Annotated in this window: 55 protein-coding genes and 1 other annotated feature (2 of these 56 running past the window's edge); of the genes, 13 read left to right on the forward strand and 42 right to left on the reverse strand. The window is 27.2% G+C overall.

Features of this window, described 5'->3' with window-relative positions:
- On the reverse strand, positions 1-710 hold the 5' portion of the coding sequence (locus tag J2Z25_RS09595) for a carbohydrate kinase family protein (RefSeq protein ID WP_008679327.1). The gene continues 235 nt to the left of window position 1, outside the view; the window shows 710 of its 945 coding nt (coding positions 1-710); its start codon is at positions 708-710; the stop codon falls past the left edge of the window.
- Between the two features lie 447 nt (positions 711-1157).
- Here J2Z25_RS09595 and J2Z25_RS09600 point away from each other — a divergent pair, with 447 nt between their 5' ends.
- Positions 1158-1514 (forward strand): tetratricopeptide repeat protein, encoded by a 357-nt coding sequence (locus J2Z25_RS09600; protein ID WP_142690218.1) that lies wholly within the window; start codon positions 1158-1160, stop codon positions 1512-1514.
- Positions 1515-1550: 36 nt separating this feature from the next.
- On the opposite strand, the gene J2Z25_RS09605 is transcribed toward J2Z25_RS09600, so the two are convergent.
- From J2Z25_RS09605 to J2Z25_RS09615, 3 genes are read right to left on the reverse strand one after another with little or no spacing between them, the layout of a single operon-like run.
- Positions 1551-2621 (reverse strand): transglutaminase-like domain-containing protein, encoded by a 1071-nt coding sequence (locus J2Z25_RS09605; RefSeq protein ID WP_209740124.1) that lies wholly within the window; start codon positions 2619-2621, stop codon positions 1551-1553.
- A 23-nt stretch (positions 2622-2644) separates the two neighbouring features.
- On the reverse strand, positions 2645-3280 hold the full coding sequence (recX, locus tag J2Z25_RS09610; protein WP_209740126.1) for a recombination regulator RecX: 636 nt from the start codon (positions 3278-3280) through the stop codon (positions 2645-2647).
- A 16-nt stretch (positions 3281-3296) separates the two neighbouring features.
- Positions 3297-4535 carry a M16 family metallopeptidase gene (locus tag J2Z25_RS09615; protein WP_209740128.1) on the reverse strand — a complete coding sequence of 413 codons (1239 nt, stop codon included), beginning with the start codon at positions 4533-4535 and terminating at the stop codon, positions 3297-3299.
- A gap of 353 nt (positions 4536-4888) precedes the next feature.
- Between J2Z25_RS09615 and J2Z25_RS09620 the strand changes: the two genes are divergently transcribed.
- Together J2Z25_RS09620 and J2Z25_RS09625 are read left to right on the forward strand one after the other, a co-directional pair.
- Positions 4889-5563 (forward strand): response regulator transcription factor, encoded by a 675-nt coding sequence (locus J2Z25_RS09620; RefSeq protein WP_097032857.1) that lies wholly within the window; start codon positions 4889-4891, stop codon positions 5561-5563.
- A 67-nt stretch (positions 5564-5630) separates the two neighbouring features.
- Complete coding sequence (locus J2Z25_RS09625; protein WP_083854793.1) at positions 5631-7061, forward strand: HAMP domain-containing sensor histidine kinase; 1431 nt, start codon at positions 5631-5633, stop codon at positions 7059-7061.
- Positions 7062-7129: 68 nt separating this feature from the next.
- Here J2Z25_RS09625 and J2Z25_RS09630 read toward each other — a convergent pair whose 3' ends face one another.
- A complete protein-coding gene (locus J2Z25_RS09630) occupies positions 7130-7267 on the reverse strand; it encodes an FmdB family zinc ribbon protein (protein WP_008679335.1) in 138 nt (45 codons plus the stop codon).
- Positions 7268-7548: 281 nt separating this feature from the next.
- On the reverse strand, positions 7549-9747 hold the full coding sequence (locus J2Z25_RS09635) for a DNA topoisomerase III (RefSeq protein ID WP_209740130.1): 2199 nt from the start codon (positions 9745-9747) through the stop codon (positions 7549-7551).
- A 216-nt stretch (positions 9748-9963) separates the two neighbouring features.
- On the opposite strand from J2Z25_RS09635, the gene J2Z25_RS09640 reads away from it, so the two are divergent.
- Positions 9964-10362, forward strand: coding sequence for a hypothetical protein (locus J2Z25_RS09640; protein WP_209740131.1), 399 nt, complete (start codon positions 9964-9966; stop codon positions 10360-10362).
- Positions 10363-10683: 321 nt separating this feature from the next.
- On the opposite strand, the gene ymfI is transcribed toward J2Z25_RS09640, so the two are convergent.
- Genes ymfI through J2Z25_RS09655 form a run of 3 tightly spaced genes read right to left on the reverse strand, consistent with a single transcriptional unit; the run spans position 10684 to position 13368 of the window.
- Positions 10684-11427 carry an elongation factor P 5-aminopentanone reductase gene (gene ymfI / locus J2Z25_RS09645; RefSeq protein ID WP_209740133.1) on the reverse strand — a complete coding sequence of 248 codons (744 nt, stop codon included), beginning with the start codon at positions 11425-11427 and terminating at the stop codon, positions 10684-10686.
- Between the two features lie 26 nt (positions 11428-11453).
- Positions 11454-12386: a dipeptidase gene (locus J2Z25_RS09650; protein ID WP_209740135.1), complete on the reverse strand. Its 933-nt coding sequence runs from the start codon at positions 12384-12386 to the stop codon at positions 11454-11456.
- Positions 12387-12399: 13 nt separating this feature from the next.
- Positions 12400-13368, reverse strand: coding sequence for a metallophosphoesterase (locus tag J2Z25_RS09655; protein ID WP_209740137.1), 969 nt, complete (start codon positions 13366-13368; stop codon positions 12400-12402).
- A gap of 154 nt (positions 13369-13522) precedes the next feature.
- Between J2Z25_RS09655 and J2Z25_RS09660 the strand changes: the two genes are divergently transcribed.
- Positions 13523-14665: an amidase domain-containing protein gene (locus J2Z25_RS09660; RefSeq protein WP_008679341.1), complete on the forward strand. Its 1143-nt coding sequence runs from the start codon at positions 13523-13525 to the stop codon at positions 14663-14665.
- 141 nt (positions 14666-14806) lie between these two features.
- Here J2Z25_RS09660 and J2Z25_RS09665 read toward each other — a convergent pair whose 3' ends face one another.
- From J2Z25_RS09665 to glyA, 4 genes are all read right to left on the reverse strand, one after another.
- Positions 14807-15766 (reverse strand): RsmB/NOP family class I SAM-dependent RNA methyltransferase, encoded by a 960-nt coding sequence (locus J2Z25_RS09665; RefSeq protein ID WP_209740138.1) that lies wholly within the window; start codon positions 15764-15766, stop codon positions 14807-14809.
- A 331-nt stretch (positions 15767-16097) separates the two neighbouring features.
- A complete protein-coding gene (locus J2Z25_RS09670) occupies positions 16098-16853 on the reverse strand; it encodes an exodeoxyribonuclease III (RefSeq protein ID WP_209740140.1) in 756 nt (251 codons plus the stop codon).
- Between the two features lie 68 nt (positions 16854-16921).
- Positions 16922-18388 (reverse strand): methyl-accepting chemotaxis protein, encoded by a 1467-nt coding sequence (locus J2Z25_RS09675; RefSeq protein WP_209740142.1) that lies wholly within the window; start codon positions 18386-18388, stop codon positions 16922-16924.
- A 193-nt stretch (positions 18389-18581) separates the two neighbouring features.
- Positions 18582-19817: a serine hydroxymethyltransferase gene (gene glyA / locus J2Z25_RS09680; protein WP_195954779.1), complete on the reverse strand. Its 1236-nt coding sequence runs from the start codon at positions 19815-19817 to the stop codon at positions 18582-18584.
- A gap of 218 nt (positions 19818-20035) precedes the next feature.
- Between glyA and J2Z25_RS09685 the strand changes: the two genes are divergently transcribed.
- Both J2Z25_RS09685 and J2Z25_RS09690 read left to right on the forward strand, forming a co-directional pair.
- On the forward strand, positions 20036-20800 hold the full coding sequence (locus tag J2Z25_RS09685; protein ID WP_008679350.1) for a threonine/serine exporter family protein: 765 nt from the start codon (positions 20036-20038) through the stop codon (positions 20798-20800).
- Between the two features lies 1 nt (position 20801).
- Positions 20802-21278 (forward strand): threonine/serine exporter family protein, encoded by a 477-nt coding sequence (locus J2Z25_RS09690; protein ID WP_008679351.1) that lies wholly within the window; start codon positions 20802-20804, stop codon positions 21276-21278.
- Positions 21279-21315: 37 nt separating this feature from the next.
- Here the strand turns inward: J2Z25_RS09690 and J2Z25_RS09695 are convergent, their stop codons facing one another.
- The 3 genes from J2Z25_RS09695 to J2Z25_RS09705 form a co-directional block, all read right to left on the reverse strand.
- A complete protein-coding gene (locus tag J2Z25_RS09695) occupies positions 21316-21504 on the reverse strand; it encodes a ferredoxin (RefSeq protein WP_008679353.1) in 189 nt (62 codons plus the stop codon).
- A gap of 157 nt (positions 21505-21661) precedes the next feature.
- Positions 21662-22675: an aspartate--ammonia ligase gene (asnA, locus tag J2Z25_RS09700; RefSeq protein ID WP_097032848.1), complete on the reverse strand. Its 1014-nt coding sequence runs from the start codon at positions 22673-22675 to the stop codon at positions 21662-21664.
- Between the two features lie 105 nt (positions 22676-22780).
- Positions 22781-23040, reverse strand: a binding site (T-box leader).
- A gap of 71 nt (positions 23041-23111) precedes the next feature.
- Positions 23112-23384 carry a metal-sensitive transcriptional regulator gene (locus J2Z25_RS09705; protein WP_008679356.1) on the reverse strand — a complete coding sequence of 91 codons (273 nt, stop codon included), beginning with the start codon at positions 23382-23384 and terminating at the stop codon, positions 23112-23114.
- 357 nt (positions 23385-23741) lie between these two features.
- On the opposite strand from J2Z25_RS09705, the gene J2Z25_RS09710 reads away from it, so the two are divergent.
- Both J2Z25_RS09710 and J2Z25_RS09715 read left to right on the forward strand, forming a co-directional pair.
- The gene (locus J2Z25_RS09710; protein WP_209740144.1) at positions 23742-25118 is read left to right on the forward strand and encodes an aldehyde dehydrogenase; all 1377 of its coding nucleotides are present in this window, start codon (positions 23742-23744) and stop codon (positions 25116-25118) included.
- A 107-nt stretch (positions 25119-25225) separates the two neighbouring features.
- On the forward strand, positions 25226-26392 hold the full coding sequence (locus J2Z25_RS09715) for an iron-containing alcohol dehydrogenase (protein WP_008679360.1): 1167 nt from the start codon (positions 25226-25228) through the stop codon (positions 26390-26392).
- Between the two features lie 58 nt (positions 26393-26450).
- On the opposite strand, the gene recQ is transcribed toward J2Z25_RS09715, so the two are convergent.
- From recQ to J2Z25_RS09740, 5 genes are all read right to left on the reverse strand, one after another.
- The gene (recQ, locus tag J2Z25_RS09720; RefSeq protein WP_097032845.1) at positions 26451-28883 is read right to left on the reverse strand and encodes a DNA helicase RecQ; all 2433 of its coding nucleotides are present in this window, start codon (positions 28881-28883) and stop codon (positions 26451-26453) included.
- 210 nt (positions 28884-29093) lie between these two features.
- Entirely contained in the window at positions 29094-29780 is a 687-nt protein-coding gene (locus J2Z25_RS09725; RefSeq protein WP_209740146.1) for a TIGR01906 family membrane protein, read from the reverse strand.
- 273 nt (positions 29781-30053) lie between these two features.
- Complete coding sequence (locus J2Z25_RS09730; protein ID WP_209740148.1) at positions 30054-30404, reverse strand: DUF1540 domain-containing protein; 351 nt, start codon at positions 30402-30404, stop codon at positions 30054-30056.
- A gap of 79 nt (positions 30405-30483) precedes the next feature.
- Positions 30484-31248 carry an EFR1 family ferrodoxin gene (locus J2Z25_RS09735; RefSeq protein WP_245173220.1) on the reverse strand — a complete coding sequence of 255 codons (765 nt, stop codon included), beginning with the start codon at positions 31246-31248 and terminating at the stop codon, positions 30484-30486.
- Between the two features lie 200 nt (positions 31249-31448).
- Entirely contained in the window at positions 31449-32780 is a 1332-nt protein-coding gene (locus J2Z25_RS09740) for an APC family permease (RefSeq protein ID WP_209740152.1), read from the reverse strand.
- Positions 32781-33433: 653 nt separating this feature from the next.
- On the opposite strand from J2Z25_RS09740, the gene J2Z25_RS09745 reads away from it, so the two are divergent.
- The 4 genes from J2Z25_RS09745 to J2Z25_RS09760 all read left to right on the forward strand — a co-directional run bounded on the left by J2Z25_RS09745 (position 33434) and on the right by J2Z25_RS09760 (position 36888).
- On the forward strand, positions 33434-34720 hold the full coding sequence (locus tag J2Z25_RS09745; RefSeq protein ID WP_209740154.1) for an ABC transporter substrate-binding protein: 1287 nt from the start codon (positions 33434-33436) through the stop codon (positions 34718-34720).
- An 86-nt stretch (positions 34721-34806) separates the two neighbouring features.
- Positions 34807-35673: a carbohydrate ABC transporter permease gene (locus J2Z25_RS09750; protein WP_209740157.1), complete on the forward strand. Its 867-nt coding sequence runs from the start codon at positions 34807-34809 to the stop codon at positions 35671-35673.
- Positions 35673-36548: a carbohydrate ABC transporter permease gene (locus tag J2Z25_RS09755; RefSeq protein ID WP_209740159.1), complete on the forward strand. Its 876-nt coding sequence runs from the start codon at positions 35673-35675 to the stop codon at positions 36546-36548. Before J2Z25_RS09750 ends, J2Z25_RS09755 begins: the two co-directional genes overlap by 1 nt.
- 76 nt (positions 36549-36624) lie before the next feature.
- Positions 36625-36888, forward strand: coding sequence for a DUF1294 domain-containing protein (locus J2Z25_RS09760; protein ID WP_209740161.1), 264 nt, complete (start codon positions 36625-36627; stop codon positions 36886-36888).
- A gap of 31 nt (positions 36889-36919) precedes the next feature.
- Here J2Z25_RS09760 and J2Z25_RS09765 read toward each other — a convergent pair whose 3' ends face one another.
- The 21 genes from J2Z25_RS09765 to J2Z25_RS09865 form a co-directional block, all read right to left on the reverse strand.
- Positions 36920-37876 (reverse strand): GNAT family N-acetyltransferase, encoded by a 957-nt coding sequence (locus J2Z25_RS09765; protein WP_209740163.1) that lies wholly within the window; start codon positions 37874-37876, stop codon positions 36920-36922.
- 253 nt (positions 37877-38129) lie between these two features.
- Complete coding sequence (locus J2Z25_RS09770) at positions 38130-38756, reverse strand: ABC-2 transporter permease (RefSeq protein WP_209740165.1); 627 nt, start codon at positions 38754-38756, stop codon at positions 38130-38132.
- Position 38757: 1 nt separating this feature from the next.
- Positions 38758-39609: an ABC transporter ATP-binding protein gene (locus tag J2Z25_RS09775; RefSeq protein ID WP_209740167.1), complete on the reverse strand. Its 852-nt coding sequence runs from the start codon at positions 39607-39609 to the stop codon at positions 38758-38760.
- Positions 39610-39611: 2 nt separating this feature from the next.
- Complete coding sequence (locus J2Z25_RS09780; RefSeq protein ID WP_209740169.1) at positions 39612-39986, reverse strand: GntR family transcriptional regulator; 375 nt, start codon at positions 39984-39986, stop codon at positions 39612-39614.
- 486 nt (positions 39987-40472) lie between these two features.
- On the reverse strand, positions 40473-42257 hold the full coding sequence (gene aspS, locus J2Z25_RS09785; RefSeq protein ID WP_209740171.1) for an aspartate--tRNA ligase: 1785 nt from the start codon (positions 42255-42257) through the stop codon (positions 40473-40475).
- A 16-nt stretch (positions 42258-42273) separates the two neighbouring features.
- Positions 42274-43521, reverse strand: a complete 1248-nt coding sequence (gene hisS / locus J2Z25_RS09790; protein WP_142690239.1) for a histidine--tRNA ligase — start codon at positions 43519-43521, stop codon at positions 42274-42276.
- A 13-nt stretch (positions 43522-43534) separates the two neighbouring features.
- Entirely contained in the window at positions 43535-44959 is a 1425-nt protein-coding gene (locus J2Z25_RS09795) for a coproporphyrinogen III oxidase (RefSeq protein ID WP_209740173.1), read from the reverse strand.
- A gap of 11 nt (positions 44960-44970) precedes the next feature.
- Positions 44971-45573, reverse strand: a complete 603-nt coding sequence (locus J2Z25_RS09800) for an MBL fold metallo-hydrolase (RefSeq protein ID WP_209740175.1) — start codon at positions 45571-45573, stop codon at positions 44971-44973.
- 14 nt (positions 45574-45587) lie between these two features.
- A complete protein-coding gene (gene dtd / locus J2Z25_RS09805; RefSeq protein ID WP_008679395.1) occupies positions 45588-46037 on the reverse strand; it encodes a D-aminoacyl-tRNA deacylase in 450 nt (149 codons plus the stop codon).
- 12 nt (positions 46038-46049) lie between these two features.
- Positions 46050-48242: a RelA/SpoT family protein gene (locus J2Z25_RS09810; protein ID WP_008679397.1), complete on the reverse strand. Its 2193-nt coding sequence runs from the start codon at positions 48240-48242 to the stop codon at positions 46050-46052.
- 100 nt (positions 48243-48342) lie between these two features.
- Positions 48343-48861, reverse strand: coding sequence for an adenine phosphoribosyltransferase (locus J2Z25_RS09815; RefSeq protein ID WP_008679398.1), 519 nt, complete (start codon positions 48859-48861; stop codon positions 48343-48345).
- A 91-nt stretch (positions 48862-48952) separates the two neighbouring features.
- A complete protein-coding gene (locus J2Z25_RS09820; RefSeq protein WP_008679399.1) occupies positions 48953-49804 on the reverse strand; it encodes a DHH family phosphoesterase in 852 nt (283 codons plus the stop codon).
- Positions 49805-49945: 141 nt separating this feature from the next.
- Complete coding sequence (gene secF, locus J2Z25_RS09825; protein WP_097032831.1) at positions 49946-50818, reverse strand: protein translocase subunit SecF; 873 nt, start codon at positions 50816-50818, stop codon at positions 49946-49948.
- Complete coding sequence (secD, locus tag J2Z25_RS09830; protein WP_111927857.1) at positions 50811-52076, reverse strand: protein translocase subunit SecD; 1266 nt, start codon at positions 52074-52076, stop codon at positions 50811-50813. Before secD ends, secF begins: the two co-directional genes overlap by 8 nt.
- A 397-nt stretch (positions 52077-52473) precedes the next feature.
- On the reverse strand, positions 52474-52842 hold the full coding sequence (locus tag J2Z25_RS09835; RefSeq protein WP_008679405.1) for a TIGR04086 family membrane protein: 369 nt from the start codon (positions 52840-52842) through the stop codon (positions 52474-52476).
- 52 nt (positions 52843-52894) lie between these two features.
- Positions 52895-53170 carry a preprotein translocase subunit YajC gene (yajC, locus tag J2Z25_RS09840; RefSeq protein WP_097032829.1) on the reverse strand — a complete coding sequence of 92 codons (276 nt, stop codon included), beginning with the start codon at positions 53168-53170 and terminating at the stop codon, positions 52895-52897.
- A 100-nt stretch (positions 53171-53270) separates the two neighbouring features.
- On the reverse strand, positions 53271-54413 hold the full coding sequence (gene tgt, locus J2Z25_RS09845) for a tRNA guanosine(34) transglycosylase Tgt (protein WP_008679410.1): 1143 nt from the start codon (positions 54411-54413) through the stop codon (positions 53271-53273).
- 21 nt (positions 54414-54434) lie between these two features.
- Positions 54435-55463, reverse strand: coding sequence for a tRNA preQ1(34) S-adenosylmethionine ribosyltransferase-isomerase QueA (gene queA / locus J2Z25_RS09850; protein WP_209740177.1), 1029 nt, complete (start codon positions 55461-55463; stop codon positions 54435-54437).
- A 43-nt stretch (positions 55464-55506) separates the two neighbouring features.
- Positions 55507-56532 (reverse strand): Holliday junction branch migration DNA helicase RuvB, encoded by a 1026-nt coding sequence (gene ruvB, locus J2Z25_RS09855; RefSeq protein ID WP_209740179.1) that lies wholly within the window; start codon positions 56530-56532, stop codon positions 55507-55509.
- A 9-nt stretch (positions 56533-56541) separates the two neighbouring features.
- Entirely contained in the window at positions 56542-57147 is a 606-nt protein-coding gene (gene ruvA, locus J2Z25_RS09860) for a Holliday junction branch migration protein RuvA (RefSeq protein WP_099346198.1), read from the reverse strand.
- A gap of 169 nt (positions 57148-57316) precedes the next feature.
- A protein-coding gene (locus tag J2Z25_RS09865) for a DegV family protein (RefSeq protein WP_008679416.1) crosses the window boundary here: on the reverse strand, positions 57317-57671 show its end. 512 nt of this gene lie beyond the right edge of the window; the window shows 355 of its 867 coding nt (coding positions 513-867); the start codon falls outside the window, past its right edge; the stop codon is at positions 57317-57319.

The following is a 57671-nucleotide window of genomic DNA, read 5'->3' on the forward strand; positions in this document are numbered from 1 at the left end:
TCCTTAGAGTTTTTATAATATATTCCATCAGCATCAAGACTTATAAATACATTTTTAACTCCTAAGGACAAGAAATAATCTCCTGCTCTTTTTAAATCATCATCATTTTCAATTTTAAATCCGCATAAAACTTCAGTTTCCAATCTGTTTGGCTTTACAGTATGAAAATATTTTATTAAATGTTTTATTTTCTCTGCTTTTGTAGCTGAAACTGGATCTAAAACAAATTTAGTTTTACCTTTAAAAGTAGTTAAAATATATTCTAAAAGTTCTGGGTTATCAGAATCTAATATTGTATATTCGGCATTTTCAATTATATGAGATTTAGAATCAATAAAAGAAGATTCCATCTTATCTAAGCTGTCCATATCAACTATAGCAGATTCCATTTCTCCGTGTTCATTTAAAATTGCCATATATGTTGGTGTATACTCATCTTCTAAAATCAATGAGTGTTCCATATTATATCCTATTAGCTTTGAATTTTCTAGAATATTTCTTCCTTGATCATCTCCACCTAAAATAGAAATGAATTCTGTATTAACATTAACTCTTGCTAAGTTTTCAGCAATGTTTCTACATACTCCACCTAAAGATATTTTAATATTTCCTGGTATTGAGTCTCTTTCATGATATTTTTTTCTACTAAAACCTATTATATCTACTATTGACGCTCCTAATACTAATATATAAGGATTATTATTACACATACCATCTCTCCTGCTCTTTAAAATCCGTTACTAAAAAACATAAATATATTATATTAGAGAAATATAAAAAAATAAAGTCAAATTTACAAACTTTGTCGAATTTTATTTTTTAATTGTATTAATTATCAATATATTTTCTTTAAAAATTTCTAAATTCTGCTACACTTTCTTTTAAAATTCATATATTGAATATTAACTTATTCAGCTGTCAATAATTTAAATATATGTTTCAATTAATAATCTTCATAATTATAGTGTTATAAAATTAAAAGTTAATAGTCTTATTTAAGTAAAATATCAAAATTGAAATCATATATTATTTAATTTTTTATATAAGTTGCTAAAATAATAACTTTACTTAAATACCATAAACTATAAAAATATTTTAATTAAATGAAGGATATTTATTACAACTTATATACATATAATTATCACTTGGAGGTAAAAATGAATTACTTTAATGAAGGTAATAAATACTATAATCTTAAAGAATATAAAAAAGCAATTGAATATTACACCATGGCAATTGAAAACAATGAAAGTACGACTTGCTCTTACTATAACTGTGGAGTTTGTTATATAAAACTTAAGGATTTTGATTCAGCAATAACAATGATAAAGAAAGCTCTTGCTATGCAGCAAGAAAGCAAATATTTCTTTAACTTAGCATATTGTTATGCAATGAAAGAAGAAATAAAAAAAGCATTAATTTATTTCAACATAGCTTGGTCTTTAGATAGTTCTGATACCGATTGTGAAAAAGCAATAAATTTAATAATGTCTAAAAACAAAAAAGCATTATAACCTATTTAAGGTTATAATGCTTTTTAACTTATATGTTTAAAGCCATTCACCTGCTATTTGAGCATTTAAATGATCTTCATTAAAATCTTTATTATCGAAGTAATCTCCTGCTAAATAAAATGTTGGATCAACATTAATCCAAATCCCCTCATCTGCAAGATATACCTGATTCCATGCATGCGGCCCATAATTTTGACCGTCAAATGCATCTCCAGTTACTATTCTGCTTCCTAAATCAACTGATTTTGCCATAGCTACATAAAGACATGCATAATCGAAGCAAATTCCACTTCTAGTATTCCAAGCTTCAATTGCACCACTATTAGTTACACCTTCAGGTCCTAATGCTTTTTCTGCTTTTGTAAAATCATACTTTATATTTGATCCTATCCATGAATATAACCTTTTTGCCTTTTCTCTATCACTTTTAGCATTTCCTATTATTTCAGTTGCCTTTTCATCTATCTCTTTTGATGATTTAATACCATCTTCTAAAGTAACTCCATTATAATATACTATTACATTTGAACTTGCAGGAATATACTCTTTAAAATCATCGTAAGATAAAACAGGCTTATTTATTGACATTATACTTTCTAAAGTACTATATCCATTAATACCGTTAAATAAATTGATTTTCATGCTTCTTCCAAAGGTTGTATTATAGGTTATTATTCCCATAAACATTATTAAGATAATAACAAGCCCTTTTAAAAATCCAAAAAGCGATGAAAATAATACTATTCTTAACTTACCCTTGCTTAATAACAACTTATAAGCTTTTGTTAATGGCTCACTTAAACACTTTAAAATCCAGTAAATTATAGTTTGTATAATTAAAAAAACTATTCCTAATACTAATGCTTTAAATAAATTATTATTTACTAAAGTAACATTAGAATTATCACTCACGAACTTCAATATAGCTAAATATATCTTATCTAAATTTGTAAGCATAATTAAAAATGTTATAAAAATAGAAAAATAATAAATTAATCTATTTAAAGAGTACTTAGCGCTTCCTTCTTCCAAAGCCCCTTGTATACTACCCTTTATTGAAAAAAGCATTAATATAGCACATAAAATATAAGGTAAATATGTAACCATTAATGTCTCTCCTTTTTAATAATCTACATATCATCAGTACTTGTTACTCTTTTTACAGCATATGATACTATATCGTAATCATATCCCTTTGATAATAAAAATCTATATATCTTTTGAGATAACTTATATTTATCAGATTCTCTTTTTGATAAAACATTATACTTTTTTAATGCCATATTATATGCTACTTCTCTTTCTTCATCTTCATCTATGTTAGATATTTCTTCTTCTATAAGGTTATCGTTAATCCCTTTTTTTATTAAATCATACTTTATCTTCTTTTTTCCTTGTAGTCTACTTCTATCCTTAACATACATTTTTACATAATTTGTATCGCTTAAAAAGTTATATTCTTTTAAAAAATTTAAAGTTTTATCAATTGTTAAATTATCATATCCTTTTAATAAAAGTTTATTTTTCAATTCTTTTTCACTCTTATATGATTTTTCTACTATTTTAAGTGCAGCATTCTTGCATTTTATATAATCATCTTCTTTAGCAATAGATTTTATTTTTTCTAAATCAATATTTTCATTTGTCTTAAGACCTTCTTTATATACCAATTCATTACTTAAAGAAAATGAATATTCATTATCAATATATATATTTACTCTTTCTTTGTTTCTCTTTTGTACCTCTATTTTTGTAATAATATTCATAATTATCTCCAATATTTTAAGATTTTAATATATGAATTGTTGGATTGCTTAAAACCTCTCTAGCAACTTCTTGAATTTTATTTATATCAAGAGAATGTAGCTTTTCCATATCCTTAACAAATTCATATAAGTCCTCTCCATCTAAACCTTGATGAAGCATATAATTGCATAACTCTGAAGGATCTTCTAAAGTTGAAATAACAGCTGTTTTATGAACTTTTTTCATAAGTTCTAAATCTCTTTCGCCAATTGCTAAACTTCCACTTTTAACTCCAGATATTGTTTCATTTATTGCACTTACAGCTGAATTAAGATCTTCCTCTCCAACTGCTGTATAGATATATAAAGTCTTAACACTATTAGTCATATCTATACTTGTATAAATATCATAAGCAAGTCCTCTTTTTTCTCTAACTTCCCTAAATAAAAGTGAGTTAGAACTTTCTCCTAATCTATGATTTAAAATTCTAAGAGGAAGTTCTAAATCTCTATTTAAATTATAGAAAGTATATAAATAAACTATTGTATTTTGCTCTATATTAGATTTAGTTGTTGTTATAGACTTACATATATTCTTTTCTTCTAAAATATTTTTTTTAATTTTTTCTCCAGATTCCCATCCTTTAAAAACTTTTTTTACTTCATTTAACGCTTCATCATGATTATATGAAGATACTACTGTAACTAAAGCATTATTGGGAATATAATGCTTCTTATAAAAACTAGTTAAATCATATCTATCATAATTTCTTACATTTGCTTCAATGCCTGCAACATCATATTTTAATGGACTTTTATTAAATGCTACTTCATTTGTTCTTTTAAAGCTTAAATCCTCAATATCATCCTTGCTAGTTCTCATTTCTGCAAGTATTACTCCTCTTTCCTTTTCTAATTCTTCTTTATTAAAGGCAGGATTTATAATCATATCTCCTAATATTTCTATAGCATTTTTAAATTCCTCTTCCAAACAACTTATAGTATATACTGTAGATGTATAATCTGTATATGCATTATACTCTCCCCCTAAGAATTCTAACTCATCATTTAATTCTTCATAACTTCTTTTTTTTGTTCCTTTAAACAGCATATGTTCTATAAAGTGAGAAATTCCCTTTTCATTCATATTTTCATATAGTGATCCAACTTTAATACCAACATTTATAGCTGATATTTTTGTATCTTTTTTAATTGTTATAACTTCTAATCCATTATCTAAAAAATGTCTTTCAACATCAAAATTCAATTTAAACATATTAATCCATCCATTCTTCATACTACTTAATTATTAAAAATATAATATGACTATATTCTAAATACAATACTATAATTATATATATGTTTCAACTAAGAATCTACATTATTACTCTTTTTAAATCAAATAATTACTTATTATTCATGAACAATTTACTCTAAAAGTAATTAATCTCTATCTTTACTTATTTTTATGAAATTTATCTTAATATTAATACTGTTTTTTAATATAAAAATATACTTAATACACAACAATATAAATATTACATTTTATTTAATTTGATCAATTAATCTTTACCACACAAGTCTTGACATTTATAATTATATTAAAGATTTTATTATAAGGAGGGTTTTATGCAAAAAAATATTTTATTAATTGAAGATGAAACTCGTATTAGATTTTTACTAAGGGATTATTTTTTAAAAGAAGGCTTTAACATTATTGAAGCTGCTGATGGAGATGAGGGACTTAATTTTTTTATTAGCAATAAAATAGATTTAGTCATATTAGATATCATGATGCCAAAGGTTGATGGAATTACAGTTTTAGAAATGATAAGAAAGGTTTCTACAGTTCCTGTTATATTATTAACTGCTAAAGGCCAAGAAGAAGATAAGTTATTTGGATATGAAATGGGGGCTGATGATTATATAACTAAACCATTTTCACCTAAAATACTAATAGCTAAGGTAAAAGCTTTACTTAAGAGAACTTCTGAAGATACTTTTTCTGGATCAAATGAATATGATGGTTTGACTATAAATAAATTATCTCATGAAGTTAAAGTAAATAATGAAATTATAAATTTATCGCCAAAAGAATTTGAGCTATTATCTTATTTATCTGACAATGAAGGAATTGCATTATCTAGAGATACTATATTAGATAATGTATGGGGATTAGATTACTATGGAGACTTAAGAACTGTTGATACAAATATAAAAAGACTTAGAGAAAAGCTTGGAAATAAAGCCTCTTATATAGTTACAGTTAGAGGAAGTGGATATAGATTTGAAGCACAAAAATAAATTTAACATATCAAAAAAATTATTTTTAATAACTTTTGGATTAATATTTATTTTATTAATATTTAGCATGTTATTTCAAATTTTATTTTTTGAAGATTTCTATTTAAATAGAAAAGTAAATAGAATGATTAAAGAATCAAGTAAATTTAGCACTTTAAATTCTTATTATACTGATGAAAATCTTTTAACTGAGGCACTAATTAGATTCGAGCAAGAAACAGATTCTAAAGCTCTTATTCTTTCATTAGATGGCAAAATTAGATTTGTGGCAAATTACGGTAAAAATACGGATGACTTTCAAGTTTTAACTTCATTTTGTGCTGAACTTATTAATGATAAACATCTTGTTAATCAAGTTTTAACTTCTGGTAAACCACAAGCTAGTATTTTTGAAAATAAATTAAGTAATTCAAAGAAAATTGGCATTTTATCTCCTATGTCATTAAACTCAAAAAATGATTCAATTATTGTATCTGTTTCATCAATGCAGCCTATAAATGAAGCTGCTGGTGTAACTAAAGAGTTTTATGGATATTTATTTTTAGGCTTTAGTATAATTGCTGTTTTCTTATCATCAGTATATGCAAATTTAATTTCTAAGCCATTGATAAATATAAATAAAGTAGCAAAAAGAATGTCCTCTATGGATTTTACCGCTAAATGCGAAGCAACTTCTGATGATGAAATTGGTAATCTTGCTACAACATTAAACTTTTTGTCCTCTACACTTGAAAACGCCTTAGATGATTTAAAGCAAAAAAATAAAAAGTTAGAAGAAGATATCGAAAAAGAGCGTAAACTTGAAGAAATGAGAAAAGATTTTGTTGCAAGTGTCTCTCATGATTTAAAAACACCTATTGGGATAATAGAAGGATATGCAGAAGGACTTAAAGATGGAATCGTAACAGGTAAAGATGCATTAATTTATCTAGATACTATCATAGATGAATCACATAAAATGAATAAATTAGTAACTAATATGTTAGAACTTTCAAAGCTTGAATCTGGAAATATAGAACTAGCTTTAGAAAAATTTAATATACTTAGACTTATACAAAAGCTTATAAAAAGCTTCTCACTAGAATTTGCTTCAAAAGATATAAAATTAAATTTGAAAACAGACCTGGAATACTGTTATGTAATTGGAGATGTATTTCAATTAGAACAAGTTATTACAAATCTTATAAGTAATACTCTTAAATACACTCCTAATGGAAAAGAAGTGATTATAGAAGTAGCTAGTACTGATACTTTAATTAATATTTCTATTGAAAATAAAGGTGCTTATATTCCTGAAGATGAAATAGAAAATTTATATACTAAATTCTATAGAATCGATAAAGCTAGAACTACTTCTAAAAATAGTAATGGTCTTGGACTTGCAATAGTAAAGAGAATTTTAACACTACATGAAAGTTCTTATTCACTAAATAATACAGAAGATGGAGTTAAATTTGAATTTACATTAAAAAAAGCAGATGACTCAGAAATAATATAAGGGATGAAGTTTCATCCCTTATATTATTAAAAAGTAGTAGGAAATTAAAATTTCTACTACTTAACAATTTAACCTTCTATTAAATTAAACTCCTGTATCTTCTTTATTTTTTTACAATGTGGGCATATAATTAGACATTCATCTCTTAACTCCTCGAATGTGTATCCACATTTACTACATGTACATTCTGATTTATTTATTTCCATATACTTCATCCTCTCTACAATTCTAATTTTTACCATATGTTACTTTTCTTATTCATCTGAAATCAACTTAAATTTTTCATAGAATTTTTTCAGACTATATATTTATATTATTATTTTATATTATTATTCCAAAATTATTATAAAAAAATAAACTATATTTTTAAAAATATAGTTTATTTTTTTACTAATCAATTTCTAATTCTGTAGGCTTTTTTTCTTTTTCAGGCTCTTTGTTGACTTTCATAAGTTTCAAGCTGTTCTTTTGCTATCTAATTATTACATTAGTCTTTTAAATTCATCTTTCCTAAAAGTTCTGCAAAAGGATTATTTAGTGGTTCTTCTGCTTCTTTTTTCATCTTCTTCATTATATTATTTACTTCTTTTTTATTTACCTTATCAGACTTAGAGTTAAATCTTTTATTAAATACTGAAGCTTTTTCTCTAAATGTACAATTGGTATTTGGACATACATATATTTGCCCTTCTCCATGTCCTCGAAGTTCTAATTTCTTTTTACATTCTGGACATCTAGCATTTGTATTTCTACTTACGCTTTCCCTATAGCCACACTCTCTATCTTGGCAAACATTCATGACTCCATTTTTACCTTTTACTTCCAAAAGATATTTACCGCAATTAGGGCACTTCTTACCTGTTTTATTATCATGAATAAATTTACTATCAGTTCCTTTTATAGATTCTATTAATGCTACAGCATAGTTTCTCATTTCTTTTATAAATAAATTAGAATCTTCTTTTCCTTTGCTTATTCCATCTAATTTCTTTTCCCATTTTGCAGTTAACAATGGTGATTTAAGCTCCTTTGGAACTAAATCTATAAGCTGCCTTCCCTTAGATGTAGGTATAATTTCTTTGCCTTTCTTTTCTATTACAAAAGAATTAAATAATTTTTCAATTATATCTGCTCTAGTTGCAACAGTTCCAAGTCCACCTGTTTCATTTAATGTTTTAGCAGAATCTTTATCTACACTGATATATTTTTGTGGGTTTTCCATAGCTGATAAAAGAGTTCCTTCATTAAATCTAGCTGGTGGCTTAGTTTGACCTTTACTTAAATCTACTGAATTTATCTTTAATAAATCCCCATTATTAAGTTTTGGAATAACTTGATCTTTTAAATCATCTTCTTTTGAATTATCATCTATTATTTCTTTATCATATAAGGCTTTCCATCCCTTTGATTTTATAACTTGACCCTTTGCAATAAATATTTCTTTATTTATTTCAGCCTTTATATTTGTTTGAATATATTCAAATGGAGGCATTAAAACACTTAAAAATCTTTTAACTACAAGGTCATATATATGTCTTTCTTCTGAACTTAAATTACTTAAGTTTGGCTTTTGCTCAGTAGGTATTATTGCATGGTGATCACTTACCTTGCTATTATCTACAAAGCTCTTACTCACATTTATTTTTCCCTTTAATATCTCCGAAGATGCCATTCTATATTCACCAATAGATATTGCTTTTAATCTCTCTGGAATAGTTGAAACAACATCTGTTGATATATATCTTGAATCAGTTCTTGGATATGTTAAAATCTTATGATTTTCATATAGTCTTTGCATTATTGATAAAGTTTGCTTTGCTGAATATCCCCATATTTTATTGGCATCTCTTTGTAGCTCTGTTAAATCATATAAAGCTGGAGAAAATTTCTTTTTAGGTGTTTCTGTTATAGATATTATTTTAGCATCATGCCCTTTTAAATTATTTAAAATTTTATTTGCTGCTTCTTCATTGAAAATCCTTAAATTATTATCTTTATTAACCCACTGAAGAGATATTCCATTTGCTTTTGCAGATATAGTATAAAAGTCTTTTGGTTTAAAGTTCTTTATTTCATCTTCTCTATCAACTATCATAGCTAAAGTTGGTGATTGTACTCTTCCTGCTGAAAGCTGTGCATTATATTTACATGTTAATGCTCTTGTTGCATTAAGTCCAACTATCCAATCAGCCTCTGCTCTACATACTGCTGCCTTATATAGGTTTTCGTAGTGGCTTCCAGGCTTTAAGTTCTTGAAGCCATCTAATATCGCCTTATCAGTTTGAGATGATATCCATAGTCTTTTTATAGGTTTCTTAACTCCTGCCTTTTCTATAATCCATCTTGCTACAAGCTCACCTTCTCTACCAGCATCTGTAGCTATTACTATTTCTTCAATATCATTTCTATTTAAAAGCTTTTTTACTTCGTAAAATTGCTTAGATGTCTTTTTTAAAACAGTAAGCTTCATATACTTAGGTAACATTGGAAGAGTTTCCATACTCCAAGTTTTATACTTCTCATCATATCCTTCTGGATCTTGAAGACCAACTAAATGCCCTAATGCCCAAGTTATTACATACTTATTTCCTTCAATATATGATCCCTTATTTTGATTACTTTTTAGAACCTTTGCTATATCTCTACCAACAGAAGGCTTTTCTGCTAGTACTAATACTTTTCCCATAATATTAAGTCCTTTCTATTTTAAGAGTTCTATTTTAACTCTTAACCAAATCTCTATTTATTTTCTTTTATCTACTTAAACTATATCTAATTTATAATATTCTGTAAACCTTCTTTAAATAAACATTATATATTTAAGATATCCTTATATTCATAATTAGTAAATTCCTACATTTAATGATATAATAAATGATAAAATAACATAGGGGGAATATCTATGGTAGAAATATTAAAATTAATAGCTAACATTATTAATGACTTACATGATAAAGTTTTAGATATTGTCAGCATAGCTGGGTATCAATTAAATGATAAACAACTTCACTTTATATTTATGGCTTTAATTGGAATAATTATATTTGGAGTAACACAAGTTTTATTTAAGAAACTTGCAAAATATAGCATTACTGCAATATCTTTTATCTATACATTAACAGTTATGATAGTTATAGTTTTTGCTATAGAAATACAGCAAAAACTAACAAACAGAGGTAATATGGAATTTGCTGATATTGCTTATGGTTTATATGGTTTCATTTATATCTTTTTTATCTATTTACTTATAAAGATCATTGTAATAGTAATAAAGAAAATATATAAGAAATATAAAAAATAATTATAGTTTTTTTCATACTGACTTATAGTATTGAATATCACTTTAACATATAATTTTTATTTAAAATGAATTTATATTAGTAAAATTATAAAATACATATGATAATCTGATTATTAGTAAAAGGCTCAATCTAAGAAATCTATTTAATATAAAATTTATTAAATTTAAAGTAAGCTTTATTGCCTTAAAAAGTTAATATCTTATTTTGTAAAGGGGGTCGCGAAACGCGACCCCCTTTTAAACCATTGATTTTACTTACTTAAAGACGTTTTTTAACTTAAATAAAAGTTTATGTCTATTATCAACTACCTATTATTAATTCTAAATAAGTCCTCCATCAACTCTTATAATTTGTCCAGTTAAATATTTACATGAATCATTACATATAAAAGCCACTAATCTTCCAATTTCATCAGCTTCTCCAAATCTTCCCATTGGTATTTCATCTTTTAGTTCCTTCTTTTCATCTTTTGATAAAAATGAATTCATTTCTGTATTAATTACTCCCGGTGCAATTGCATTTACTCTTACTCCCATTGGAGCCACTTCCTTAGCAAGTGATTTAGTGAACAAGTTTATTGCCCCTTTAGAACTAGAATATACTACTTCACATGAAGCTCCAACATCGCCCCATATAGAAGAAATATTAATTATATTCCCTTTTCCTTTAGAAATCATATGAGGAAGCGCATGTTTACTTAAGTACATAGTTCCTATAATATTTACTTCCATAACATTATCTATATCTTCTTTTGAAGAATCCATAAACAATCCTATAGTAGATATTCCTGCATTATTGACTAATATATCTATCTTCCCAAATGATTCTATAACATGGTCAATCATTTCTTTACACATAGCATAATCAGATATGTTACACTTATATAATTTACCATATCCTCCTAATGCAATTATTTCTGCTAATGTAGTTTCTGCACCATCATCGTCTTTTGAGTAATTTATAATTACCGTTGCCCCTTCTTTAGCTAATTCAATGGCTATTGCTTTTCCAATACCACGTGATGCGCCTGTAACTAAGGCTATTTTCCCTTGTAAGTTTTCCATCTTCTTCTCCTAGCTTTTAGTTTGTATTATAGACATTCTTTAATTACTCTTTTTACATTTTTAAAGAATATCTTATCAATTTCTGAATTTGTAAATTTTTCTTTTATCAAAGCATCTCTAAGTCTTCCTATTTCTCCAATATTTCTAATTTCCACTTCATTTTCAATCCCATCAAAATCTGTTCCCAGTGAAAGTACATCTATACCTCCAATATTTCTAATATGTTTAATATGTGCTATCATAGATTCAATTGTAGGAATCTTTTCTTTTCCCAAAAATGGTGCACAGAAGTTTAATCCCATAACTCCACCCTTATTAGCTAATTTAACTATCATATCATCAGTTAAATTTCTTGAATGATTAGTTATTTCTCTAGCATTAGAATGAGTTGCAACGAAAGGCTTCTTACATATATCTACTAAATCATAAAATCCACCATCTGATAAATGAGAACAATCTGGTATTATTCCAATCCTCTCCATTTCATTAACTATTTCTTTTCCTTTAGAAGTTAAACCATTATCTTTATATCTATATCCTGCATTGGGATAACCTATACTATTTGGAAAATTCCATGTTAATGTTATGAATCTTATCCCCATATCATAAACCTCTTTTACTCTTTCTACTTTTCCTTCTAATACTTCACCTTCTTCTATTGAGAAGAAAGCTCCTATTTTCCCTTTATTATTAACTCTTTCTAACTCCTCTAAATTTCTTACTATTTCAATATCATTATAATTTTCTTTTAATTCTTTTATTAAAACTTCATGCATTCTTTTAAATTCTAAATATGGATTATCTACTATATTTAACTCTATAAAATGCGCAAAAACCTGTGCTAATGCTTTAGATTCCTTTAATTTTTTTATATCAACTTTGCAAATACTTTCCTTAAGCTTTAGATTTTCATATAATAATCTGCTAGCAGTATCACAATGTAAGTCAATTGAATTCATATATATCTCTCCTTTATTTCCTATTTTCTATTTTACTTTTATTTCCTTCTTTAGCTTCTTTTATCATTCTTATTCTTTCGTTTCTTGCCCATAACAAGTAGTCTTCTAATCTTTCTGGTCCAGTAATAATTTTTCTTCTTGCCCAAAGAACTCCTGATTCTTGTGATTCCACACTCCATTTTACAAGAGATATTTTTCCACTTTCTATTTCTATTGCTGTCATTGCATATGGTAAAACACAACACCCATCATTAAAGTATGGTGGCTCAAGTTTGCCTGGCATTCTACTATTATGAGTATGTCCACATAGTAGCATTTTACCATTTTCTTTTGTCCATTTTTCAAGCTTTCTATCAACTTTATTTCCTTTTTTATTATTTTTAGCAGGACTTGTTGGATCATTAAATCCTGCTAGTCCATTTAAAAATTTCCACACATATCTTACTAAAAATCGTGATATCATCCAATAATCAGAATTTATTAAATCTGCTTGATGTCCATGAGTAACTAGAAACTTTTCATTAACAGGAGTAAATTTAAAATTAATACCTTCATAAAACTTAATATCTTTAATAAACTTTAAAAAGTTTTTTCCATAATTGGCTCCAATTTTTCTTAATGCCCTATACTGTGTATTATAAAAATTATCTCTATTTTTTATTATATCATGATTTCCATAAATCATATAAATTCTATTTTCTTCTTTTAATCTATTAAATAACTTAAATATATCATTATAGCAATATGCTATATCATTAAAATTTCTATTTTTCCAGAGCTCATCTCCATCTCCAACTTCAACATAAGTAAAATCCTTTCTGTAATAATAAGCTAGAGCTGTCTTATAAATATTTCTGTTTGGAAGAAGGGAATCATAAAAAGTTCCATCACCTCTGTGGATATCTGAAATAAATACTATATTATCCCCATTATCAAATTTTACTTCCATTGCATTCTCATAAAGATAGTTTAATCTTTTCATAAATTTCCTCTTACTTAATTTTTAATACTTTATTATATGTTTTTATTACTTATTTGCTAAAAACATCCATACAAAATACTAATAACTTATAGATAAATTTAATATCTTTTGTATAAACTACTTATATAGTTTAAAGAGGAAAGAGGCGAAATTTGTGAAGCTTAAATATAAATTTATAAATTTTATTTTAATTGTACTATTTACCTTTAATATATTACCCTTTTCTATTTCTTTTGCAGATGACATTTATGAAGATGAGGAAACTATTAACTTTTTAAATAATGGTTTATCCTCTGAGGAAATGAAGCAAGAATTTAAAGGTTTGCTAGAAGATTTATTTGCACAAAGGAATGCTGCTATAGTTTCTGGAGATTGTGAATTATTAAAGGGATTTTATGATTTAAATATAAAAGTAAGCTTATGGGCATATGAAAGTGAAGCTAAAAAAACTAATTATTTAATAAGTTGGTCGGAAAAACAAGCTGTAAAGTTTAGAGATTTAAAATCTATAGTTAGAATAAGAAAAGTTGCTGAAAAAGAGCCAGGTTTATATGGAGTAATTTGTGATGTTGCAACAGATTTTAATTATTTTTATATTGATACTCCAGATGTTATTAATCACTTTAGGCTAGGAACTAATCACTACCTAAACTTAAAGAAAGAAAATGATAGATATATTATAACTAAGGAATGGTATACTGACCCTTTTGCAGATTCACTTGATATGAAAAATATAAAATCTGATGAAATAAAAAATTATATATTAACTCAAAAGCAACCAGAATTTATACCTAATGAAAGAGTAACAAAGGCAGTAGAATATGCTCATAAATATTGTGGAGTTTCTGAAGATGAAGAATTTACTTTTAAATATAATTCAAAATATAAAGATCACAATCCTGATGGTGGTGACTGTGCAAATTTTGCTTCACAAATACTATTTGAAGGTGGAGGTTTCAAGAAAAATGGCCTATGGAATTACTCTGGAAAAGAAGGAACTAAGGCTTGGCTAAACGCACAAGGCTTCAAAAATTATATGGTTGGAAGTGGTAGAGCTTCATATATTGCTAAAGGATCCTATCAACAAACATATAAGGCAGCCTTTAATATGAGGCCTGGAGATTTTGTTGCATATGAAAAGAAAGGGAGAATAACCCATATATCAACAGTTACTGGATTTGATTCTAAGGGATATCCTTTAGTTACATGTCATAACACTAATAGACTCCTTGTTCCCTATGACTTAGGTTGGAGTAATGATAATATAAGATTTCATCTAATTCATGTTCATTACTAAGAATTTAATTATACAATACCACTACAAAATTTATTTATAACTTTGTAGTGGTATTTTTATTTATATTAACTTATTTTCTTCCTTTTTACTTCCAAACTATAATAGAAATTTCAATATTACAATTTTCAAGTAGTATTCAAATTATTCTTTATTTTTAACTAATTTAGCTATAAAAAATCCTTCCATATTTTCATTTGGAATTATTCTTATTGATTTTGTAATTTCTTCACTATATATTTTATCTTTATATTTACTCAAACCCCTTATTACATTTGGTAATTCTAAATTAATTTTTTCTAATCTCAAATGTGGATATTTATTTAATGCATACTCTATAACTTCTTCATTTTCAAAAGGATTCAAAGTACATGTTGAGTATACCATGATTCCCCCAGGCTTTAGAGCATTATAAGCACTATCAAATAATCTTTTTTGTAATTTTGAGCACAATGCAACTTTTTTTTCATTCCATCCCTTATATGCTTTACTACTTTTTAACGTGATTATTCCTTCTCCAGAGCAAGGAACATCTAAAAGAACTCTGTCAAAATATTTATTTAATCGTTTACCTATAGAACATCCATCTGCACCTAAGACTATTATTGAATTTGCACCTTGTTTTTCTATATTGTAATTTAACCTCTCTCTTCTTATTTCATTTACATCATTTGCTAAAATAGTTGCTTTATTTTTAGTTAAATCAGCCATGTAAAGGCTCTTTCCATCTGGTGCTGCACACATATCTAAAACAACTAAATCTTCTTTCAAATCTAAAAATAAAGGAGGTAACATTGAAGATAGGTTTTGTAAATATATTTTACCATATTTATAAGCCTCTAATCTTCTTAAGTTATTCTCCTTAATGCCTTTTGCAATAAATCCATTTTTTAATACTGGATGATTTACAGCCTTTATTTTATTCATGCTTAATTCATCCATAACTTCCTTAGTATTGCCTTTTAAAGTATTAATTCTAAATGTAGTATTTCGTCCTCTATAATAACTTTTATAAATAAGATCTAACTGACCATCTGTAAATATATTTTCTAAAATTTCTATAAGCTCTTTTGGTAAGCTATTTTTAACTTCCTTAATTGACACTACATCACCCCTATAGTTTATTCATAATATATATTACTTTTCAATTGTATAAATTATGCTTTTTTATAACTCTCACTTGCTTTTTAACTTCTACGCTTATTCTTTCTGTAACCTTTACTCCAATAACTTTTTAAAACTATTTATAAAGATATTTAGCTGAAAATTTTAAAATATTACTTTCATTTTTCTCTATAATTTCATCTCTAAGTTTTTTGTAATCTCTTATATTAATATATTACTGATTTCAAAATTAATTTGTAATTTCTAATAAAAAAAGCCACCTTACTATATATAAAACATAAATAGTACAGTAGCTTAATTCTTTATTATCTTAAATATTAATTTTTAATTCAACTGGGCAATGATCAGAGCCTAAAACCTCAGAATGAATTTTAGCATCTTCTAATTTATACTTTACTGAATTTGATACTAAGAAGTAATCAATTCTCCATCCTGCATTCTTTGCTCTTGCATTAAATCGATATGACCACCAAGAATATGCTCCAACTTCATCAGGATAAAAATATCTAAATGTATCAACAAAACCAGCATTTAATAATTCTGTAAATTTACTTCTTTCTTCTTCTGTGAATCCTGCATTCCTTAAATTAGTCTTAGGATTTTTTAAGTCTATTTCCTTATGTGCAACATTTAAATCTCCACAAACTATAACTGGTTTCTTTTCATCTAATACCTTTAAATAATCTCTAAATGCATCTTCCCAAACCATTCTATAATCTAATCTAGCAAGTTCATTTTTTGAATTTGGAGTATAAACTGTTACCATATAGAAATTTTCAAATTCTAAAGTGATAACTCTACCTTCTTTATCATGCTCTTCTATCCCTAATCCATAGCTTACACTTAAAGGCTTTTCTTTTGTAAATATAGCTGTTCCTGAATAACCTTTTTTCTCAGCATAGTTCCAATACTGATGATATCCTTCTAATTCTAAATCTATTTGTCCTTCTTGCAATTTACTTTCTTGAATACAAAAGATATCTGCATCCATTTCTTTAAAATATTCTAAAAAGCCTTTTGTAACACAGGCTCTTATTCCATTAACATTCCATGATATTAACTTCATTTATTCTTCTCCTTTGATATAAAATTATGTTTAATAATATTATATCACGTTTTTAATTTAATATCATTCTATGAATATGTATTCATTCTTTTAGATAATTCAACTAATTCATCTAAATAATTTTTTGCATCAGTAACTTCTTTAAATAGCATTTCAACTGTTGCAGCTGTGTTTTGTGAATTTGCTAATGTTTCCTCTGATATTGAAGCAACATTAGTTATTCCATCTGTAATTTTGGAATTATCGTTATCTATTTCTATAATTCTACTAGTTACTCCTTTAACAAGTTTTTCCATATCATCTAATCCATTAGTTAAATCATAAAGCTCACTAGTAGTATTCTTTACTATTAATTCTTCTTCATTTATTATTTCTGTAACATCATTAATAGATTTAGAAACATTTAAAACTTCGCCTTCTAATTCTTTGATAATACTATTTATTTCATTTGAGGAATCCTTACTTTGCTCTGCTAACTTTCTTATTTCATCTGCAACAACTGAAAATCCTCTGCCATATTCACCTGCTCTAGCTGATTCTATAGCTGCATTTAAGGCTAAAAGATTAGTTTTTTCTGATATATCTCTAATAATATCAATTATTATTAATACTTTAGAAGTCTTTTCCTTTAGTTCATTAGCTATTGTATAAACCTCTAAATTTTTATTTTTAACTTCATTAGAATTTCTAGCAACTTCTTCTACCATTCCAAATACGTTTTCGAAAATATCTCTACTTTTCTTAAACTCAGTTTCCATGTCCTTTGAATTATTTACAGCACTTTCAATATCTAATTTTATATTATTTGATGCTTTGTTTTGCTCTTCAATATTTGAAGTAGTACTTTCACAACCATTTAATATCTCTAAAATTGCACCACTTATATCAGTTGATGATGATTCTATAGTATTAAATGTCTCTGATATTGATGATGTATTCTTATTTAATAATTCTATTGCTGACCTTATTTCAATTAATATCTTCTCTTGTTCTTTAACCATATTATTGCTTTTTTCTCTTTCAAGATCTGCTTCTACCCTTATTTTATTTGATATTCTAGTTATAATAAAAGTCATTGCATAAAACATGAAAATACATACCAATTCTAAGAGTATATTATCTCTAATAGCTTCATTATTAAAATTTATAAAAGCCCAGATTACATTGAATATAAAAGCTCCTACTATTGGTATTATCATAAATTTATGATCTAAATATATCATACATATAACTATAAGAGGTACTATTGCAACTGGAGCTACCATCAAATTAGATTTAAATAGTAATATTGCATAGACTATTGCATATGGTGTTCCAACTATATGTCTTATCTTTATATTATCTTTATCCTTAAAATAAAATATGACCATAATAAATGTTGATACTAATGTGATTGCAAGTGCTAAATATGCAAATTCTTTTTCTATTCTTTTATTTTTTAACATGGCTAATAACCCTAATGAGTATGTTATTGCAAGAACTGAAGTTGCTATGACAAATCCTCTATTTGTTTTTCTTGTTACTTTATTTTCCAAGTATCTCTTCCCCCAAACCCTTTTTCTATAAGTATCGTCATATTTTTATCAAGCTTTACAACCTATCTGTTAATAAATAAAAAAAATAGTAGAAATATGTAATAAACTGCTTCATCAGAATAAAATCATCTTTCTACTATTTATAGTTTTTTTATTTATTTTATAATTTAATCTATACTATATATAAATTTTATTAGTTATATAATGGATGCCTTTCACATAAAGTTTTAACTCTTGATTTTAATAATTCTAAATCATGATCTTTTTTAGAAATTGCATCATTTATAATAGCTGCCACTTCTTTCATATCTTCTTCATTAAATCCTCTTGTTGTTACAGCCGGAGTACCTATTCTAATTCCAGATGTTACAAATGGACTTTTAGTTTCATTTGGTACAGTATTTTTATTTACTGTTATTCCTATACTATCTAAAAGTATTTCTGCATCTTTTCCTGTAACATCTTTATTAGTTAAATCAACAAGTATTAAATGATTATCTGTTCCACCTGAAACTATTTTAAAATCATATTTAGTTAATTCATTAGCTAATGTACTGCAATTATTAACTACACTTTTTATATATTCTTTATAACTTGGGTCTAGTGCTTCTTTAAAACATACTGCTTTTGCTGCTATAGTATGTATAAGTGGACCTCCTTGTATTCCTGGGAATATGGTTTTATCTATTTGCTTTGCATATTTTTCTTTACAAAGAATTAATCCACCTCTTGGTCCTCTTAATGTTTTATGTGTTGTTGATGTTACAAAATCTGCATATGGCACTGGAGATGGATGTACTCCTGCTGCAACAAGCCCTGCAATATGAGCCATATCTACCATGAATAAAGCTCCTACCTCATCACATATATCCTTAAAAGCTTTAAAATCAATTATTCTTGCATATGCACTTGCACCTGCTACAATAAGTTTTGGCTTATGCTTAAGAGCTAATTCTCTAACTATATTATAATCAATAGTTTCAGTTTCCTTATCAACACCATAGGAAACAAAATTAAATAGCTTTCCTGAGAAATTTACTGGTGAACCATGAGTTAAATGTCCTCCATGACTTAAATCCATTCCTAAAACTGTATCACCTGGCTCTAGTGCTGATAAATAAACAGCCATGTTTGCTTGTGAACCTGAATGTGGTTGAACATTTGCATGCTCAGCACCAAATAGTTCTTTTGCTCTTTCTCTTGCTATATCTTCTACTTCATCAACTACGTGACATCCACCATAATATCTTTTATTTGGGTATCCTTCTGCATATTTGTTTGTAAGGAATGAGCCCATAGCTTCCATTACTGCTTTTGAAGCAAAATTTTCTGATGCAATTAGTTCAATTCCATCTTGTTGCCTTTTTAGTTCTTTTTCTATTAATTCATAAATTGCTTTATCTTCTTTTGAAATGTTTTCAAAATTCATTTAATCACCCCAAATCCTTTTTTACTAAATTATAAATATAATTTAAATAATAATCAATTAATATTTCTAAATTATTCTTGTTTTTTTATAAATTTATAAATTAATTCATTAATAATATTATATATATTATTAATTCTGTAAATTAGTATATACTATGTATAATGCTATTATGTTATAATACTTTAAGAAAATTTTTAGGTTTATAAGGAGCATACAATATGGATATGAATGAAATACTTCACGTTGCAACTTTCGCAGGAAAAATAATGCTTGAGTCTGGTGGGGAAACATATAGATCTGAAGAAATAATATGGAGAATTTGTAAAATCTATGGAGTAGAGGATGCAGAAAGCTTTGTTACTACAACTGGTATTATGGTTTCTGTATGTCATGAAGGAAAAACCTATTCATTAATTAGAAGAGTTTCCACAAGGACTATTGATTTAAATAAAGTTGATAAAGTAAATGATTTGTCTAGAAATATTATAAGCAGAGGATTATCTGTATCTGAACTAAAAACTCAACTACAAATAATAAATAGTGGAGAAAGGTATAATGATAAAACAGCTATATTAATTTCTGCATTAGGTGCATTTTGCTTTGTGTTTCTTTTTGGTGGAAAAATTAAAGAAGCTATTGCTGCTTTTTTCATTGGACTTATTATAAAGTCAGTATCTATAAAATTTTCTAGCCTTGAAATAAATCAATTTTTTATAAATAGTATTTCAGCAGGAATTGCTGCTATAATGGCTATTTTATTTTTAAAGTTAGGATTTATAAATGACATAGACAAGACTATAATTGGTTCCATAATGCTATTAGTTCCCGGTCTTGCTATTACAAATGCAATAAGAGATACAATATCCGGCGATTTGCTTGCAGGTCTTACTAGAGCTGCTGAGGCTTTTTTAGTTGCAATTTCAATAGCTGTAGGTACTGGTGCTGTACTTAGTTTTTGGATTTCTACTTTTGGAGGATTATAATATGCTAATACAATCATTATTTGCATTTTTTTCTACACTCGGTTTTGGTATATTATTTAATATAAAGGGGCAAAAATTATTTTATGCTGCTTTAGGTGGTGGATTAAGTTGGTTCACAAGTTTATATTGTGAAAGTTTAGGCTTTAATACAACTTCATCATTTTTTATTTCAGCAATTATTTTTAGTATTTACTCAGAAGTTCTTGCAAGAGTATTAAAAACTCCTGTTACAACGCTTATAATTTGTGCCTTAATTCCATTAGTTCCTGGTGGAGGAATGTATTATACAATGTATGAAGCTATAAATGGAGACATAATGAAATCTTTAGAAATAGGATTAACTACATTAGCAAATGCTGGTTCACTTTCTCTTGGAGTTATATTTGTATCAACAGTTACTAGACTTTTAATGTCTGCTAGAAAGAAGAGAGAATTTAGAGAATTAGAAAGACGTGCAAAAAGAAAATTTAAAAAATAAAGCCATACACTTTATTATTTAGTGTATGGCTTTTAAATTATTCTTCTATTGAAATAGCTGTTACTGGACAGCTTTCACAAGCTTCTCTTGTTGCATCTTCCAATTCTGCTGCAACAGTTCCTTCTATAGCAACTGAAACTCCTGTTTCTAATGAAAATACCTCTGGACAGACTCCTTCGCAAAGTCCACAAGATATACATGTATTTTCGTCAACAAATGCCTTCATGCAATTCGCCTCCTTTATTCACATTACCTTAAACCTTCAAAAGTTAATGTGTATTTATAAGTTAATATATCATAATTATAAATAATTATTTTTATTTGTCAATATTATTTAAAAGTTATTATTAGTAATAGATATTAATTATTCTTTATTTAATAGATTATAATAAGTTTATGTCGTTTTCTCTACATACTTTTAAATTTTTTTCATCCCATGTACTTGCTTGTACTTCTCCTATATGTGCTTTATTTAGTAAATACATACAAATTCTAGATTGTCCTATTCCTCCCCCTATTGTATAAGGTAATTCTCCACTTAATAGCATCCTGTGAAAATCTAAACTTCTTCTGTCATCATTTCCTGAAACTTTAAGTTGATAATCTAATGCTTTTTCATCTACTCTTATTCCCATTGAAGATAGCTCTACAGCCCTATCTAAAAGTGGGTACCAAAATAATATATCTCCATTTAAGTTCCAATCATCATAGTCTGGACTTCTTCCATCATGCTTTTCTCCAGATTTTAAAACCCCTCCAACTTTCATTAGAAATACTGCTTTATGTTCTTTACATATAGCATCTTCTCTTTCTTTTGGAGTGTATTCTGGATACTTGTCTTCTAACTCTTGAGTAGTTATAAAAAATATTTCTTCTGGTAATTTATCTTCCCCCTCTATTAAATCTTTATGAACATACTTTTCAGTTTCCTTAAAAACATCATAAATACATCTTACTACTTCCTTTAGCTTTTCTTCAGTTCTATCTTTTTTATCTATAACTTTTTCCCAATCCCATTGGTCTACATAAATAGAATGTAAATTATCTAGTTCTTCATCTCTTCTTATTGCATTCATATCAGTATATAATCCTTCCGATACTTTGAATCCATATCTATGAAGACTTAGTCTCTTCCATTTAGCTAATGAATGAACTATTTCCACATCCTTTCCAGTTGCTAATACATCAAACTTTACTGGTCTTTCTACTCCATTTAGATTATCATTAACACCACTTTGTGCATCAACAAATAATGGCGCTGAAACTCTTGTTAAGTTTAAGTTTTCTGCTAGTTTTTTTTCAAAGAAGTCTTTTATTTTTTTAATATGAACCTCTGTTTCAATCAATGTTGTGCTACTTTTGTAACCTTCTGGTATTATTATTCCTTCTACTTTCATTTTAAACTTCCCCCTTTAAATAAATAATTAATTAAATTTAAATAATCAAATCCCCAAGAGTAAAACAGTTTTATTACAATAAAAAAAGCCTTCATCCTTTATATATAAAAGGATGAAAGCTATAATTCCATGTTGCCACCTTAATTCACTATTACTTCACAATAATAGACTCTTCAAGTACATAAGTAAAACTTAGATACTCTAGCACTATAACGGGCGCAACCCGGTTACCGCCTACTAGGTGTTATCTTTCGGGGCACGGCTCAGAGATGTTATTCAAATTAACTTTCTTATTCTACTCACAGCTAATGTAGAACTCTCTGAAAAGATACATCAATTTTACTTCTTCTCATCATAGCCTATAATTCAATTATTTATAAAAAATATTATCACTTTATTAATAGTTTGTAAATAGTTAATTAAGATTTTTTAAATATTATTTTACAAATGTATTTATAGTTTTTATTAATTGCTTTAAAGTATCTTGCTCGCATGACCCTTCTTCAATACCTAAGCAATTATTTGCATAATACTCAATAGTTAGTCCACCTACTCTGTTTATTGCTGATCTAATTGCTGATATTTGCACTAATATATCAGAGCAGCACACATTTTTCTCCATCATTCCTTGAATTCCTTTTACTTGTCCTTCAATTCTTTTCAATCTATTTACTATATCTTTTCTTAGCTTTTCATTTTCCTCTTCCATACTTAAAACCTCCATAATACTATACCTCTATAGGGTATATATATTTTAACATTTATACATCTATCTTTCAATTAAGAAAATGCATAATTACTAATTATATATTATTAACTAATCAATATAACAAGTTAAATGAAACTTCAAATTTTAAATATATCTTACTTAATTTTATATAAATTATTATTATTTATACATTCAAAATTTTTACTATAAACTTTATATTTTTTTATTTAAAATATACCTATATTACTATTTTTAAAGATAATTTAATTTATTATTATTTTAAGTGCTATAATAAGCTTATATATAAATATTATTATGTAGATTTTGATTTTTATGTGATAAATCATGGAGGTTCTTATGGAGAATATTTTAAATATATTTAATAGTCAAAAAGAGTTTTTTTATTCTAATAAAACAAAAGATATTAACTATAGAATTAATAATTTAAAAAAACTTAAAAATTTAATAAAAGAAAATGAACAAGATATAATGGATGCCTTATATAAAGATTTAAGAAAATCAAATTTTGAAAGTTATGCTACTGAAATTGGAATAGTTTATGATGAATTAAATCTTCATATAAAAAATTTAAGGAAATGGTCTAAAAGAGAAAAAAGAAAAAGTCCTATTGTTCACTTTCCTGCTAAAAGTTACATTTATAAAGATCCTTATGGGGTAACTTTAATAATAGGTCCTTTTAACTATCCATTTCAATTAGTTATTGCTCCATTAATAGGTGCTATATCTGCTGGAAACTGTGCTATTATTAAGCCTTCAGAAAGCACTCAAAATATAGCTTTACTACTTGAAAAAATAATAAACGAAAATTTCAAAGAAAATTATATAAGAGTTGTTAATCCTTTAGGTGGAAAGGATACTGTTTCCTATTTACTAGATTTAAAATTTGATTACATTTTCTTTACGGGAAGTGTTAGAGTTGGAAAAATAATTATGGAAAAGGCATCAAAAAATCTTATTCCAGTTACTTTAGAGCTTGGAGGAAAAAGCCCTTGTATAGTAGATAATTCGGCTAAACTAAATTTGGCTGCCAAAAGGATAGTTTGGGGGAAATTTTTAAATGCTGGTCAAACCTGCGTTGCTCCAGATTATATATTAGTTCAAAAAGATATTAAAGAAAAATTATTAAAAGAATTAAAAAAAGAATTATTACTACAATTTGGATCTGATATAAAATCTAGTTCTGATTTTCCTCGCATAATAAACAAACATTCATTATTAAGATTAAAAAACTATTTAAATGATGGTGAAATATATTTTGGAGGATCCGTTGACGAAAAAGATCTATATTTGGAACCAACTATTTTAACAAATATTAAAGAAAATAGCTTAATCATGGAAGAAGAAATTTTCGGTCCTATTCTTCCTATTTTAGAATATTCAAGTTTAGATGAAGCTTTAACTTATGTAATAAATAAAGATAAGCCTCTTGCATTATATTATTTTTCTGAGGATTCTACTTCAATAGAAAAAGTATTAAATTCAACTACATCTGGTGGAGTTACAATAAATGATACTATAATCCATGTTGCATCTTCATATTTACCTTTTGGAGGCGTTGGTCCAAGTGGTATGGGGGCATATCATGGTAAAGCAAGCTTTGATGTATTCACTCATAAAAAATCCGTAATTAAAAGAGGGACTTTCATTGAGTTTCCAATTAAATTTGCACCATATAATAATAAAATTAATTTATTAAAGAAAGTTATGAAATAACTATTCATATGTAAATTATATTTTATGTAATTTACGCCACTTGAAACCTTTTCACTATTGGAGTATTATGTATTTATATTTTAATATTTAAATATAAGGAGGACTTTATGAGAAATTTTAATTATAAAAATGGTACTGAAATCATTTTTGGAAAAGATACTGAAAATAATGTTGGTGCAGAGGTAAAAAAATATGCCAATAAAATATTACTTCACTTTGGTGGTGGAAGTATAAAATCCACTGGATTATATGATAAAGTTATAAATTCATTAAAGAAAGAAAACATAGAAGTAATCGAACTTTCTGGAGTTAAACCTAATCCAAGAGTATCACTTGTAAGAGAAGGTATAGAGCTTTGCAGAAAAAATGATATAGATTTTATATTAGCTGTTGGTGGAGGAAGCGTTATTGATTCATCTAAAGCAATAGCTGCTGGTGTAAATTATGATGGAGATGTTTGGGACTTATTTTTAGGTACACCTATCAATCATAAATGTCTACAAGTCGCAACTATATTAACAATACCTGCTGCTGGTAGTGAAACAAGCTCTGGTTGTGTTATAACAAATGAAGATGGATTATATAAAAGAAGTACTGGACACCCTACACTAAGACCTGTATTTTCAATTTTAAATCCAGAACTTACATTTACTTTACCTAAATATCAAACTTCTTGCGGTATTGCAGATATGTTTGCTCATATACTTGAAAGATACTTTACTAATGAGCAATATGTAGATTTAACTGATAGATTATGTGAAGGTGCCTTAAAAGCAATAATAAATAATGCATTAAGATTGAATATAAATCCTAATGACTATAATGCTAGAGCAGAAATCATGCTATCTGGTATGGTAGCTCACAATGATTCTTTAAGCATGGGTAGAATTGGAGATTGGGCAACACATGATATAGAACATGAATTAAGTGGAATATATGATATTGCTCATGGTGCTGGACTTGCTATTATATTCCCAGCTTGGATGAAATACGTTTATAAGCATGATATAAATAGATTTGCTCAATTTGCAAATAGAGTTTTTGATATTGATATAAATATGAATAATCCTGAAGAAACAGCTCTTCGTGGTATTGAAGCTTTAGAAAACTTCTTTACTAAAATTGAGCTTCCAACTAGATTAAGTCATGTAAATATTAATGATAAACATATAGATGAAATGGCAAGAAAATTAGTTGCCCATTGCGATCACGTAGGAAACTTTGTAGAAATACGTTATCCTGAAGCTTTAGAAATTTTAAAATTAGCTCTTTAATCTACAAATATGAAACAGGTGTTACTTTTAAGTAACACCTGTTTTGTTCTAATTTTACCTAGGATACTTTAAAATACTCCTCTAATATTACCGCTCTTATTGACTCATATTTTATATTATCAGGTAAATACTTTTTCAAAATACTAACCTTTTCATACCCATTTACCTCACAAGCTTTTAATATCTTTTCTTTATCATCATGATTATAATATTTATTTAAATTTAAACTAATAGAAAACTCTCCATTTTCCTTTATATAGTCTGTTACATATCCTAATATTGTAGAAATAGATACTTCAATATTTTCTGAAATTAAATCTAAATTAACTCCATCTTTTATCATATCTATAGCTATTTCTTCATTTGATCTCTTTTCTCCATCAATTATTACTTTTCTTTTTCCTTTTTCTTCGAAAACTATATTTAAGTCTTTTTCTACTACAAACCTTCTGACTTCTTCTATTATTTCATTTCCATACTTTGTTATCTTCTTTGGTCCTATTCCAGATATATCTTTTAACTCCTCTAAATTCAAAGGGAACCTTCCGCTTATTTCCTTCAAAGTATTTAAAGATAAAATAGCTTGTGGAAGAGAATTTTCTTTATTAGCAAATTCTCGTCTGATTACTTTTAACCTTGATAATAACTCTTTATTACTTTCAACATTCAAATAAACTTCTTCATTTTTCTTCTTGTATTCATTATTGACTATTTTTATATTATTTTCATCAACATAATCTTTTATTGTATTAATAAATATTTCTCCATATTTATTTAGTTTTACTTCTCCAACTCCACTAATATTCATAAGTTCTTCTAAATTAAGTGGATATTTAGTACTCATTTCTCTTAGTGTATTATCACCAAATATAATATAAGGAGGAACCCCTTCTTCATTTGCAATATTAAATCTAAGTTCTCTTAAAATTTCAAATAATGTATTATTATCATTTGAAGTACTCTTAATTTTAACTTCCTTGAATTGAACATTTTCCTCCCCCTTAATAACTTTAATTGATTTATTATTAAGCTTTATAACTGGATATGTCCCCTCTACATAATCTATATATCCATGAGAAATTAAAGTATTTATAAAAACCTTAAGCTCATCACTAGAATAGTCTTTCATTATTCCATAAGTTGATAGTTCATTAAATTTTGCATTAATAACCTTACTGTTTTTAGAGCCCCTTAAAACGTCTACTACCATTGCAACTCCAAAGGATTTTTTCATTCTGTAAATACATGATAATACCTTTTGTGCATCTATAGTTTTATCTACTAATTCACCTTCACTTAAGCAATTACTACAGTTATTACAATTTTCATGAACATCTTCACCAAAATAATTTAAAATATACTTTCTATAACAATCATTACTATAAATTAAATCTACCATTTGCTTAAGTTTAAAATATTGATTATTTTTTCTCTCTATATTTTCAGTGCTAACTTCTATTAGATATTTTTGTGTATGGATATCACTTGGAGAAAATAATAATATACATTCACTTTTTTCTCCATCTCTCCCTGCTCTACCTATTTCTTGATAATATCCTTCTATATTTTTAGGCATGTTATAGTGAATTACAAATCTAATATTAGGCTTATCTATTCCCATACCAAAAGCATTTGTAGCAACCATTATATTAATTTTATCTTTTATAAAATCTTCTTGATTTTCTTTTCTTAACTCATCATTTAGCCCTGCATGATATCTACCAGCTTTATATCCATTGGAAGTTAATAGTTCATAAATATAATCAACTTCTTTTCTTGTTGCTGCATATATTATTCCTGAGCTATCTCTATTTTCTTCTATATATTTTAATATATAACTCTTTTTGTCATTTCCTTTTTCTATATTAATAAATAAGTTTTCTCTATCAAATCCAGTTACAAATAAACTTGGGTCTCTAAGTCCAAGTAAATTTATTATATCCCCTTTTACTTCTTCTGTTGCTGTAGCAGTAAAAGCTGTTACAATTGGCCTTATATTAAGCATTTCAATAAAGTTTTTTATTCTTCTATAACTTGATCTAAAATCATGTCCCCATTGAGATACACAATGCGCTTCATCTATTGCAATTTGACTTATCCTACATTCCGTTATAGCCATAATAAACTCATATGATTCTAATCTTTCTGGAGCTACATATACTATTTTGTATTTATTTTCTTTAACATTAGTTATTATTTCTTCAAACTCTTTAGAGGTTAATGAACTGTTTATATATGTAGATTCTATTCCCATCTCTTTTATTGCATCAACTTGATCCTTCATTAAAGATATAAGTGGAGATATTACTATAGTTACTCCATCTAATAATAATGCAGGTATTTGATAGCAAATTGATTTTCCTCCACCAGTTGGCATTATAGCTAATACATCATTTCCACTTAAAATACTATTTATAATATTTTCTTGCCCTCTTCTAAAGCTTTTATATCCATAATATTTTTCTAATATTTCTAAACCTCTATTTTTCATATAAAACACTCCTTAAAACTATCTACCATTTATTTAACTATTATAATTATCAACACAAACATACGTTCTTAATCATATTTAATAATTAAATAAGTTATCTGCAAATCTTAAAATTATATTTGCCAACTAATAATCTGTTTAATTAACGCTTATATTACATTTAACATTTATTATGACTTATATATTTAAAAGAAAAGTGAAGGGATTCCTTCACTCTTTCATAATAATTTCATTCTTACCTAATTTATTTTTATTCTTTTCCCTATAATAAAATATCTTGTAAAGAATTATAAATCCTAAAACAAATGCTATCACTATTATAGCATATAATTTAAATACCTCTTCTGGTAAGACATCAATAATAGGATCTGTCTTTGAATCAAAGACCCAATAATCATTATTAAAAAATATCTTATGAAATACTACAAATGCCTTTGAAAAATTTATAAATATTGAAGCTAATAATACTGCAATTATGCTTATCAGTGTATTAGCCCCATAATTAAGAATCTTAAATAGGTTAAATTTTTTATTATATTTCCTTAAAATAAATTTAATTACTATAAATGCAAGTAATATGACTATAATAATTAAATAAATATTCAAAAAAATTTTTTTAACTTCATAAAAATGAAATTCTCCATTAGTGCTCATTATAAAATTATTAAATTTCAACTTTTTTATAAATGGATTTTGTAAGTAATTTAATAATATATTATAATCATTCATTAATGCGTCTTTTGAAAGTTGTCCTAATCTTGTTAAATCATATTTATCTGTCGAGTAGCTATAAATAACCCTTAAATTTAATGATATAATCACGCTTAATCCAATTGTAAATAAAGCTACCATTATTCCTTGAATAATCTTGGATATTGAAATTAACAACCTCTTCATTTTCTACCTCTTTTATTTCTAACATTATTAAATATTATTAATTAACAACATATTTTAGCTAAATAAAAATATATATTTTAACTTATATATATAATAACATAATAATTATTATTTTGAATATAAAAAATAAAGCAAGCACTATATCCTCAAAATAATTGATTTTAGTTTCTTTACAAATAATTTTTAATACTAAAAAAAGATATAAGATAGTTCTAGTAATAATTTACACTAAACCTCTTATATCTATAATATTGTTTTAAACTTTAATTATTTTTAATTTGCTTTAAAAGATTCACATCGTCCTTCCAGTTTACCATTTTCTTTGATGGAACTTATCATAACATAGCTAGAACAGCATATTTTTTCTTTATTATAAAAACATTTTTCTGCACTACACTCAATATATGGAGTAAGTAAACTATCTTGAATTTTATCTAATCTATCTATATATAAATCTGTTTTTCCTATCATAAATACTCTTTTAGAAATTTTATATTTTTCAAATGTTATACAAGATGTTTTTATTTCACCATCTATCTTATTGATGATTTTAATATTATCATTATCACATATTCCAAAAAAATTATGATTGCACTTCCTTACATTACATGCTAATCTGTTCATTTAATCATCCTTTCAACAAGAGATTTTGCTCTTATAGAAAGTTTTTGCATTATACCCTGTATTTATTCTCATATATCAATTAACTTATAATTAAATTTATATTTTCTTTGTATTGTGGATATTTTTTATTTTTATACAATATTGCATTTTTAGGACAGCAACTTATACATCTACAACACATAATACAATTATCTCTAAATTTAATATCACCTCCTATATATTCTATATTTCTTGTCGGACAAGCCTTAACACATAAATTGCATTTGTCACAACTCGAATTAACAGAAAACTTATATGAATTTTTATATAAATCTTTAGTTTTAAACTTATATAACCTTTTCATTATTGTTGCTTTAAAATTATTTATTTCTTCTTTACTATAATTTTCAATTAAAAAATTTGCAACTGTATCTTTTATTTCATTTGATGAACTTTGATAAATATTATCTAAATCTTTAACACTTTTATAATTTTTACTTATAATAAAACTATTTGGCATTTTAAAATTTTTAGTCATTATGACTTTAAAATTTTTTTCTAATAAATCTTTTTCTAATTCATCAAAGTACATTTTATTTTTATCCTTACCAGTGGTAAATATCATTGTTTTTACTTCTTTATCAGATGGACCTAAATTATCACCTATATACTCCATAAAGTTTTGAGGAATATATTCAAAATACTTAGGAAATCCAAGTATTAAATAATCGTATGAAAAGTTCTTAATACTTATCTTTTCTTCTATAGAATGAGTTTCTATATCACAACCATTTTTTATAAATTCTTCTTCTATTTTATTTGCAATAAATTTTGTATTTCCACTGCCACTAAAATATAAGATCATCCCCTTCAATATAACCCTCTCCTTTTATCCCAGTTAAAATATAATTAGGCTACAATAATAAGCTTATGTTAATAATTATATATTATATGTAAAATATTGGAAACATTTTTAATTTTACATATTAATCTATTATTCCTTCTTTTTCTTCAAAATAAAAAAAGATAGGACTTTTCCCTATCTTTTTTTACTATTTTCTTATATTAAAGTACAACGTCATCTTTGTTATATTTCCAAAATAAAATTGCTGATATTAAGATAATTCCACATATAAATGTGTATATAAAGAATAATGTATTTCCAATACTTCCAAATAAAATTATAAGCGATCCGATAGTTGCAAGGATAGGATTAACCTTTCCTTTCCATATTCCCTTAATCTCACCACTTAATCCCATTTTAAATACTTTAAAATATAATAATATGTATAATAAATAATTTATTGTAATAGATATTTCTGATATGTCACTATTAGGTAAATAATTATATTTTTGCGTTATATAATGAATAATTAAACAAATTAATGAAATTACCAAAGCTACTATTGAAGATATAATTGGCATACCTAATTTTTCATTAACTATTTTTATCTTATTTGATTTTGGAAACATTCCTCTTATAGCTAAAGAATATGGTAACCTAGTATGTCCCATTATTAATCCATTTACAGTACCCAATATAGATATAACTACAAATGTTAATATTATCTTAGCTCCCCATGCTCCAAATAATTTATTGGCCGCTAAGTCAACATGAGAATCTCCTAAACTCATAATTGTATCAGGTCCAATATACATGCTTATCCCAACAAAATATAATACATAAATAACTAATATAAATAAAGGAGCAATTACTAAAGCCTTTGGTAAATTCCTTTTAGAATCTTTAATTTCATGCCCAATAGAAGTTGATATAATCCATCCATCAAAAGAAAAGGCTATAGGTGCAATTGCAGCTATCCATGTTGCAGATTTCATATGTGTAATGTCGCTTACTGATATTTCACTAGGATTCCCAAAGAAAACTCCTGCTAATGCTATTAATATTAGCGGTATAACTTTAATCACAGTTGAAGCATTTTGAAAATATCCTCCTAGTTTTGCAGATAAAATATTTAATATATATAGTACTATCATAACTATAAATCCAATGAATGTTTGAATTGCTAGTCCACCATCAATTCCAAATAACATACATATATATATCCCTGATACCCATGCAACTACAGCAATAAGTGTAGGATAATATAGGAATGTATGAAACCATCCAAATGCACAAGCTATAGACTTATTATATGAGAATTCAGCATAAGTTATTATCCCTCCTGCAGTTGATTCCCTTGATGCTAATTCTGAAATAGTTAAGCTTCCAAATATTATTCCCATAGCAGCAATAAAGAAAACAAGGACTCCTAAGCTTATACTTCCATTAGTTGCTACTAAAATATTATCACTTTTAAAAAATATCCCGGATCCTATTACAATTCCTACTATCATCCCTATGGCAGTGAATAAACCATATTCATTTTTCTTCATATTTCCACCTCTTTTTCTTATATTTATTAATAATGACAAATAACTATGTCCAATATACCACAAAAAGGTAAAAATAAGAATAAAAATTTAGCAATATTCAAATATAATTCAAATATTAAACTCATTTTGTTAACATTAACTAACTTAATTTTATATATTTATTTTCTTAAATATATAAATATCTTTAATAAACATATTATTTCTATTTTTATATAGTTTTTAAATATGACCTATTTTTAGTATAAATTAATAAACTAAGTATATTTTATAAAATTAATCAATTGTAAAATTAGCCAAATTTAATATTTCATTTTTTCTCTTAATTCTCCAATATTTCACTACTAAATTTATAAAAATATTGACACTCTTTTCTCATTTATATAGATGATATTTATAATTTTTTTAAATATATTATTGATATCCTCAAAATATATTACTTTAAGGCTTATTTAATTTATATATCAAGAAGAAATTTATTTATATATATTAATCTTATCTGTAGCTAAAATATATTGTTTAGTGCAGAAATCCAAATTTTACAATTTGTTAATATTTATATTGAATAATATTCTTATTAAATGTAATATGTTGGTAAGAAGTGCAATCGTTTGCTCTTTCAATTAATTTTAAAATATATATGGAGGGATTATAAAATGAAAAAAGTCTTAGCAACTGTTTTAACTGCATCATTAATGGCTGGAATATTTGTTGGATGTTCTTCTAATTCTGGCAAAACAGAAAACGATACCAATAAAAGTGATGGAAATAAAGTAGTTAAAGTATTTCAACTTAAAGTTGAAATTAACGATGCTTTACAACAACTAGCAAAAAAATATGAAGAAGAAACCGGAGTTAAAGTTGAAGTCACTTCAGTAGGAGGTGGTGCTGACTATGGTGCAGCTTTAAAAGCTGAATTTCAAAAAGGTACTGAGCCTGATATATTCATGATTCAAGGAGCTGGTGATTTAGAAGTATGGTCTCATAAAGTTGATGATTTATCTTCTGAAAAATGGATATCTAATGCTGTTAAAGGCACCTTAGATACAGTAACTAAAGATGGTAAAATCTATGGTATGCCAGTTGCAACTGAAGGTTATGGACTAATATATAATAAGGAAATTTTAGATAAGGCATCTATAGATCCAAAATCAATCGACACTTTCGATAAATTAAAAGCTGCGGTTGAAACATTAGATTCCAAGAAAGCTGATTTAGGCTTAGAAAATGTTATATCTTATACAACTAAGGAAACATGGGTAACTGGTAATCATACTTTTAATATTCCATTAGCAGTTCAAGAAAATCCTGCTCAATTCACTAAGGATTATACTGATGGGAAAGCTGATATTACAAATAATCAAGGTTTTAAAGATTGGATGAATCTTGTTGACTTACTTTGCAAATATAGTGGAGGAGCTACTTTAGATACTATAGATTATAGTACTCAAGTTGGTAACTTTGCTTTAGGTAAAACTGCATTCTTACATCAAGGTAACTGGGTTGCTGGAGATTTAACTAAGCTTGAAGCAAATTTTGATATGGGCTTTATTCCACTATCAATCAATAATGATACTAAAGTAAGTGGAAGCATTCCTGTTGGAGTACCAATGTACTGGACAGTTAATAAAGATTCTGCTGTAAATACTGAAGCTAAAGCCTTCCTTGATTGGATGGTTACTAGTGAAACTGGCCAAAAATCATTAATAGAAGATATGAAAATGATACCTGCATTTACTAATTTCAAAGTTGAAACTGATGATAAGTTAGCTAAATCAATAATTGAATATAATAATGCTGGAAAAATTCTTCCTTGGGCATTTACTAACCTTCCTGATGGATTTAGTATGGAAAAAATAGGACCTATTTTCTCAAAATATGCTAAAGGTGAAATAGATCAAACTAAGATGCTTGAAGAGATACAAGCCCTTACTAAAAAGTAAATCCATAATATTTTTCTTTGTCCGCAAGGGATTTTAATCCCTTGTGGATACTTATATTATGGCTAAATTTTATAGGAGATGATAATATGGCGAAAAAACGTAAATCTAATAAGGGATTTTGGCTTTTTGTAGGTCCCTCTTTATTTGCACTAACTATAGTAGTAATAATTCCATTTTTGATAGGAATATATTATACATTTACTAATTGGAATGGTGCCAATCCTAATTATGATTTTGTAGGTTTCTCTAACTATAGTAATCTTTTTAAAGATACACAATTTATTTATTCCTTCAAAATTACAATAGTTTATACTATTGCAAGTGTTATCTCTATAAATTTAATAGGATTTGGACTAGCCTATTTTGTTACTAGAAATTTAAAAACTAAGAATTTTCTTAGAACTGGATTCTTTATGCCAAATTTAATTGGTGGACTTATTTTAGGATTTATATGGCAATTTTTATTCAATTCAGTTTTTACATCTCTTGGGGCTAAGCTTGGATCTGATTTTCTATCCATATCCCTTCTTCAAGGAAGAAATACTGCTATTTTAGCTATGCTTATAGTTTCTGCTTGGCAATATGCTGGATATATAATGGTTATTTATGTAGCTGCACTCGAAAATGTACCTACTGATTTAATTGAGGCAAGTCATATTGATGGTGCTAATGGACTACAAGCCTTTAAGCATATTACTTTACCAATGGTTGCTCCTTCAATAACAGTATGTTTATTTTTAACACTTGCTAATTCTTTTAAGCTTTTTGATTTAAACTTTTCTTTAACTCCCTTAAAGACCACTGAAATGCTTTCTTTAAATATATATAAAGAAGCTTTTGTATCAAATAGTATGGGAGTTGGTCAAGCCAAATCTATAATATTCTTTATATTTGTTACAGCAATTTCCTTGACTCAAGTTTATTTTACTAAGAAAAAGGAGGTTGAAATGTAATGCAAATAAAAAGACAAAGCAAATTAAAAACATTAAATAGCTATAACTATAAACTAAGGATACTAGAAACCCTTGGTTGGTGCCTACTTATAATTTATATGGTTCCATTTTATCTTATGCTTATAAATTCCTTTAAAAGCCGAAGAGAAATATTTGATAATACTACTGGTTTACCTTCAAAATGGAATTTTAGTAACTATACAGCTGCAATAGAAAGAATGAATATGAGTAGTGCTTTTATTAATTCGTTAATAATAACTGCATTAAGCATAATACTAATAGTTTTATTTTCCTCAATGGCTGCCTGGACTTTAGCTAGAACCAAAACTAAAACCAGTAAAGTGATATTTTACTTATTTGTTGCCGCAATGATAGTTCCTTTTCAAGCTGTGATGCTACCTCTAGTAAAATGGATTGGTATGATGCATATTGATGCTATAAACTTTAATATGCTTGGAACACATTATGGACTTATTTTTATGTATATAGGCTTTGGATCAAGTATGAGTATATTCTTATATCATGGATTTATAAATAATATTCCTTTAGAAGTTGAAGAAGCCGCTATAATAGATGGATGTAATAAATGGCAATTATACTATAAGATTGTATTTCCTCTTTTAAAGCCAATTACCGTAACTGTTCTGGTTTTAAACGGTATATGGATATGGAACGACTTCTTGCTACCATTTCTAACTATAAATGGTAAAATAAACACTATTCCTCTTGCTATGAATAATTTCTTTGGTGCATTTTCTAAGCAATGGGAACTAGCCATGGCAGCATTAATTTTAGCCGTTATTCCAATAATTATTTTCTACTTCTTTGTTCAAAAGTATATAATTAAAGGAATAGTTCAAGGCTCAATTAAATAATTAACTTTATTTCCTAAAATAAATTTTATAGTTTATACTTATCATATATACTATAAAACTTATAAAGGAGATTTCTATGGAAAAATTTATTATTTATTATCTTTTTATTATTAATATTATAGCTTTTACAATAGTTTATATAGACAAGCAAAAAGCTATAAAAAAACAATGGAGAATTAGAGAATCTACTATTATTTTCATTTCCTTAATTGGTGGAAGTATAGGAACTTATTTAGGCATGTATTCTTTTAGGCACAAAACAAAACATCTTAAATTCACCTTAGGAATACCAATAATAATTTTAATACAGCTCTCAACTTATCTAATTATAAAAAAATAGAAATGGATAATTTATAATAAATTATCCATTTCTATTTTAAGCTATCTTTAAAATCACTCATTTGAATACACCAATTTTTATAATCATTAATTTTATTATCCAAACAATTTATTTTCTTTAGTGTAAAGTATGTTACAGGTATATCATTTTTAAAACCTAATTCTTCTAAAACTCTGTGATTTTTATTATAAATAGAACAACATAGTTCTATATTTTTAATTTCATCTTCTATACTATCTCTAAATAATTTGCATAATAAAATTTTAGTGTATTCTTTATCTATTGAATTCAATTCTAATATTTCAATTTTATTTTTATCTTTTTTTAATACAAGTGATGCTAATACTAATTTATTTTTACTAACGACATAATTATTATATTTCTCTATAGGGTTTTCTCTAAATATCCAATTTAAATAATTTACATCCTTATAAATTTTGATTTTGTTAGTATTATTTTTTAATAGTAATGAATAATTAAACTTATAATCATTATCTACATCTACTTTTTTAATATCACATCTATTTATATGGTAAATATCCTTATCCTTAATTTCTAGCTTAAGTGTTGGAATTTCATATATATCCTCAAATCCAAATTTCTTCACTAAATTATAATGATATATTTCATTTGGGAATGCTAATAATAAGCTATAATTTCTTTCTTTTAGCTTTTCATAGACTTTTATTGCAAGTTCAAAAGACAATCCATTATTTCGAAAATTAGGTTTAACTAATATCGGCATAGATATTCCTGCTTTAATTATTTCATTATCTACTACTATATTAATAGGTAAAACTGAATAACTTGCAACTATTTTATTATCTTCCCTTGCAATACAAAGAACAAAATCATCTATTGGATTATTTAAATATCTCCATAAAAAATATTCTGTACTTAGATCTTTATTAAGGCACACTTTATATAAGCTTTTTAATTCATCTACTATTTTATTAAAATCTTGTTTATCTATAAATTCTAATTTCATAATTACACCTGCTAGTTTTTCTTTTAATAAAATATATGAATCTTAAATTAATTACGTTCTATAAAAAAGCTAACATATATAATTTTTATTATTTTATCGCTATCTTAATATTAAAGTAAATTTACACTCGCTTGAAATCTAAAGTAATATAATTGTAAAAGCTATACACAAAATAAGTTCATTATTACTTAATATAAAGTAGAAATAGTAAATTGGATTAGAATTCATATAATATAAATTCTAATCCAATTTATTAGATATCTTTTTTAGCATATAGATTTGAAGTAATAAAATATGATGATAAAATTAATGTAAATATAAATAGAACAATTAGTACTTTTACTATTAACATATCAAAATTTATATTAGGTAAATATTTTATTAATTCAGTTGAAAATACCATTGGAAAAACTACTAAAAATACCATTGCTATTCTGCCCTTTTCAAACCCTAAAGTTAATTCTAATGGAATCAATATAGTCATCACAAAAATACCTATACCTATCATTATATAAATAAATGGCCATAATGGACCAAGTTCACTTATCGTAACTATATTTAAAGAAATCAAGCCTGTATATAGTACTAATGATACTATAGTGGCTATTAGTGTATTAATAGCTACAAATATATATCTTGATAATATATATTCTTTTGGCTTTATTGGTAGAGAATATATTAAATAATTCATTTTACTTTTCTCTTCATAAAATGCTGTACTATAACATGTGGCCATTATAAATAGTGCTCCACCAAAAGTCATCATTTCAGGATTTATAAATCCTAAAAATATTCCCATGGCAATTATTAAAATCATATATTTTTTTAATGCAAATACTGTTTCAAATTGTAAAAATAATAAATTTAATATTTTCCTCATATTAATCCCTCCTAGTATAATAAAGCATAATATCTTCTAAAGTTGGTTTTTCATAAATAACTTCATTTCCAAATATCTCAAATGCTTCTTTTTTATCTGATGTTAGTCCTTCAAAACCAAACACATTAGTTTTAATAGAAATAAGATATTTCCTTGTTTCATTATCTAAAAGTTCTTTTTTTCCTTTTATTATAGAATGTTGTTCTAATATTTCATCTTTTTCACCGTATAATATAATTTTACCTTTATATATAAATATAATATAATCAGCACATTTTTCTAAATCACTAGTTACATGTGTTGAATAAAAAATTGTAAGGTTTTCCTTTTCCATTTCTTCTTGTAATATCTCTAGAAATTCATTTCTTATAATTGGATCTAAGCTGGCAGTAGGCTCATCCATTATTATAATTTTAGGCTTTATAGATAATGCCATAGCTAATTCAAATTGCTTCTTTTGCCCTTTAGATAATTTCCCATAAATTGAAGATTCATTTAGATTGAATTTATTAATTAAGTTATTATATAATTTTTCATCCCAATTTGTATAAAATCTAGATATAGATACCTTTATATTTTTTAATTTACTTTCTTCTAAAAATCCACATACATCACCAACAAATCCTATTTCTTCTTTAACTTTAGGATTTTCAGAAATATTTTCTCCTAGAACTAATATTTCTCCTTCATCATATTTAATCATGTTCATAATAGATTTTATAGTAGTTGTTTTTCCTGAGCCATTCGGTCCAATAAATCCTGTTATAAAGCCTTTCTTTACTTTTAACTCTTCTATATTTAACTTAAAATTCTTATACTCCTTTTTTAAATTCTTAATTTCAATTGCTTCCACTTTTATACCTCCTCATATAAACTCTTAAATATTTCTAATGCTTCATCTAGTGTTAATCCAATAGCTTTTGCAGAAACTATTGCTTCTTCTAATTTATTTTCAATTTCAAACATAGCCACTTCTTTAAGTCTTTCATTATTTGATTCTGCTACAAATGTCCCTTTTCCTACAACAGTTTTAATAAATCCTTCTTTTTCAAGTTCTTCATATGATCTTTTAGTAGTAATTATACTTACTTTTAACTCTTTAGCTAAAGTTCTTATTGAAGGTAATGCTTCTCCAGGTTTTAAAGTCAAATTAATAATTTGATTCTTTATTTGACTTTCAATTTGTTCATATAAGGGTACTTGTGAGGAATTGCTAATTACTATATCCAATCTTTCACCTCCAATTGTATATAAAGTGTATATATCATCTATATACATATATTAATTCATATACACACTATTGTCAATAGAATAAAAAATTCATAGTCTCAGAAATCTATTTAAAGTAAAATTTAATTTACTTTTTCAAGTAAGTTTTATTACGTTGAAAAAGTAAGCTTATTATTTTTATAAAGGGGGGCGCGTTTCACGACTCCTCTTTTATATTTTACTGTTAATTTTTTCTAAATAAGCTAACGAAACGTGATACCCTTTTAAACCATTGATTTCACTTACTTCAAATGGCTATCTTACTGAATCATCTTCATTAGGTCTAAAAGGAATCTAAATCGAAAACCTATTTATTGCATAGGTATCACATTTTTACGAAAATCTTTTATAATTACATTAATATACGCAAAAAAGGAAGTTCTAACTCGAACTTCCTTTTTTATAATCTAATATCAATTTTCTTGATACTACACTTTTTAATCTATTTTAATCTTCTTTTGTATTTATTGAAATACCTAATTCTTGTAATTGCTTTTCATCTGCTATATTAGGTGCTTCACTTAAGTAACAATAAGCATTTTGGTTTTTAGGGAATGCAATAACATCCTTTATATTTTCTGTTCCAGCTAAGAACATTACCATTCTATCAAGTCCAAAAGCTAACCCACCATGTGGTGGTGGTCCAAACTTAAATGCATCTATTAAGAATCCAAATCTTTCTTGTGCTGATTCTTCTGTGAATCCTAATGCTTTAAACATTTTTTGTTGAAGTTTTGAATCATGGATTCTTATAGATCCTCCACCTAATTCTTCACCATTTAAAACTAAGTCATAAGCTTTTGATCTAACTTCTCCTGGATTAGTTTCTAGCATATCTATATCTTCATCCATAGGTGATGTAAATGGATGATGTGCTGCATGATATCTTCCTTCTTCTTCATCATATTCAAATAATGGGAATTCTGTAATCCAAGTAAAATTAAATTCATTTTTGTCTTTTATTAAGTCAAATTGTTTAGCAAGCTCTAATCTTAGTGCTCCTAAGCTTTGGAATACTATTGAATTCTTATCAGCAACTATAAATATAGCATCTCCAACTTCTGCTCCCATAGTTTTAACTATTGAGTTTGTAACATCGTCAGTTAAGAACTTAGCAATAGAAGACTTAACTCCATCTTCTTTTAATTGAATCCATGCAAGACCTTTAGCCTTATATGTCTTAACAAATTCACCTAATTTGTCTATTGGCTTTCTTCCAAGATCTGCTCCACCTTTTAAGCAAAGAGCTCTTACTGAACCACCAGCTTCTATTGCTGATTTAAATACTACAAAATCCATATCCTTAACGTCTTCTGTAATATTAGTTATTTCCATTCCAAATCTTAAATCTGGTTTATCTGAACCGTATTTTTCCATAGCATCTTTAAATGTCATTCTCTTTATTGGTAATTTAACATCTACTCCTGCTACTTCTTTAAATACATGAGCTATTAAACCTTCATTCATTTTAATAACATCTTCTTGTTCAACAAAACTCATTTCTAAATCTATTTGAGTAAATTCTGGTTGTCTATTTGCTCTTAAATCTTCATCTCTAAAACATTTTACGATTTGATAATATCTATCAAATCCTGATACCATTAATAGTTGTTTAAAAATTTGTGGTGATTGTGGAAGCGCATAGAACATTCCAGGATAGTTTCTAGAAGGTACAAGATAATCTCTAGCTCCTTCTGGAGTACTCTTAGTAAGCATTGGAGTTTCTACTTCTAAAAAGTTATTATCGTCTAGATAATCACGAACTGATTTAGAAATTCTATTTCTAATCATGAATATTCTTTGCATATCTGGTCTTCTAAGATCTAAATATCTATATTTTAATCTTATACTTTCAGCAGCATCTAATCCTTCCTTTATATATATTGGAGGTGTATCTGATTCTGAAAGAATTTTTAAACTTTCACACTTAAGCTCTACTAATCCTGTTGGCATATTATGATTAGGAGCTTCTCTTAAAACTACTTCACCAGTAACTGCTATACAATATTCAGGTCTAACATCTTTAGCTTTTTCAAAAGCCTCAGCATTTATTGCTTCCCCAAATACTATTTGCATTATTCCTGTTCTATCTCTAAGGTCTATAAATTGTAGACCTCCTAATTTTCTATTTCTTTGCACCCAACCCATTAATGTGATTTTTTGTGATACGTTATTTTCTCTAACTTCCCCACACATTAGGGTTCTTTTTAAGCCACCTAAAGCTTCACCCATTTTTTCTTCCTCCTAACTATTTTACAAGCTTTGCTATTTCTTCTATATTATCTAAACTTACTTCAAATTGCTCACCATCACTCATTCTTTTAAGTTTTAATGTATTATTTTGAAGCTCGTCATCACCTAAAATTGTAGTAAAGGCTGAACCTATCTTATTTGCATATTTCATTTCTGCTTTTATGCTTCTTCCCATATGATTTATTTCTGTCTTTATACCAATAGCTCTAAGTTTATTAGCTAATACAAAAGCACTTGTCTTAGCCGCTTCTCCCCTAGCACCTATATAAAGATCAACTAATCCTTCATTTGGAATTTCTATACCTTCTTTTTCTAAAGTCATTATAAGTCTTTCTAAACCTAATCCAAATCCTACAGCTGGCATTTCTGGTCCACCAATTTCTTCTATAAGCTTATCGTATCTTCCGCCGCCACAAACTGTAAAATCATCATTTAATATTTCAAATATAGTCTTTGTATAATAATCTAATCCTCTAACTATACCTGGATCTACTTTATATTGTATTTTTAAAGCATCTAAATAATTTTTAACTTCAGTAAAGTGAGAATCACACTCTTCACATATATAATCTAATATAATTGGAGCATGCTTAGTTATTTCATTGCAACTTTTTTCTTTGCAATCAAGAATTCTCATTGGATTTTTTTCAAATCTAGTTTTACAAATTCCACAAAGATTATCATAATTTTCTTCAAGATATTTTTTAAGTGCTTCATTATATTTAGGTCTACATTTAGGACATCCTAAGTTGTTTATATTTAAACTTAAGCTTTTAAGCCCTAATTTTTTTAATGATTCCATAGCTAATGAAATTACTTCAGCATCAATTGAAGCTTCTTTTGAACCAAAAACTTCAACTCCATATTGATGGAATTGTCTAAGTCTTCCTTTTTGAACATTTTCATATCTGAAACAAGGTATTATGTAATATAACTTTGTTGGCTGAGCTTCATTAAATAATCTATTTTCTATGAAAGCCCTTACTGTTGGTGCTGTACCTTCTGGTTTTAAGGTAATACTTCTATCACCTTTATCATTGAAAGTATACATTTCTTTTTGCACTATATCAGTTGTTTCTCCAACACCTCTTAAAAATAATTCTGTATGTTCAAACATTGGAGTTCTTATTTCTCTTACCCCATATGATTTTGAAACATCTCTTAAAACTCCCTCTACATAATGCCATTTATATGCATCTTGAGGTAGCATATCCTTAGTACCCTTAGGTGCTTGGATTTCCATAAAATATCTCCTCCTATTTAAGGTAAAGTGCATCTAAAAGTTTTATCTTTTCCTCTACCATTTCCTTAATTCTACTTGTGTACTCTCTAATATCTTTAACATTTCCAAATCTTTCAATTCTATTTTCTTCTAGAAAGACTACTTTTGATACGGCATCTGCCCCTAAAGCTATTATAGTTTGTTTATCTTCTATCATTTGTATATTATATAAGCATTCTTTGCCTTCTTTAGAATAGCCTAAATTCTCCATATTGCCAACCATATTTTTTTGTCTATACATATAATATGGCTCTATATTTAAACTTTTAGCTAAATTTCTACTTACTTCATACATTAATGAAAGTTCATCTTGCTTCTTTATTTGTATGCCTTTCTTTAAAATGAAATTTTCATAAAGAATAGATGCTCTTTTTAAAGATAATCCATGGACAGTTAAACTATCTGGTCTTAGTTTTAAGATTTCATTTGCAGTATATTCTGCTTCTTTTATCCCTTCACCAGGTAATCCTATTATCATATCCATATTTATATCATCAAAGCCTAAATTTCTAGCTAAATTAAATTTATCTATAACATCTTTTGATGTATGTCCTCTACCAATCATTTTTAATGTGTCATCATTCATTGTTTGAGGATTAATACTTATTCTAGTAGTATTATATTTTTTCATAGTTTGAAGCTTTTCTAAAGTTATACTATCCGGTCTTCCACATTCTACAGTAAACTCAAGTATTTCTTTATCTAATACGAAAGCATTATAAATTTCTTTCATAATATCTTCAAACTCTTCATTATTTACTGCTGTTGGAGTTCCCCCACCAAAATAAACACTTTCTATTTTTAGATTTCTCTCATTAACATACTTTTTCATTTCTCTTATTTCATATGTTAACGCTTCTAAATAAGGATTAACTAATTTTTTATTACTACCTATAGGATTAGCTGTAAAAGAACAATAAAAACATCTAGTCGGACAAAATGCCATTCCAATATAAATTGCAATACTCTTTTCATCTTTATTTACAAGCTCCTGTTCCTTTTTAGCTACTTTTATGCAAAGCTTAGCTTTTTCTTCCGAAGCTAAATGTTTCTTTGCAAATAAATCTATTATTTCCTTTTCACTTTTTCCTTCTTCTAAGTACTTTAAAGCTATTTTGGAAGGTCTTATTCCTACAAGTATCCCCCATGGATAGTAATCTCCAGTTATTTCTTTCAATGAAGAAAAAATTAACCTCTTAATATCTTCTTTTATATTTTCTAAAACATTACATTCTCTATAAAAATCATTAAATGAAAATGATATTTTATCTTCTTCTATATTTATTATATAGTTACCATCTTCCTCAAACTTAATTTCGTCAAGCGCATAATATATATTAAACATTTGATATACGTCATATCTATATTTTAAATTATTTAACTTAATCTTTAATTCCATTTATTCTCCTCTTATGCTAGGAAGGGATTTCTCATCCTTTCAAATATAATAGTAGATTTTGGCCCATGTCCAGGGTAAACTTCTACGTCATTATCAAGTACCATAAGCTTAGTTTCTATACTTTCTATAAGCTCATTATAACTACCACCTAAGAAGTCTGTTCTACCTATTGAACCATTAAATAAAGTATCTCCAGTAAACACCTTATCTTCTACTAAGTAACAAGTTCCACCTTTTGTGTGCCCTGGTGTAAATATTGCTTTAAAAGTTAATTTTCCAACTTTTATTTCATCTCCTTCATTTATATATTTATAAATGTTAGGTAACTTACCAAATATTCCCGATGAATCCATTTCCATATATTCCTCATCTGCTTTATTAAGATAAACATCTACCTTATATTTATCTTTTAATTCTTCTACAGCTCCATTGTGATCAAAATGACAATGTGTTAAAAGTATTACTTCTATTTTAATTCCTAAAGCTTCAATTTCTTTAATTAAATAACTTGCCTCTGCACCCGGATCTATTAAAGCTGCTTTATTTGTATTTTCATCTATCACTAAATAACAATTTGTTTGCAATGATCCAAGTGGATATGTCTTTACTATCATACTTATCCTCCTTTTTAAAAATTCTTTTTACTATCTAACATTAAAGTCACTGGTCCATCATTTTGAATATCCACTTTCATATGAGCTCCAAACTCACCAGTTTCAATTTTCAAATTTGATTCCTTTAATAACTCAATAAATCTCTCATATAAAACTTTTGCTTTTTCTCCACCTTCTGCTTCCATGAAGTTTGGTCTTCTACCCTTTCTGCAATCTCCATAAAGGGTAAATTGAGAAATTACTAAAATTTCGCCTTTCACATCTAAAACTGATAAATTCATTTTATCAGCTTCATCTTCAAATATTCTTAAATTAATCAACTTTTCTTTTATATATAATAGGTCTTCTTCAGTATCGTCCTTTGAGATACCTATTAATATATTTAATCCTTTGTTGATTGATCCAATTATATTTCCTTCTACTGTAACTTTAGAAGATGTCACTCTTTGAACCACAGCTCTCATATAATCACCCCTCTAGTTATTCATTCTGTATACATCCATTACACCTTTTAATCTTCTTATCTTTCTCATAAGTTCTCTTAGTTGTTCAATAGAGTCTATTTTTACCTTTATATTTATTATAGCAATATTACCTTTTGATGATTTAGCATTTAATGCATTTAATGGTAATTTAGCTTCAGTTATTATCATCATTATATCTGATAATATACCTATTCTATCTTCGGCTCTAACTTGTATTTCAGCTACATAGGCTGTTCCTTTTGAAGAGCCCCATGAAACTTCTACAACTTTTCCATTATCATAATCAATTAAAGCTTTTAAATTACTGCAATCACTTCTATGAACTGAAATCCCTCTTCCTTTAGTTATATATCCAAGTATCTCATCTCCCGGAACTGGATTGCAACATCTAGCAAACCTTACCATAAGATTATTAACACCTTTTACTGTTACTCCATAATCATTAGAAGATGTTTTCTTATTTATATTTGCCTTATCTGATTTAGAAATATGATCGTCAATTGACTTATTTATGCTTTCTAAACTTTGTTTTTCAGTAATATTTTCTTCTTTTAACTTAGCTATATATGATGAAGCTGAAATCTGCCCCACTCCTATTGAAGCATATAAATCTTCCATACTATGAATATTGTATCTTTTAACTGATTTTTCGTATGCTTCACCTTTGGCAATTTCTGAGTAAATTACCCCTTGCTTCTTTAGTTCTTTTTCAAAAACTTCTTTCCCTTTATCTATATTTTCTTCTTTTTTAATTTTCTTAAACCATTGTCTTATTTTACTTTTAGCTTGATTACTTTTAGCCATATTTAGCCAATCCATATTAGGACCCTTAGCATTATTAGATGTTAATACTTCTACTATTTCACCTGTTTTTAAATTATAATCAAGAGGTACTATTTTACCATTTACCTTTGATCCAATACATCTATTTCCTATATCTGTATGTATTCTATATGCAAAATCTATTGGAGTAGCTCCACTTGGTAAATTGATTACAACACCTTTTGGAGTAAATACAAAAATTTCATCAGTAAATAAATCTATCTTAAACCCTTCAATAAATTCTTCTGCATCTGATGTTTCTTTTTGCCACTCAAGCATATCTCTTAGCCATGCAAGCTTATTTTCAAAGGATTTTTCCTTATCTTCTTGCGTATCACCCTCTTTATACTTCCAATGGGCTGCTATACCATATTCTGCAGTTTTATGCATCTCAAAGGTTCTAATTTGTATTTCAAATGTTTTCCCTTGAGGTCCTATTACGGTAGTATGAAGAGATTGATACATATTAGGCTTAGGCATCGCTATATAATCTTTAAATCGGCCAGGAATAGGCTTATATATAGTATGTACTATACCTAATACACCATAGCAATCTTTAACTGTATTTACTAAAATTCTTATTGCTGTTAAATCGAATATTTGCTCAATGCTCTTATTTTTATTAATCATCTTTTTATATATACTATAAAAATGTTTTGGTCTTCCATCTATATCAGAATCTATTTCAGATTCCTCCAATTTATTATGTAAGTCTTCTATTATTTCAGCAATATAAGTTTCTCTTTCAACTCTTTTTTCTGCAATTTGTTTTACTAAATCATAATATTCTTCTTCATGTAAATATCTAAAAGCTAAATCTTCAAGTTCCCACTTAATTTTAGATATACCTAATCTATGAGCTAATGGAGCATATATATCTAAAGTTTCTTTAGCCTTTTGTTTTTGTTTTTCTTTAGGCATAAATTTTAAAGTTCTAAGATTATGTAATCTATCAGCTAGCTTTATAATTATTACTCTAATATCCTTTGCCATAGCTAAAAGCATTTTTCTAACATTATCAGCTTGTTGCTCTTCTTTTGTCTTATATTCTATCTTGCCGAGCTTAGTTACGCCTTGAACTAAATCTGCAACTTCCTCATTAAATATATTCTTTATATCATCATATGTATAGTGTGTATCTTCTATAACATCGTGCAAAAGTCCTGCTACTATTGTGCTAGTATCCATACCCATTTCAGCAAGTATTTCAGCCACATCTATTGGATGGGTTATATAGGGCTCACCTGACTCTCTCTTTTGATTCTTATGAGCATCACATGCTAAATCATATGCTTTTTTTACGATATCTGTATCTATATTGTTACAATTTTCATTTATTTTTCGTAATAGGCCTTCATACATATGGGTAATCTCCTTTGATTAAGTCTAAAATAATTGGCTGGTTTTAACAACCAGCCATTTTCTTTTATTATATAATATTTAATTTGATATTTCAACAATATTAGAATTCGTAATCAACTAAAGACATAACTTCATACTTTTCTAATTTATCTCTTCCATGTAAACCTGTTAGTTCAATTGCAAAATCTAAACAAACTACTTCTCCACCAGCTAATTCTACAAGCTTAGCTACTGCATCTATAGTGCCACCAGTTGCTAGTAAATCATCAACTATTGCAACTCTTTGTCCTTTTTTAATGGCATCTTTGTGTATTTGTAATGTATCACTACCATATTCTAAATCATAAGTTATTGATATTGTTTCACCAGGTAATTTCCCTGGTTTTCTTACTGGTACAAATCCTATACCCATTGCATAAGCTACAGGAACTCCATAAATAAATCCTCTTGCTTCTGGTCCAACTATTAAATCTATATTTTTGTCCTTTAAATGTTCAACAATTTTATCAATTGAGTATCTTAATGCTTCTCCATCTCCAATTACTGTAGTTATATCCTTGAAGCTTATTCCTTCCTTTGGGAAATTTTCAATTACTCTTATTTTCTCTTTTAGATTCATGATAAATCCTCCATCACTAAAAATTATAAACTATATAATTATTCTCCTTACTAAAACTACTACTTTTTATTTTAAGTAATTATCAAATTAATTATATAGTCATTTTTGATTTGTTTAAATATTTTGTTATTTGTTCTGCTCTATCTTTTTTAGTAGTAGTCAAAAGTTCTATAATTATACGTGCATTATCCATCATTGTTACTGCATTTATGGTTGGTGTAATAACATCTATAATCTTTAATATGCATTCTTCATCCATTTCAACAATACTATAATAATTCATTATAGATCTTAAACCATAATTATTTGTATTTATTAAGAACTTTCTACCTTCCTTTAAAATAACTCCATTTTCACCTTTTAAAGGAACTTCCGCCCACTGTTCTCCTATAAGTATCAAATCCAAATACTTATTTATGCTTTTTATGTTATAGTATATTGCAATTGCTTGCATTAATTTAAAGGTTAATCCACTAATAGATAAATTTTTATATCTATACTGACATCCCTTTTGATTTGGATTTATGTATATGTAATTTCTCTCATTATTAACTTCTTTATTTTCCAAAACTATCAAATCTATCCCAAGATCCCTACAAAGCTCTTCTTCTCTTTCTGAACTTAAATCTATACCTAAGGTTATCAAAAGCTGGCCCCCTAGAAAACTAACATTATTCTTTATATCTTCTGATATTATTCCAGAACTAGAAGCTTCATCATGAATTATATATTCTATATCTGCATTTAAATATTTTAAGACTAATATTAAAGACGATATAGCACACAACCCATCTACATTTGGCACTCCATAAATAACTATCTTCTTTCTATTATTTATAGCTTCTACCATATGTTCAATAGCTTTATTCATATTTTTAAGTATAAAGGGATTATATCCAGTAATATAATTTGGACTATAAATACTCTCCCAAAACTTACGCATTATAAACTCCTCCATAAAACTTAAGAAAACACATATATTATAATGTAAAATCTCTAAGATTACAAATGTTTTCTAAGGAAAAAAATAATAAACCTCCAAAATATTTCGGAGGTTTAACTTTTTTTGTTATTTTTTAAAAGATTAAGCTAATTCAGCTTTACTTTTTTTACCTCTTTTATCTTTTAATATAACCCATACTGGTGAAGCTATGCATATAGAAGAATATGCCCCCGCTGCAATACCTATTATTAATGGGAATGTAAACTCCCTAACTGTTGGTACAAATATGTTTACGGCTATAATTGTAATTAATGTAGTCAATGTTGTATTTATTGATCTTGACATAGTTTGAGTTAAACTCTTATTTGCAATTTCAGTAGCTGATGCTCTTCTCATATTTTTAGAATTTTCTCTTATTCTATCAAAAATTACTATTGTATCATTTATAGAATAACCTACAATTGTTAATATAGCTGCTATAAATGGTGTATTAACAGGTATGTTGAAAATTGCAAATACGCTAATTGTAATAAATAAATCATGTACAAGTGCTACGATAGCAGCTACCCCATAATTCATTTCAAATCTCATTGCAATATATATTAGCATAGCAGCACAAGCTACTATTAATGCAATTACTGAATTTCTTGTAAGTTCTTTTCCTACTGAAGCTCCAATTTCATCCTGTGATAATAAAGCATTATCCTCTAAACTATATTTATCTTGTAAGGCTTTAAAAACTTCTGAAACTTTTTCACTATCTAAATCTTTTGCTTTAATTTCGTATTCTGTTTCATTTGCCTCATTTGTAACCGCGTCTGGAACTATCCCTTTAACTATTTCATCTGCTTCAGGTTTATTAAACCCTTCACCTAACTCAATAACAACTTTAGTTCCGCCTAAAAAATCTATTCCAAAATTCAATCCTCTTGAGATAGTAAATCCTAATCCTACTATTATAACTATAATTGATAAGGCGAACCAAAGCTTAGTCTTTTCTATAATTTTAAGCATTATTAGCCCCCCTCTTCACTCTAAACTGCCATAGACTCTTTAAAAGTCCAATATCTACTGCAAAATTCATTAAAATCTTAGTAACTACTAAAGCAGTAATTAAGCTTAAAACTATTCCTATCATTAATGTTACAGCAAATCCCTTGACTGTTCCTGAACCTATAAAATACAATATAAGTGCAGCAATAAATGTTGTAGCATTTGAATCTACTATTGATGACATTGCATTTTCAAATCCACTTTTCACAGCACTTTTAACTGATACACCTCTTGTAAGTTCTTCTCTAATTCTTTCAAAAATTAATATATTTGCATCTACTGCCATACCTACCGTTAACAATAATGCTGCAATTCCTGGTAGTGTTAGTGCTACTCCCATTTCTACAAATACTAAAAGTACTAATGTTATATATAATGTTAATGCTATACTTGCCAAAATTCCTGGAACCCTATACCAAAGTATCATGAATATAAATATTAATGATATTCCAATAACACCAGCCTTAATTGCATTTGGAAATGCTTCTGCACCTAATTGAGCTCCTACATTTTTAACAGATACTGCTTTAACTGTTACTGGAAGCGCCCCTGAACTTATGATTCCTGATAACTTTGTTGCTTCATCCATTGAAGACATTCCATTAATAACAGCTTTTCCATCAGTAATAGCACTTTGAACCACTGGCTGTGATACCACTTCATTATCCATTGATATACTTATTGTCTTTCCTATATTATTGGCTGTAGCTTCAGCAAATTTTGCTTGCCCTTCCTCATTTAATTCTAATGATACAACCGGTCTTGATGTATCATCAAGAATAGCCGTTGCCTCTTTAACATCTTTACCTGTTAAAACAACATTACCTTCTGGGTCCTTAAACTCTAAGTTACCAGTTTTACTTAATCCATCAACTATCTCACTTGAGTTATAAGCTCCAGGTATATCCACTCTTATTCTTTTTTCGCCTTCTTCAGTTACAATTGTTTCAGATACTCCAATTTTATTAACTCTAAGTTCTAATAATTGCTTTGTTCTTTGACGAACATCTGATGGAACATCATCTTCTTGTATTTCCATTAAAACTGATACTCCACCTTGAAGATCAAGTCCCTTAGTTATTGCTTTATTAAATGACTTAAACTCCCATCCTGCTATTTCAAACCCTTTAAAACCTGTAAATGCTAATGAGAAAATAGCAACGATACAGAGTATAAATAATATTGAACTTTTACTCTTGCTTTTGCTTCTCGCTTTCATGTTCTTCCCCCTCTGGTAAGTTTTCACCTAAAATTATATTACTTATGTTAAGTAATATCAACTACTTTTTACTTAATTGGAGTCGTTTTCCATCCTTTATATTCCAAATTCTCTTAATAAATATTACTTTACACAATTCTATACTTAAGTATAACTATTATTTTGTAAATCTATACAATAATTACGTATATTTTATATTTTATATAAAATATTGATAAATTTAGATTTGACTAAAATCTTTCATTTAATTTACTGTTAAAACATCATATATTTTCTTACAACATAAAAAATAAGAGAATTTTTAATTCTCTTATTTTAATGATATATTATTTAATTTTTATAAATTAATTTAAATAATCTTTAGTTTTAACAAATAACTTTTCTTGTATTAATAAAGTTATAGATTTACGCCAAGCATTCCAGAAAAAAGGCCAATAAATACACATAATGTGAATTTAATAAAATCATACATGCCTAATGTTGGTTCTGCGCCGAATATAATTCCAATTATATATAGAGCTATGTAAAACATACATCCTACTGCTAAACCAACTATCCATCCTTTACTTCCATGTGCTTTTACTGCAACTAGTGAACCTACAACTAACGCTAGACAAGATATAACTACATAAATAATATTAAAAACACCTTCTCCAAGAGTAATACTGTTCATTACTAAAGAAAGTATTGCTGTTATTAAAAATGTAACCATAATTGCCCAAACAACGCCTTTTAAAACACTTTTAAAATAATTTGACCACTCCATAAAAATTTCACCCCCTAGTATTAATTTTATGAAATACTAGGGGGTATTATTCTTATTCTGTTACTTTATTTACTTTTGAAGCAATACCATTTTTAGAAATTTTTAATTTTGTTCTTTCAGCACTAGTTTCAATAATAACATAGTCTTCTTCTACTATTATTATCTTTCCCATTATTCCGCCTCTAGTTACTATTTCATCGTTTTTTTCCAATGCTGATAGCATTTCATTGTATTTCTTTGTTCTCTTCTTTTCAGGTAAAATTAATAAAAAGTACATAAGACCAAACATTAATACGAATGGTACTACAAGTGATAAAATTTGTGCCATTTAAATTCATTCCCTTCATCAAATAACTAATATATTTCATAATAAAAACTATATCTTATTTATGTGGTATTGTCAATTATATTAACAGATACTTAATACTTTAAGCTTTTCCATTCCATTCTTTTAATTTTTGTTCTTTAAAGTCTTTAAAGTATCCCCCATCTATTGCAGCTCTTATATCTTCCATAAGCTTGTTATAGAAATAAAGATTATGTAATACGCATAGTCTCATTGCAAGCATTTCCTTAGCTTTAAATAAATGTCTTATATATGCTCTCGTATAACTTTTACAAGCTGGGCATCCACATCCTTCATCTATAGGTCTCGTATCTAACTCGAATTTTGCATTCATTAAATTTATCTTTCCTTCTTTTGTGAATACATGCCCATGTCTACCATTTCTTGCCGGAAGTACACAATCAAAGAAATCTACACCTCTATCAACTGCTTCTAATATATTAGTTGGTGTTCCTACTCCCATTAAATATATAGGTTTATCTTCTGGTAAATGTGGTACAACAGCATCTATTATTCTATACATTTCCTCATGAGTTTCTCCAACAGCCAAACCGCCTATTGCATATCCATCTAAATCCATCTTTGTTATAGTCTTAGCATGCTCGATTCTTATATCCTCATAACATCCACCTTGATTTATTCCAAATAGCATTTGATCCTTATTTATAGTTTCAGGAAGTGAATTTAATCTATCCATTTCCGTTTTACATCTTTCAAGCCATCTTGTTGTTCTTGCAACTGACTTTTCCACATACTCTCTTGTAGATGGGTTTGGAATACATTCATCAAATGCCATAGCTATAGTTGAAGCTAAGTTACTTTGAATTTGCATTGACTCTTCTGGTCCCATAAATATCTTTTTACCATCTATATGTGATGAGAAATAAACACCTTCTTCTTTTATCTTTCTCATTCCTGATAGTGAAAACACTTGGAATCCACCTGAATCTGTAAGAATAGGTCTATCCCAATTCATAAATTCATGTAATCCACCAAGTTTTGCTACAACTTTATCAGATGGTCTTAAATGTAAATGATATGTATTTGATAATTCCACTTGACATCCTATTTCTTTTAAGTCCATTGTTGATACTGCTCCTTTTATTACAGCAAGTGTACCAACATTCATAAATACAGGAGTTTCTATAGTTCCATGAGGAGTTTCAAATCTTCCTCTTCTTGCGTTTCCATCTTTTTTTAGTAAAGTATATCTTTTCTTACTCAAAATTTCACTTCCTCTTCTTGTTTATTCTTTTATTAACATAGAATCTCCAAAGGAGAAAAATCTGTATTTTTCTTTAACAGCTTCATTATATGCATTCATTACATGCTCTTTTCCTGCTAAAGCTGAAACTAACATTATTAATGTAGATTCAGGTAAATGGAAGTTAGTTATTAATTCATCAATAACTTTATATTTATATCCCGGATAGATAAATATATCAGTCCATCCACTTTGCTCTCTTACAAATCCATTATCATCACCAATTGTCTCTAGAGTTCTTGTAGATGTTGTTCCAACTGCTATGACTTTATTCCCTCTTTTTTTAGTTTCATTTATTAAATCTGCATTTTCCTTATCTAAGTGATAATATTCTGAATGCATTATATGTTCATTTATATCTTCAACCTTTACAGGTCTAAAAGTTCCTAGTCCAACATGAAGAGTTAAGTACGCAATGTTAACTCCTTTAGCCTTAATTTCTTTTAGTAACTCTTCTGTAAAATGTAATCCTGCTGTTGGCGCTGCTGCCGACCCTTTTTCTTTTGAATATACAGTTTGATATCTTTCTTTATCTTCAAGCTTTTCAGTAATATATGGTGGAAGTGGCATTTCTCCTAACTCATCTAATACCTGTTCAAAAATTCCCTCATATGAAAACTCTATTATTCTATTTCCCTCTTCTACGATATCAACTACAGTGCATGTTAGTTTACCTTCACCAAAAGTAAATTTTTGACCAATCTTTGCTCTTTTACCTGGCTTAGCTAAGCATTCCCATCTATCGCTCTCAATTCTTTTTAATAACAAGAACTCAATCTTTCCACCAGTCCCTTCTTTTTCACCTATTAATCTTGCTGGCATTACTCTTGTATTATTTAAAACTAAGGTATCTCCTTCATTTAAATATTCAACTACATCATGAAAAGATTTATGTTCTATTTCACCAGTATTTTTATCTAAAACCATTAGCCTTGAAGAATCTCTTTTTTCTAAAGGATGTTGTGCAATTAATTCTTCTGGCAAATCAAAATCAAAATCACTTACTTTCATTTTCTTGTCTCCTAATCTTTATCGTTAATAATTCAAATTTTCTTTAAAACAGCTTTTGCTGCTCTCCAGTTACTTTTTTCTTCCTCTTACTTCTACCTAAATGTTCATAGGCTTTATCAGTTGCAACCCTTCCTCTTGAAGTTCTCACTATAAATCCTGTTTGTAATAAGTATGGTTCATATACGTCTTCTATTGTTCCAAGTTCTTCTCCTATAAAATAAGAAAGAGTTTCTATTCCTACTGGTCCACCATTAAAGTTATCTATTATTGCTTCTAAGATTTTATTATCAACTCTGTCAAAGCCCTTACTATCTACTTCTAAAAGCTCAAGTGCTGCTTTTGCTTCTTTATAACTTATAAGAGAATCAGAATAAACTTGAGCATAATCTCTAACTCTTTTTAATAATCTATTTGCAATTCTCGGAGTTCCTCTTGATCTCCTTGCAAGTTCATAAGCGCCTTCTTCAGTAATGTTACACTCTAATACAAAAGCAGATCTAACTATAATTTCTTTAAGTTGCTCTTCCGTATAATACTGCATGTCGCAAAGAACTCCAAATCTATCTCTTAATGGAGATGTTAACATACCTATCCTTGTCGTTGCTCCTATTAAAGTAAACTTAGGTAAATCTAGCCTTATAGATTTAGCAGCAGCTCCCTTTCCAATAACAATATCAAGAACATAATCCTCCATTGCGGGATATAGTATTTCTTCTACATTTCTATTTAATCTATGTATTTCATCTATAAATAAAACATCATTATCTTTAAGTGTTGTTAATATCGCAGCCAAATCCCCTGCTCTTTCTATAGCTGGACCTGAAGTTATTTTAAGTTCTCCATCCATTTCTTTTGCTATAATATTAGCTAATGTAGTTTTTCCAAGCCCTGGTGGTCCATATAATAATACATGATCCAAAGCTTCATCCCTATTTTGAGCAGCCTTTATAAATATATTTAATCTTTCTTTAACTTTATCTTGGCCTATATATTCATTTAAACTTTGAGGCCTTAAACTCAAAGAACTTCCATCTTCAAATATTTCTTGTGGTGTTATTATTCTTTCCATAACTCACCTCTATCCCATAAGGACCTTTAAACAATTTTTAATTATATTTTCTAGGGTATCTGTCTTATCTACTTTTTTAAGCGCCGCTTCTGCTTCTTTTTCTGAATATCCAAGTGCTAAAAGTGCACCTAAAGCTTCAGCTATATTACTTGCATTGTTTGGCATTAAATCTTCAAACTCTCCTGAACCTTCTATTACTTCAGATATATCTTCTTTTTTAATTTTATCTTTCAGCTCTAATATAATTCTTCCTGCAGTTTTCTTTCCTATTCCAGGAGCTTTACATAAATGTTTTTCGTCTCCCATCATTATTGCATACCTTAAATTATTAATTCTACTAATTGATAGCAATGATAATGCAGCTTTTGCACCAACACCATTAATGGAAAGTAATAGCTTAAACATTTCAAGCTCTTCTCTAGAATCAAATCCATATAAGCCTAAAAAATCTTCTCTTACTATTTGCTCAAGATATAACTTAACTTCTTCATCGATTTTAGGCATAGATGACATAGTTGCTCCTGATGTAAATATTTTATATCCTATTCCATTATTTTCAATAATAATATAATCTCTATTTATCCCTTTATATTTTCCTCTTATGTATTCGTACATACAACTAACCCCCTCATATGCCAACTAAATAGTCTATTTAGTTTCTAACCTACACTATACTTTATCATTATAACTAAAATAATTCAAGGTAGAAACATAAGCATAAAAATGTAAAAGGAGTAAGATTAATTTTATCTTACTCCTTTCCATAAAATAATTATTCCAAAACTTATCTATTATTACCTATAAAAAATAATGCCAATGTTCCTGGACCTGAGTGTGCTCCTATAACTGGTCCTACGTTATTTATAATAACTTCTTTTACTTTTACTTCATTTAAAATTAAATCTCTTAATTGTTCCGCTTCAGCTAAACAATCGCCATGGCTTATGAAGATTGTTTGATCTTCTGGATTTACAATTCTTTCTTTTAGTTTTTCTTGTAATTCTTTAACTGATTTTTTTCTACCTTTCACTTTAGAAACTGGAATTAACCTTCCTTCATCATCCACGTGCATTATTGGCTTTATACTAAGCATTGTTCCAACTATAGCAACTGTACTTGATACCCTACCACCTCTTTTT

Origin of the sequence: Clostridium tertium (genome assembly GCF_017873245.1) — a bacterium.
GTDB classification, from domain to species: domain Bacteria; phylum Bacillota; class Clostridia; order Clostridiales; family Clostridiaceae; genus Clostridium; species Clostridium tertium.

Excerpts from the sequence above, each read along its gene's own strand:
- J2Z25_RS09795 (WP_209740173.1), bottom strand. The coding sequence starts at position 44,959 with ATGGAATTAAAGATTAAGTTAAATAATTTAAAATATAGATATGACGTA.
- yajC (WP_097032829.1), bottom strand. The coding sequence starts at position 53,170 with ATGGCACAAATTTTATCACTTGTAGTACCATTCGTATTAATGTTTGGT.
- J2Z25_RS09600 (WP_142690218.1), top strand. The coding sequence starts at position 1,158 with ATGAATTACTTTAATGAAGGTAATAAATACTATAATCTTAAAGAATAT.
- J2Z25_RS09625 (WP_083854793.1), top strand. The coding sequence starts at position 5,631 with ATGTTATTTCAAATTTTATTTTTTGAAGATTTCTATTTAAATAGAAAA.
- J2Z25_RS09760 (WP_209740161.1), top strand. The coding sequence starts at position 36,625 with ATGGAAAAATTTATTATTTATTATCTTTTTATTATTAATATTATAGCT.
- J2Z25_RS09710 (WP_209740144.1), top strand. The coding sequence starts at position 23,742 with ATGGAGAATATTTTAAATATATTTAATAGTCAAAAAGAGTTTTTTTAT.
- J2Z25_RS09690 (WP_008679351.1), top strand. The coding sequence starts at position 20,802 with ATGCTAATACAATCATTATTTGCATTTTTTTCTACACTCGGTTTTGGT.
- J2Z25_RS09800 (WP_209740175.1), bottom strand. The coding sequence starts at position 45,573 with ATGATAGTAAAGACATATCCACTTGGATCATTGCAAACAAATTGTTAT.
- ruvA (WP_099346198.1), bottom strand. The coding sequence starts at position 57,147 with ATGTACGAATACATAAGAGGAAAATATAAAGGGATAAATAGAGATTAT.
- J2Z25_RS09630 (WP_008679335.1), bottom strand. The coding sequence starts at position 7,267 with ATGGAAATAAATAAATCAGAATGTACATGTAGTAAATGTGGATACACA.
- J2Z25_RS09740 (WP_209740152.1), bottom strand. The coding sequence starts at position 32,780 with ATGAAGAAAAATGAATATGGTTTATTCACTGCCATAGGGATGATAGTA.
- J2Z25_RS09725 (WP_209740146.1), bottom strand. The coding sequence starts at position 29,780 with ATGAAGAGGTTGTTAATTTCAATATCCAAGATTATTCAAGGAATAATG.
- J2Z25_RS09705 (WP_008679356.1), bottom strand. The coding sequence starts at position 23,384 with ATGGAAGAGGAAAATGAAAAGCTAAGAAAAGATATAGTAAATAGATTG.
- glyA (WP_195954779.1), bottom strand. The coding sequence starts at position 19,817 with ATGAATTTTGAAAACATTTCAAAAGAAGATAAAGCAATTTATGAATTA.
- J2Z25_RS09695 (WP_008679353.1), bottom strand. The coding sequence starts at position 21,504 with ATGAAGGCATTTGTTGACGAAAATACATGTATATCTTGTGGACTTTGC.
- J2Z25_RS09770 (WP_209740165.1), bottom strand. The coding sequence starts at position 38,756 with ATGAGGAAAATATTAAATTTATTATTTTTACAATTTGAAACAGTATTT.
- recX (WP_209740126.1), bottom strand. The coding sequence starts at position 3,280 with ATGAATATTATTACAAAAATAGAGGTACAAAAGAGAAACAAAGAAAGA.
- J2Z25_RS09640 (WP_209740131.1), top strand. The coding sequence starts at position 9,964 with ATGGTAGAAATATTAAAATTAATAGCTAACATTATTAATGACTTACAT.
- J2Z25_RS09765 (WP_209740163.1), bottom strand. The coding sequence starts at position 37,876 with ATGAAATTAGAATTTATAGATAAACAAGATTTTAATAAAATAGTAGAT.
- ymfI (WP_209740133.1), bottom strand. The coding sequence starts at position 11,427 with ATGGAAAACTTACAAGGGAAAATAGCCTTAGTTACAGGCGCATCACGT.
- J2Z25_RS09835 (WP_008679405.1), bottom strand. The coding sequence starts at position 52,842 with ATGGAGTGGTCAAATTATTTTAAAAGTGTTTTAAAAGGCGTTGTTTGG.
- J2Z25_RS09670 (WP_209740140.1), bottom strand. The coding sequence starts at position 16,853 with ATGAAGTTAATATCATGGAATGTTAATGGAATAAGAGCCTGTGTTACA.
- secF (WP_097032831.1), bottom strand. The coding sequence starts at position 50,818 with ATGCTTAAAATTATAGAAAAGACTAAGCTTTGGTTCGCCTTATCAATT.
- ruvB (WP_209740179.1), bottom strand. The coding sequence starts at position 56,532 with ATGGAAAGAATAATAACACCACAAGAAATATTTGAAGATGGAAGTTCT.
- J2Z25_RS09655 (WP_209740137.1), bottom strand. The coding sequence starts at position 13,368 with ATGAAAAGATTAAACTATCTTTATGAGAATGCAATGGAAGTAAAATTT.
- recQ (WP_097032845.1), bottom strand. The coding sequence starts at position 28,883 with ATGAAAAATAGAGGTTTAGAAATATTAGAAAAATATTATGGATATAAA.
- J2Z25_RS09635 (WP_209740130.1), bottom strand. The coding sequence starts at position 9,747 with ATGGGAAAAGTATTAGTACTAGCAGAAAAGCCTTCTGTTGGTAGAGAT.
- J2Z25_RS09815 (WP_008679398.1), bottom strand. The coding sequence starts at position 48,861 with ATGAATCTAAAAGAGAAAATAAGAGTAATTGAAAATTTCCCAAAGGAA.
- J2Z25_RS09735 (WP_245173220.1), bottom strand. The coding sequence starts at position 31,248 with ATGATCTTATATTTTAGTGGCAGTGGAAATACAAAATTTATTGCAAAT.
- J2Z25_RS09730 (WP_209740148.1), bottom strand. The coding sequence starts at position 30,404 with ATGAACAGATTAGCATGTAATGTAAGGAAGTGCAATCATAATTTTTTT.
- J2Z25_RS09745 (WP_209740154.1), top strand. The coding sequence starts at position 33,434 with ATGAAAAAAGTCTTAGCAACTGTTTTAACTGCATCATTAATGGCTGGA.
- queA (WP_209740177.1), bottom strand. The coding sequence starts at position 55,463 with ATGAAAGTAAGTGATTTTGATTTTGATTTGCCAGAAGAATTAATTGCA.
- J2Z25_RS09615 (WP_209740128.1), bottom strand. The coding sequence starts at position 4,535 with ATGTTTAAATTGAATTTTGATGTTGAAAGACATTTTTTAGATAATGGA.
- J2Z25_RS09620 (WP_097032857.1), top strand. The coding sequence starts at position 4,889 with ATGCAAAAAAATATTTTATTAATTGAAGATGAAACTCGTATTAGATTT.
- hisS (WP_142690239.1), bottom strand. The coding sequence starts at position 43,521 with ATGGAAATCCAAGCACCTAAGGGTACTAAGGATATGCTACCTCAAGAT.
- asnA (WP_097032848.1), bottom strand. The coding sequence starts at position 22,675 with ATGAAAGTAGAAGGAATAATAATACCAGAAGGTTACAAAAGTAGCACA.
- J2Z25_RS09820 (WP_008679399.1), bottom strand. The coding sequence starts at position 49,804 with ATGCGTAAGTTTTGGGAGAGTATTTATAGTCCAAATTATATTACTGGA.
- J2Z25_RS09685 (WP_008679350.1), top strand. The coding sequence starts at position 20,036 with ATGGATATGAATGAAATACTTCACGTTGCAACTTTCGCAGGAAAAATA.
- J2Z25_RS09650 (WP_209740135.1), bottom strand. The coding sequence starts at position 12,386 with ATGAATTCAATTGACTTACATTGTGATACTGCTAGCAGATTATTATAT.
- J2Z25_RS09750 (WP_209740157.1), top strand. The coding sequence starts at position 34,807 with ATGGCGAAAAAACGTAAATCTAATAAGGGATTTTGGCTTTTTGTAGGT.
- aspS (WP_209740171.1), bottom strand. The coding sequence starts at position 42,257 with ATGGGTGAAGCTTTAGGTGGCTTAAAAAGAACCCTAATGTGTGGGGAA.
- J2Z25_RS09715 (WP_008679360.1), top strand. The coding sequence starts at position 25,226 with ATGAGAAATTTTAATTATAAAAATGGTACTGAAATCATTTTTGGAAAA.
- secD (WP_111927857.1), bottom strand. The coding sequence starts at position 52,076 with ATGAAAGCGAGAAGCAAAAGCAAGAGTAAAAGTTCAATATTATTTATA.
- J2Z25_RS09605 (WP_209740124.1), bottom strand. The coding sequence starts at position 2,621 with ATGGTTACATATTTACCTTATATTTTATGTGCTATATTAATGCTTTTT.
- dtd (WP_008679395.1), bottom strand. The coding sequence starts at position 46,037 with ATGAGAGCTGTGGTTCAAAGAGTGACATCTTCTAAAGTTACAGTAGAA.
- J2Z25_RS09755 (WP_209740159.1), top strand. The coding sequence starts at position 35,673 with ATGCAAATAAAAAGACAAAGCAAATTAAAAACATTAAATAGCTATAAC.
- J2Z25_RS09810 (WP_008679397.1), bottom strand. The coding sequence starts at position 48,242 with ATGTATGAAGGCCTATTACGAAAAATAAATGAAAATTGTAACAATATA.